80 protein-coding genes (2 of these 80 only partly in view) are annotated in these 50,149 nt (G+C 71.0%); 13 read left to right on the top strand and 67 right to left on the bottom strand.

Going from position 1 to position 50,149, the window contains the following annotated elements; translation table 11 throughout:
• The 17 genes from ACFQ87_RS14570 to ACFQ87_RS14490 form a co-directional block, all read right to left on the bottom strand.
• Window positions 1–16, bottom strand: the start of a protein-coding gene (locus ACFQ87_RS14570; RefSeq protein WP_380611077.1) for a hypothetical protein. It extends 452 nt beyond the left edge of the window; only the first 16 of its 468 coding nucleotides appear in the window; it begins with the start codon at window positions 14–16; the stop codon falls past the left edge of the window.
• Window positions 17–33: 17 nt separating this feature from the next.
• Window positions 34–303, bottom strand: a complete 270-nt coding sequence (locus ACFQ87_RS14565) for a hypothetical protein (RefSeq protein WP_380611076.1) — start codon at window positions 301–303, stop codon at window positions 34–36.
• A 31-nt stretch (window positions 304–334) separates the two neighbouring features.
• Entirely contained in the window at window positions 335–595 is a 261-nt protein-coding gene (locus ACFQ87_RS14560) for a hypothetical protein (RefSeq protein ID WP_380611075.1), read from the bottom strand.
• A 21-nt stretch (window positions 596–616) separates the two neighbouring features.
• Entirely contained in the window at window positions 617–892 is a 276-nt protein-coding gene (locus ACFQ87_RS14555) for a hypothetical protein (RefSeq protein ID WP_380611074.1), read from the bottom strand.
• Between the two features lie 127 nt (window positions 893–1,019).
• Entirely contained in the window at window positions 1,020–1,403 is a 384-nt protein-coding gene (locus ACFQ87_RS14550) for a hypothetical protein (RefSeq protein WP_380611073.1), read from the bottom strand.
• A gap of 60 nt (window positions 1,404–1,463) precedes the next feature.
• Window positions 1,464–1,589: a hypothetical protein gene (locus tag ACFQ87_RS14545; protein ID WP_380611072.1), complete on the bottom strand. Its 126-nt coding sequence runs from the start codon at window positions 1,587–1,589 to the stop codon at window positions 1,464–1,466.
• A gap of 87 nt (window positions 1,590–1,676) precedes the next feature.
• Window positions 1,677–1,874 (bottom strand): hypothetical protein, encoded by a 198-nt coding sequence (locus ACFQ87_RS14540; RefSeq protein ID WP_380611071.1) that lies wholly within the window; start codon window positions 1,872–1,874, stop codon window positions 1,677–1,679.
• A 63-nt stretch (window positions 1,875–1,937) separates the two neighbouring features.
• The gene (locus tag ACFQ87_RS14535) at window positions 1,938–2,105 is read right to left on the bottom strand and encodes a hypothetical protein (RefSeq protein ID WP_380611070.1); all 168 of its coding nucleotides are present in this window, start codon (window positions 2,103–2,105) and stop codon (window positions 1,938–1,940) included.
• Window positions 2,106–2,131: 26 nt separating this feature from the next.
• On the bottom strand, window positions 2,132–2,344 hold the full coding sequence (locus tag ACFQ87_RS14530) for a hypothetical protein (protein ID WP_380611069.1): 213 nt from the start codon (window positions 2,342–2,344) through the stop codon (window positions 2,132–2,134).
• Window positions 2,345–2,346: 2 nt separating this feature from the next.
• Entirely contained in the window at window positions 2,347–2,520 is a 174-nt protein-coding gene (locus tag ACFQ87_RS14525; protein WP_380611068.1) for a hypothetical protein, read from the bottom strand.
• Entirely contained in the window at window positions 2,517–3,491 is a 975-nt protein-coding gene (locus tag ACFQ87_RS14520) for a hypothetical protein (RefSeq protein WP_380611067.1), read from the bottom strand. The genes ACFQ87_RS14525 and ACFQ87_RS14520 overlap by 4 nt, the downstream gene beginning before the upstream one ends.
• Entirely contained in the window at window positions 3,491–3,898 is a 408-nt protein-coding gene (locus ACFQ87_RS14515) for a hypothetical protein (RefSeq protein ID WP_380611066.1), read from the bottom strand. Before ACFQ87_RS14515 ends, ACFQ87_RS14520 begins: the two co-directional genes overlap by 1 nt.
• An 11-nt stretch (window positions 3,899–3,909) precedes the next feature.
• Window positions 3,910–4,677 (bottom strand): hypothetical protein, encoded by a 768-nt coding sequence (locus ACFQ87_RS14510; RefSeq protein ID WP_380611065.1) that lies wholly within the window; start codon window positions 4,675–4,677, stop codon window positions 3,910–3,912.
• A 2-nt stretch (window positions 4,678–4,679) separates the two neighbouring features.
• Complete coding sequence (locus tag ACFQ87_RS14505) at window positions 4,680–4,844, bottom strand: hypothetical protein (RefSeq protein WP_380611064.1); 165 nt, start codon at window positions 4,842–4,844, stop codon at window positions 4,680–4,682.
• An 89-nt stretch (window positions 4,845–4,933) separates the two neighbouring features.
• Window positions 4,934–6,031, bottom strand: a complete 1,098-nt coding sequence (locus tag ACFQ87_RS14500) for a hypothetical protein (protein ID WP_380611062.1) — start codon at window positions 6,029–6,031, stop codon at window positions 4,934–4,936.
• A gap of 85 nt (window positions 6,032–6,116) precedes the next feature.
• Window positions 6,117–6,278, bottom strand: coding sequence for a hypothetical protein (locus tag ACFQ87_RS14495; protein WP_380611060.1), 162 nt, complete (start codon window positions 6,276–6,278; stop codon window positions 6,117–6,119).
• 372 nt (window positions 6,279–6,650) lie between these two features.
• Window positions 6,651–7,031 (bottom strand): hypothetical protein, encoded by a 381-nt coding sequence (locus ACFQ87_RS14490; protein WP_380611059.1) that lies wholly within the window; start codon window positions 7,029–7,031, stop codon window positions 6,651–6,653.
• Between the two features lie 105 nt (window positions 7,032–7,136).
• On the opposite strand from ACFQ87_RS14490, the gene ACFQ87_RS14485 reads away from it, so the two are divergent.
• Entirely contained in the window at window positions 7,137–7,346 is a 210-nt protein-coding gene (locus ACFQ87_RS14485) for a hypothetical protein (protein ID WP_380611058.1), read from the top strand.
• 126 nt (window positions 7,347–7,472) lie between these two features.
• On the opposite strand, the gene ACFQ87_RS14480 is transcribed toward ACFQ87_RS14485, so the two are convergent.
• The 36 genes from ACFQ87_RS14480 to ACFQ87_RS14305 form a co-directional block, all read right to left on the bottom strand.
• Window positions 7,473–8,105, bottom strand: a complete 633-nt coding sequence (locus tag ACFQ87_RS14480) for a hypothetical protein (RefSeq protein WP_380611057.1) — start codon at window positions 8,103–8,105, stop codon at window positions 7,473–7,475.
• A gap of 85 nt (window positions 8,106–8,190) precedes the next feature.
• Window positions 8,191–8,604 (bottom strand): DUF6221 family protein, encoded by a 414-nt coding sequence (locus tag ACFQ87_RS14475; protein WP_380611056.1) that lies wholly within the window; start codon window positions 8,602–8,604, stop codon window positions 8,191–8,193.
• A complete protein-coding gene (locus tag ACFQ87_RS14470; RefSeq protein ID WP_380611055.1) occupies window positions 8,604–8,930 on the bottom strand; it encodes a hypothetical protein in 327 nt (108 codons plus the stop codon). Before ACFQ87_RS14470 ends, ACFQ87_RS14475 begins: the two co-directional genes overlap by 1 nt.
• Before the next feature lie 18 nt (window positions 8,931–8,948).
• Window positions 8,949–9,089, bottom strand: a complete 141-nt coding sequence (locus tag ACFQ87_RS14465; RefSeq protein ID WP_380611054.1) for a hypothetical protein — start codon at window positions 9,087–9,089, stop codon at window positions 8,949–8,951.
• Window positions 9,086–10,069: a hypothetical protein gene (locus tag ACFQ87_RS14460; protein ID WP_380611053.1), complete on the bottom strand. Its 984-nt coding sequence runs from the start codon at window positions 10,067–10,069 to the stop codon at window positions 9,086–9,088. The genes ACFQ87_RS14465 and ACFQ87_RS14460 overlap by 4 nt, the downstream gene beginning before the upstream one ends.
• Window positions 10,066–10,371, bottom strand: a complete 306-nt coding sequence (locus ACFQ87_RS14455; RefSeq protein ID WP_380611052.1) for a LuxR C-terminal-related transcriptional regulator — start codon at window positions 10,369–10,371, stop codon at window positions 10,066–10,068. The genes ACFQ87_RS14460 and ACFQ87_RS14455 overlap by 4 nt, the downstream gene beginning before the upstream one ends.
• Complete coding sequence (locus ACFQ87_RS14450; RefSeq protein WP_380611051.1) at window positions 10,368–10,646, bottom strand: hypothetical protein; 279 nt, start codon at window positions 10,644–10,646, stop codon at window positions 10,368–10,370. The genes ACFQ87_RS14455 and ACFQ87_RS14450 overlap by 4 nt, the downstream gene beginning before the upstream one ends.
• The gene (locus tag ACFQ87_RS14445) at window positions 10,643–10,798 is read right to left on the bottom strand and encodes a hypothetical protein (protein ID WP_380611050.1); all 156 of its coding nucleotides are present in this window, start codon (window positions 10,796–10,798) and stop codon (window positions 10,643–10,645) included. Before ACFQ87_RS14445 ends, ACFQ87_RS14450 begins: the two co-directional genes overlap by 4 nt.
• An 88-nt stretch (window positions 10,799–10,886) precedes the next feature.
• Window positions 10,887–11,294, bottom strand: a complete 408-nt coding sequence (locus tag ACFQ87_RS14440; protein ID WP_380611049.1) for a hypothetical protein — start codon at window positions 11,292–11,294, stop codon at window positions 10,887–10,889.
• 60 nt (window positions 11,295–11,354) lie between these two features.
• On the bottom strand, window positions 11,355–11,549 hold the full coding sequence (locus ACFQ87_RS14435; RefSeq protein WP_380611048.1) for a hypothetical protein: 195 nt from the start codon (window positions 11,547–11,549) through the stop codon (window positions 11,355–11,357).
• Window positions 11,550–11,556: 7 nt separating this feature from the next.
• A complete protein-coding gene (locus tag ACFQ87_RS14430; protein WP_380611046.1) occupies window positions 11,557–12,117 on the bottom strand; it encodes a hypothetical protein in 561 nt (186 codons plus the stop codon).
• A 62-nt stretch (window positions 12,118–12,179) separates the two neighbouring features.
• Window positions 12,180–13,568: a DNA cytosine methyltransferase gene (locus tag ACFQ87_RS14425; RefSeq protein WP_380611045.1), complete on the bottom strand. Its 1,389-nt coding sequence runs from the start codon at window positions 13,566–13,568 to the stop codon at window positions 12,180–12,182.
• Window positions 13,569–13,580: 12 nt separating this feature from the next.
• Window positions 13,581–13,748, bottom strand: a complete 168-nt coding sequence (locus ACFQ87_RS14420; protein WP_380611044.1) for a hypothetical protein — start codon at window positions 13,746–13,748, stop codon at window positions 13,581–13,583.
• Entirely contained in the window at window positions 13,745–13,990 is a 246-nt protein-coding gene (locus tag ACFQ87_RS14415; protein ID WP_380611043.1) for a hypothetical protein, read from the bottom strand. The genes ACFQ87_RS14420 and ACFQ87_RS14415 overlap by 4 nt, the downstream gene beginning before the upstream one ends.
• A 55-nt stretch (window positions 13,991–14,045) precedes the next feature.
• Window positions 14,046–14,858, bottom strand: a complete 813-nt coding sequence (locus tag ACFQ87_RS14410; RefSeq protein WP_380611042.1) for a phosphoadenosine phosphosulfate reductase — start codon at window positions 14,856–14,858, stop codon at window positions 14,046–14,048.
• A gap of 143 nt (window positions 14,859–15,001) precedes the next feature.
• Window positions 15,002–15,523 carry a hypothetical protein gene (locus ACFQ87_RS14405; protein ID WP_380611041.1) on the bottom strand — a complete coding sequence of 174 codons (522 nt, stop codon included), beginning with the start codon at window positions 15,521–15,523 and terminating at the stop codon, window positions 15,002–15,004.
• Window positions 15,520–15,771, bottom strand: a complete 252-nt coding sequence (locus ACFQ87_RS14400; protein ID WP_380611040.1) for a hypothetical protein — start codon at window positions 15,769–15,771, stop codon at window positions 15,520–15,522. Before ACFQ87_RS14400 ends, ACFQ87_RS14405 begins: the two co-directional genes overlap by 4 nt.
• Complete coding sequence (locus ACFQ87_RS14395) at window positions 15,768–16,166, bottom strand: hypothetical protein (protein WP_380611038.1); 399 nt, start codon at window positions 16,164–16,166, stop codon at window positions 15,768–15,770. Before ACFQ87_RS14395 ends, ACFQ87_RS14400 begins: the two co-directional genes overlap by 4 nt.
• 10 nt (window positions 16,167–16,176) lie before the next feature.
• On the bottom strand, window positions 16,177–16,374 hold the full coding sequence (locus tag ACFQ87_RS14390) for a hypothetical protein (RefSeq protein WP_380611037.1): 198 nt from the start codon (window positions 16,372–16,374) through the stop codon (window positions 16,177–16,179).
• 9 nt (window positions 16,375–16,383) lie between these two features.
• Window positions 16,384–17,025, bottom strand: a complete 642-nt coding sequence (locus ACFQ87_RS14385; RefSeq protein ID WP_380611036.1) for a hypothetical protein — start codon at window positions 17,023–17,025, stop codon at window positions 16,384–16,386.
• Window positions 17,022–17,954 (bottom strand): hypothetical protein, encoded by a 933-nt coding sequence (locus ACFQ87_RS14380; RefSeq protein ID WP_380611035.1) that lies wholly within the window; start codon window positions 17,952–17,954, stop codon window positions 17,022–17,024. Before ACFQ87_RS14380 ends, ACFQ87_RS14385 begins: the two co-directional genes overlap by 4 nt.
• Before the next feature lie 84 nt (window positions 17,955–18,038).
• Window positions 18,039–18,470 carry a hypothetical protein gene (locus ACFQ87_RS14375; RefSeq protein WP_380611034.1) on the bottom strand — a complete coding sequence of 144 codons (432 nt, stop codon included), beginning with the start codon at window positions 18,468–18,470 and terminating at the stop codon, window positions 18,039–18,041.
• Between the two features lie 145 nt (window positions 18,471–18,615).
• A complete protein-coding gene (locus ACFQ87_RS14370) occupies window positions 18,616–18,798 on the bottom strand; it encodes a hypothetical protein (RefSeq protein ID WP_380611033.1) in 183 nt (60 codons plus the stop codon).
• Window positions 18,795–19,199 carry a WhiB family transcriptional regulator gene (locus ACFQ87_RS14365; protein ID WP_380611032.1) on the bottom strand — a complete coding sequence of 135 codons (405 nt, stop codon included), beginning with the start codon at window positions 19,197–19,199 and terminating at the stop codon, window positions 18,795–18,797. Before ACFQ87_RS14365 ends, ACFQ87_RS14370 begins: the two co-directional genes overlap by 4 nt.
• On the bottom strand, window positions 19,196–19,954 hold the full coding sequence (locus ACFQ87_RS14360; RefSeq protein ID WP_380611031.1) for an exonuclease domain-containing protein: 759 nt from the start codon (window positions 19,952–19,954) through the stop codon (window positions 19,196–19,198). Before ACFQ87_RS14360 ends, ACFQ87_RS14365 begins: the two co-directional genes overlap by 4 nt.
• A complete protein-coding gene (locus ACFQ87_RS14355; protein ID WP_380611030.1) occupies window positions 19,951–20,478 on the bottom strand; it encodes a hypothetical protein in 528 nt (175 codons plus the stop codon). Before ACFQ87_RS14355 ends, ACFQ87_RS14360 begins: the two co-directional genes overlap by 4 nt.
• Complete coding sequence (locus ACFQ87_RS14350; RefSeq protein WP_380611029.1) at window positions 20,475–21,440, bottom strand: hypothetical protein; 966 nt, start codon at window positions 21,438–21,440, stop codon at window positions 20,475–20,477. Before ACFQ87_RS14350 ends, ACFQ87_RS14355 begins: the two co-directional genes overlap by 4 nt.
• Before the next feature lie 56 nt (window positions 21,441–21,496).
• Entirely contained in the window at window positions 21,497–21,835 is a 339-nt protein-coding gene (locus tag ACFQ87_RS14345) for a hypothetical protein (protein ID WP_380611028.1), read from the bottom strand.
• Window positions 21,835–22,032: a hypothetical protein gene (locus ACFQ87_RS14340; protein WP_380611027.1), complete on the bottom strand. Its 198-nt coding sequence runs from the start codon at window positions 22,030–22,032 to the stop codon at window positions 21,835–21,837. Before ACFQ87_RS14340 ends, ACFQ87_RS14345 begins: the two co-directional genes overlap by 1 nt.
• Window positions 22,029–22,469, bottom strand: coding sequence for a hypothetical protein (locus tag ACFQ87_RS14335; protein WP_380611026.1), 441 nt, complete (start codon window positions 22,467–22,469; stop codon window positions 22,029–22,031). Before ACFQ87_RS14335 ends, ACFQ87_RS14340 begins: the two co-directional genes overlap by 4 nt.
• Window positions 22,466–22,825: a hypothetical protein gene (locus ACFQ87_RS14330; protein ID WP_380611024.1), complete on the bottom strand. Its 360-nt coding sequence runs from the start codon at window positions 22,823–22,825 to the stop codon at window positions 22,466–22,468. Before ACFQ87_RS14330 ends, ACFQ87_RS14335 begins: the two co-directional genes overlap by 4 nt.
• A complete protein-coding gene (locus ACFQ87_RS14325) occupies window positions 22,825–23,088 on the bottom strand; it encodes a hypothetical protein (protein ID WP_380611022.1) in 264 nt (87 codons plus the stop codon). The genes ACFQ87_RS14330 and ACFQ87_RS14325 overlap by 1 nt, the downstream gene beginning before the upstream one ends.
• Window positions 23,085–23,288 (bottom strand): hypothetical protein, encoded by a 204-nt coding sequence (locus ACFQ87_RS14320; protein ID WP_380611021.1) that lies wholly within the window; start codon window positions 23,286–23,288, stop codon window positions 23,085–23,087. Before ACFQ87_RS14320 ends, ACFQ87_RS14325 begins: the two co-directional genes overlap by 4 nt.
• Window positions 23,285–24,157 (bottom strand): hypothetical protein, encoded by an 873-nt coding sequence (locus tag ACFQ87_RS14315; RefSeq protein ID WP_380611019.1) that lies wholly within the window; start codon window positions 24,155–24,157, stop codon window positions 23,285–23,287. Before ACFQ87_RS14315 ends, ACFQ87_RS14320 begins: the two co-directional genes overlap by 4 nt.
• Window positions 24,158–24,270: 113 nt before the next feature.
• Entirely contained in the window at window positions 24,271–24,519 is a 249-nt protein-coding gene (locus ACFQ87_RS14310; protein ID WP_380611017.1) for a helix-turn-helix domain-containing protein, read from the bottom strand.
• A 26-nt stretch (window positions 24,520–24,545) separates the two neighbouring features.
• On the bottom strand, window positions 24,546–24,758 hold the full coding sequence (locus ACFQ87_RS14305) for a helix-turn-helix domain-containing protein (RefSeq protein WP_380611015.1): 213 nt from the start codon (window positions 24,756–24,758) through the stop codon (window positions 24,546–24,548).
• Window positions 24,759–25,038: 280 nt separating this feature from the next.
• Here ACFQ87_RS14305 and ACFQ87_RS14300 point away from each other — a divergent pair, with 280 nt between their 5' ends.
• The 3 genes from ACFQ87_RS14300 (at window position 25,039) to ACFQ87_RS14290 (ending at window position 27,514) form a co-directional block, all read left to right on the top strand.
• Window positions 25,039–25,464, top strand: a complete 426-nt coding sequence (locus ACFQ87_RS14300) for a hypothetical protein (protein WP_380611014.1) — start codon at window positions 25,039–25,041, stop codon at window positions 25,462–25,464.
• Between the two features lie 138 nt (window positions 25,465–25,602).
• A complete protein-coding gene (locus ACFQ87_RS14295) occupies window positions 25,603–25,908 on the top strand; it encodes a hypothetical protein (protein WP_380611013.1) in 306 nt (101 codons plus the stop codon).
• Window positions 25,909–25,984: 76 nt separating this feature from the next.
• On the top strand, window positions 25,985–27,514 hold the full coding sequence (locus ACFQ87_RS14290) for a tyrosine-type recombinase/integrase (RefSeq protein ID WP_380611011.1): 1,530 nt from the start codon (window positions 25,985–25,987) through the stop codon (window positions 27,512–27,514).
• Window positions 27,515–27,645: 131 nt separating this feature from the next.
• On the opposite strand, the gene ACFQ87_RS14285 is transcribed toward ACFQ87_RS14290, so the two are convergent.
• From ACFQ87_RS14285 to ACFQ87_RS14270, 4 genes are all read right to left on the bottom strand, one after another.
• Window positions 27,646–28,575, bottom strand: a complete 930-nt coding sequence (locus ACFQ87_RS14285) for a proline dehydrogenase family protein (RefSeq protein WP_380611010.1) — start codon at window positions 28,573–28,575, stop codon at window positions 27,646–27,648.
• A gap of 158 nt (window positions 28,576–28,733) precedes the next feature.
• Window positions 28,734–30,362 (bottom strand): L-glutamate gamma-semialdehyde dehydrogenase, encoded by a 1,629-nt coding sequence (pruA, locus tag ACFQ87_RS14280; protein WP_380611009.1) that lies wholly within the window; start codon window positions 30,360–30,362, stop codon window positions 28,734–28,736.
• 177 nt (window positions 30,363–30,539) lie between these two features.
• Window positions 30,540–31,790 (bottom strand): FAD-dependent oxidoreductase, encoded by a 1,251-nt coding sequence (locus ACFQ87_RS14275; RefSeq protein WP_380611007.1) that lies wholly within the window; start codon window positions 31,788–31,790, stop codon window positions 30,540–30,542.
• Window positions 31,787–32,383 carry a PadR family transcriptional regulator gene (locus ACFQ87_RS14270; protein WP_380611006.1) on the bottom strand — a complete coding sequence of 199 codons (597 nt, stop codon included), beginning with the start codon at window positions 32,381–32,383 and terminating at the stop codon, window positions 31,787–31,789. Before ACFQ87_RS14270 ends, ACFQ87_RS14275 begins: the two co-directional genes overlap by 4 nt.
• Before the next feature lie 144 nt (window positions 32,384–32,527).
• On the opposite strand from ACFQ87_RS14270, the gene ACFQ87_RS14265 reads away from it, so the two are divergent.
• The gene (locus ACFQ87_RS14265; RefSeq protein WP_380611005.1) at window positions 32,528–34,129 is read left to right on the top strand and encodes a PucR family transcriptional regulator; all 1,602 of its coding nucleotides are present in this window, start codon (window positions 32,528–32,530) and stop codon (window positions 34,127–34,129) included.
• Window positions 34,130–34,165: 36 nt separating this feature from the next.
• Here ACFQ87_RS14265 and ACFQ87_RS14260 read toward each other — a convergent pair whose 3' ends face one another.
• Window positions 34,166–35,275, bottom strand: a complete 1,110-nt coding sequence (locus ACFQ87_RS14260) for a hypothetical protein (RefSeq protein WP_380611004.1) — start codon at window positions 35,273–35,275, stop codon at window positions 34,166–34,168.
• A gap of 212 nt (window positions 35,276–35,487) precedes the next feature.
• On the opposite strand from ACFQ87_RS14260, the gene ACFQ87_RS14255 reads away from it, so the two are divergent.
• On the top strand, window positions 35,488–35,943 hold the full coding sequence (locus ACFQ87_RS14255) for a VOC family protein (RefSeq protein ID WP_380611003.1): 456 nt from the start codon (window positions 35,488–35,490) through the stop codon (window positions 35,941–35,943).
• A 2-nt stretch (window positions 35,944–35,945) separates the two neighbouring features.
• Here ACFQ87_RS14255 and ACFQ87_RS14250 read toward each other — a convergent pair whose 3' ends face one another.
• Window positions 35,946–37,478, bottom strand: coding sequence for a hypothetical protein (locus ACFQ87_RS14250; protein WP_380611002.1), 1,533 nt, complete (start codon window positions 37,476–37,478; stop codon window positions 35,946–35,948).
• A 403-nt stretch (window positions 37,479–37,881) separates the two neighbouring features.
• On the opposite strand from ACFQ87_RS14250, the gene ACFQ87_RS14245 reads away from it, so the two are divergent.
• The 6 genes from ACFQ87_RS14245 (at window position 37,882) to ACFQ87_RS14220 (ending at window position 43,219) form a co-directional block, all read left to right on the top strand.
• Window positions 37,882–39,213 (top strand): MFS transporter, encoded by a 1,332-nt coding sequence (locus ACFQ87_RS14245; protein WP_380611001.1) that lies wholly within the window; start codon window positions 37,882–37,884, stop codon window positions 39,211–39,213.
• Window positions 39,214–39,402: 189 nt separating this feature from the next.
• On the top strand, window positions 39,403–39,552 hold the full coding sequence (locus ACFQ87_RS14240) for a hypothetical protein (RefSeq protein ID WP_380611000.1): 150 nt from the start codon (window positions 39,403–39,405) through the stop codon (window positions 39,550–39,552).
• Window positions 39,553–39,760: 208 nt separating this feature from the next.
• Window positions 39,761–40,162, top strand: coding sequence for a hypothetical protein (locus ACFQ87_RS14235; protein WP_380610998.1), 402 nt, complete (start codon window positions 39,761–39,763; stop codon window positions 40,160–40,162).
• 3 nt (window positions 40,163–40,165) lie between these two features.
• A complete protein-coding gene (locus ACFQ87_RS14230; protein WP_380610997.1) occupies window positions 40,166–41,923 on the top strand; it encodes an alpha/beta hydrolase in 1,758 nt (585 codons plus the stop codon).
• Window positions 41,920–42,483 (top strand): hypothetical protein, encoded by a 564-nt coding sequence (locus ACFQ87_RS14225; RefSeq protein WP_380610995.1) that lies wholly within the window; start codon window positions 41,920–41,922, stop codon window positions 42,481–42,483. The genes ACFQ87_RS14230 and ACFQ87_RS14225 overlap by 4 nt, the downstream gene beginning before the upstream one ends.
• Before the next feature lie 169 nt (window positions 42,484–42,652).
• Complete coding sequence (locus tag ACFQ87_RS14220) at window positions 42,653–43,219, top strand: hypothetical protein (protein ID WP_380610994.1); 567 nt, start codon at window positions 42,653–42,655, stop codon at window positions 43,217–43,219.
• Window positions 43,220–43,357: 138 nt separating this feature from the next.
• Here ACFQ87_RS14220 and ACFQ87_RS14215 read toward each other — a convergent pair whose 3' ends face one another.
• Window positions 43,358–44,098, bottom strand: coding sequence for a BTAD domain-containing putative transcriptional regulator (locus ACFQ87_RS14215; RefSeq protein WP_380610993.1), 741 nt, complete (start codon window positions 44,096–44,098; stop codon window positions 43,358–43,360).
• A 431-nt stretch (window positions 44,099–44,529) separates the two neighbouring features.
• Between ACFQ87_RS14215 and ACFQ87_RS14210 the strand changes: the two genes are divergently transcribed.
• Window positions 44,530–45,033 (top strand): CAP domain-containing protein, encoded by a 504-nt coding sequence (locus ACFQ87_RS14210; RefSeq protein ID WP_380610992.1) that lies wholly within the window; start codon window positions 44,530–44,532, stop codon window positions 45,031–45,033.
• 122 nt (window positions 45,034–45,155) lie between these two features.
• On the opposite strand, the gene ACFQ87_RS14205 is transcribed toward ACFQ87_RS14210, so the two are convergent.
• The 7 genes in view from ACFQ87_RS14205 to sufB are tightly spaced (at most 57 nt apart) and all read right to left on the bottom strand, a layout consistent with a single transcriptional unit that may run on beyond the window.
• A complete protein-coding gene (locus ACFQ87_RS14205; RefSeq protein WP_380610991.1) occupies window positions 45,156–45,551 on the bottom strand; it encodes a metal-sulfur cluster assembly factor in 396 nt (131 codons plus the stop codon).
• A 21-nt stretch (window positions 45,552–45,572) separates the two neighbouring features.
• The gene (gene sufU, locus ACFQ87_RS14200) at window positions 45,573–46,019 is read right to left on the bottom strand and encodes a Fe-S cluster assembly sulfur transfer protein SufU (RefSeq protein ID WP_380610990.1); all 447 of its coding nucleotides are present in this window, start codon (window positions 46,017–46,019) and stop codon (window positions 45,573–45,575) included.
• A gap of 15 nt (window positions 46,020–46,034) precedes the next feature.
• On the bottom strand, window positions 46,035–47,294 hold the full coding sequence (locus ACFQ87_RS14195) for a cysteine desulfurase (protein ID WP_380610989.1): 1,260 nt from the start codon (window positions 47,292–47,294) through the stop codon (window positions 46,035–46,037).
• Window positions 47,291–48,055, bottom strand: a complete 765-nt coding sequence (sufC, locus tag ACFQ87_RS14190) for a Fe-S cluster assembly ATPase SufC (RefSeq protein ID WP_030290237.1) — start codon at window positions 48,053–48,055, stop codon at window positions 47,291–47,293. Before sufC ends, ACFQ87_RS14195 begins: the two co-directional genes overlap by 4 nt.
• Window positions 48,056–48,061: 6 nt before the next feature.
• Window positions 48,062–48,379 carry a bifunctional 3-phenylpropionate/cinnamic acid dioxygenase ferredoxin subunit gene (locus ACFQ87_RS14185; protein WP_063349526.1) on the bottom strand — a complete coding sequence of 106 codons (318 nt, stop codon included), beginning with the start codon at window positions 48,377–48,379 and terminating at the stop codon, window positions 48,062–48,064.
• A gap of 5 nt (window positions 48,380–48,384) precedes the next feature.
• Window positions 48,385–49,617, bottom strand: a complete 1,233-nt coding sequence (sufD, locus tag ACFQ87_RS14180; protein ID WP_380610988.1) for a Fe-S cluster assembly protein SufD — start codon at window positions 49,615–49,617, stop codon at window positions 48,385–48,387.
• Between the two features lie 57 nt (window positions 49,618–49,674).
• Window positions 49,675–50,149 carry the 3' end of a Fe-S cluster assembly protein SufB gene (gene sufB / locus ACFQ87_RS14175; protein WP_380610987.1) on the bottom strand. The gene runs 941 nt beyond the window's last position, so the window shows 475 of its 1,416 coding nt (coding positions 942–1,416); its start codon lies off the right edge, out of view; its stop codon occupies window positions 49,675–49,677.

Genomic DNA, 50,149 nt, shown 5'->3' with positions numbered 1-50,149 from the left:
GTCGGCGGGGAGCCACCGGTCACCTCCCCTCGGTCAGGCCTTCGCGATGTCGGCGGCCTCGGTGGCCATGGCCTTGGTCTCCTGGGCGACGTCCTCGCCGATGGACGCGGCGTCGGCCTTGACCTCGGCGACGAGCGGGCCAGCGGTCACGGCGAGGTGGTGGGCGTCGGCGCCGACCTCGGTGGTGAGGTCGCCCGCGTCACCGTGCAGGCGCTCCCAGAGGGCGTGGGCCTCGTCGGCGAGGTGGTGCCCCTCCTCGCGGAGCTTGGTGGCAAGGGCATGGAGGTCGTCGGCGAGCGACATGTGTGTTTCCTTCGGTTGAGGGCGGGGCGGGTCAGAGGCTGCGGTTGGCTATGCGGCCCAGAGCACGGCGCATGATGTCGAGAACGTCCTTCTCCGTCAGGGAGCCTTGGACGTTGACCGTGACGGTCTGGGGCGGTTCGCGGTGCCGGGCGGCGAGGTCGACGAGTTCGCAGACGGGACAGTGGTCGACGCCCACGTGGAGGGCGAGGAGGTGGCCGCAGCCGTCGGGGCCGCTGCAGGCGCCCCAAACGATGCCGTCTGTGGCCGGCTGGTGGCGGCAGTAGTCGCTCATGAGCGCTCCAAGAGGGCTGGGTCAGGCGGCGGCTTGTCCGACGCGCCAGCCGGGGCGTCGGCCGCCGCGTGCGGGCCGGTCGGCACCGTTGAGCCAGCAGTGGCGCTCGGCCTTGGCAACGGTGGGCAGGTGGTAGAGGTGCGGACCGCCGGGGATGGGGAGCGCCTCGATCAGACCGAGGTGGACCCACCGCTTGATGGTGACTTCGTCGACTCCGAACGCCGCTGCGGTGCCGGCCCGGTCGGCGATGTCGTCCGGGTTGAGGCTGGCCAGCGGGGGGTTCGGGTAGCGGGCCACGGCACCTCCCCGGGCAGCACGAAGGCCCCGCGACAGTGGTCTGCGGGGCCTTCGGGGCGTTTCTGGGCAGGGGATACCTGCTGCAGCCGAGGTTACGACGGGAAGCGATCACTCCGCAAGCGGCGAACTAGGCGGCATCGCCAGGGGTGAAGGTGATGGTGTAGTCGTTGCCGGGGAAGCCCCAGCGCTCCATGTCGTTGCCGACGATGTCCTCGAGGACGACATCGGCAAGGAAGAGCTCGCTCATGTGGCCAGCCGTCAACTGGTCTGATCCCCAGAGCGCCTCGATTCGGTCCCAGTTGCCGCCGAACCCGATGCCGACACGGAACGGGTTGCGTCCGTTGAGGCCCCGCTCAACAAGACGCTCGGCCTGCACCAGGCCGTCAACCTGGAAGACCCCTGTGCGGGCAGCGGTGGGGAATGCTGTTTTGGCTTCGGGAAGCTGGTGGAGGCAGTTGAGGAGAGCCTCGCCGACGCTGGCGCCAGTTCCGGTGAGCTGTTCGCGGTTCACAGCAGGATCCTCCCGCAGGAGCGCCCGCCTCGTCATTCGAACAAGGCGGGCGCGTTGGTGTCAGCTCTCGGGTTGCGGCTGCGGTTCGGGCGCCGGGGTGAGCCAGACGCTGATGCCGCCGCCGCGCTCGTCAACGCGCGGTTCGGGCTGCTCGGGCTGCTGGCCAGATCCGTTGCTGAACACCATGATGGCGGTCTCCTCTGCTCGTTGGTGGGTGGTGGAGGCCCGGGGCGGCCGGCTGGGCTGGCAGGCGTGGCGGCCGCCCCGGGGCGGTTAGCCGTCGGTGCTGACCCGGGAGCCTGCCACGGTGCCGCCGGGCTCCCACGCAAGGGCCTCGGCCTCGACGATGGAGCGCAGCTGCGGGGCGGTGAGTCCGGCCTGGCGGTCGCCGTCGCCGTAGTAGGTCACCATGTCGCCATCGGGCCTGAGGATGTTCACCATGGCGCGGTAGTACTGGGTCGGTTCGGTCATCGGGGTCTCCTCTGCTTCAGCGGTCGGCGGGGTGGCAGGCGTGGCGGGCGCCCCGGGGCGCGGTCAGTTGGTCGGCTGGAGGTTGGACAGGCGGTCGATCTCGCGGCGGGTCGCGCGGATCTTGTCGTAGATGCGGCCGCGCTCGTCCGCGTCGGAGGCGTACTCGACGAGGCGGTGCTGGAGCTGGGTGAGCCGGGCTTCGGCGGCGGCGAGCTGCTGGTCGATGTTCACGGTGTCGTTTCCTCTCGGGTCAGCTGTCAGTGGGCGTGGGTGGGGCAGCGGCGGACGCTGGCCGCGCCGTAGCCGGCGGTCGAGGTGACGGTGCACCAGCAGGACTCGCAGATAGCCCCGGGGACGGGCAGCGTCTCGGTGCCGTGCGCGATGCGCGCGGGCTGACCGCAGCAGGTGAGGCTGTCGTACCCGGCCCGGGTCAGGGCGGTGTCGGCGTCCAGGGCGTGGATGGCGGTCATGATCAGGCCTCCTCGCGCTGGCGGCGCATCTCGGCGCGGATGTCGTCGTGGGTGGCGCCGAGTTCGAGGGCTCGGCTCATGGCGCGGAGGCCGATGTGCGGGTCGGTGAGGGCGAGGGGTCCGCCGTGGGCGAGGATCTCGCGGGCGGCCTCGGCGATGGCCTGTTCCTTGGTCATGATGCGTTCTCCCATTCGATGATCGATCGGTTCGGTTCGGCCGGGTGGGCCTTGATCCAGAACCCCTCTCGGGCGGCCGCTTCCGAGCGTTGTTGCTGTTGTTGTTGCTGGTCAGGCCCGGCAACAACGCCCGAGAGGGGGGCCCGAGAGGGGTCGGGGAGTGGGGGCACGTCGCGGAGGTAGATGCCCTTGGAGGGCCCGCGGCCGGGCACCCGGCAGTCGGTGGTGGGGATGTCCAGCTCTGCGAGGAGGGCCCGGACGGAGGCGGTGTCCGCGCCCTCGCCGGTCCACTCCTGGGCGATCTGGGCGAGGTGGATCCGGTCGTCCTTGCCGGGTTTGGTGCCGGGCATCAGGCGGTGGAGCAGGCGGAGGAACTCGGCGTGCTCGTCGGCTTCCTCGGGATCGCCAGTCGCTTCGGTCGCTTCCGCCGGACTGTCTTGCTCTGGAGCGTCCCCCTTGGCCGGCTCAGCAGGCGTGTCGGTGTTGCCCAGGACGAGAGCGGCCAGCACCCACAGCGTCACTGCCCCAGCCACGAGGGCGGCGCGGTGTCCGTGGAGCATCGGCCACACGACGACGGACGCGACGACCGCGCATCCGGCGGCGACGAGCAGGGGGCTGGTGGGCCGCTCCCGTCCGAGGTCCTCCAGCGCTTTGGCCCGCTCCTCGGGGTCCTTGACCTCCAAGACTTTGGCTCGGCGCTCCTTCCATGCCGTCAGGGCCTCGGCGTGCTCGGTCTTGGCATTGGCGTGGCGGGCTTTGAGCGGGGCCAGCATGCGTCGGTTTCCCCGGCCGAAGGCGGCAAGCGAGATCCCGTCGAGGAAGGGATGAACGGGCCGCTCCCCCTTGAGCTCCTCCAGGGCCTTGGCCCGCTTCTCGGGGTCCTTAATCTCCCGGGCGGTAGCGAGGCGTTCCCGCCACGCGGCCAGGGCGTCGGTGTGCTGGGTACGGGCGTCTTCGATATAGCGCTTCATCAGCTCACCACGGTGTGGACGAGGGAGGTGACGACGCCGACGGGAATCGCCCACACGCCGGCGGCGGAACTGAGGACGCCAGGGGCGGCGATCCCGCAGATCAAGTCCTTGACGAACGAGGGCTTGAACCAGAAGGCAACGCCGACCAGGAACGCGGCGACGGCGGCCGGGCCGACGGTGCCGAACGTCTCGGACTGCTTGGTGAGCGTGTCGGAGAACTGGGTGCCGACCAGGCTGATCTTCTGGAGGGCGGTGCCCGCGCTGGCTGCGACGATCCCGATGACCGCCCCCCAGTAGAAGACGTGGTGGCCCTTGACGGGCTGGAACTTGCCGCCGCCGCGCTTGTGGGCGATGAGGGCGAGCACGACGACGATGAGGACGCCGCCGGCTCCGAAAGTGCCGAGCATGGTGGATCTCCTCAGTGGTGGGTGGAGAGGATGGTGATCAGGGGGGCGAGGCCGAGGACGCCGACCATGGCGGAGGCGACGGGGATGCGGGCGATGATTAGGACGGTCAGGGCGCCGGCGCCGCGGACCTCGGAGACTCGGACGGGGGCCCGCCGGTCGTCGCGGCGGGGGTTGAGGCCGCGCAGCCGCAGGTCGACCCACCAGGTGCCGATCAGGGCGCCGAGGCCGACGGGCAGGGGCAGGTGGGCGGCGAGCTGGATCGCGCCGACGTTGTAGCCGGCGATGGCGGAGGCGGCGGTGAGCACGCACCAGCGGCGGAAACGCTGGGTGCGCTCTGGCTGGCTTTGGCGCCACAGGATGGAGGCGTGGCGTTCCTCGGATCGCTGTTCGCGCTGGTGCCGGGCGTCGCGTTCCTCGTCGGTCTCGCCCTGGTCGCGGTACCGGTTCTCGTGGCGGCGGCGGGCGTTCTCGGCCTGCTCCTCCGGGGTCTGACTGATCAGGCCGTGAAGGTTGTGCTGGACCCGGCGCCCCCAGTGCTCGGACGCCTGCCCGGCCGAGTCGGCGTTCTCGTCGTCGGCCGGCGGCTCGTCGGTGTCGGGCTGGTCCTGGACGGCGTCGGCCGGAACGCTCTTGCCGAGGTCGACGCGCGGCGGGACGGGGACGGACTCGGCGGACGCGCGGGGGCTCCACGGGCCGCTCTTGCGCCACCATTCGGGGGCTTCGGGCTCAATGGTGCCGACGGTGGGTGGATGGGCCGGTGGCGGGGGCGGGGGGGTCATGGTCAGCGTCCCTTTCGGGGGGCGAGGCCGCCGCGGCGGAGCCAGTTGGCGGTGTTGGCGTCGGCGCGCTCGATGTCCCGTGCGCGGCGGGCGCGTTCGCGGGGCGTTCGTCCGGCGGGGGTGGTGCTGGCGGTCTGGCCGCCGGTGAGCTTGGACCAGAGGCCCATGGTCATCTCCTGGTGTGGAGGGCGAGCTTGGGGGGCGTTGAGGGCGTGGGCCGGCGGGGCGGCGGGGATCGCGCGCGCGGGGGTGTCCTTCAGGCGTAGCCGCCGTTGCCGTGGCGGCGCTCGTACTCGGCGCGCTGCTGCTCGGCGTGCGTGGCCGTCTCGGCGGCCTTCCTCTTGGCCTTGGACAGGCGGTGCCGGATGTAGGCGGTGTCGGTGGCGACGCCCTGCTGCGCGAGTGCGGTGGCGATGGATTCGGCGGGGGTGTCGAGGCCGCCGAGGTGGTGGGCCATGGTGGTGATGGCGTCGGCCTTGGAGAGGCCGGTGACCTGCGGCGCATTCGGTGCCGCATTCGGTGCCGCATTCGGGCGCATCTGGGCGTCGATGGCGGGCGCCGGGGCGGTCGTGGGCTGGGGGATGCGATCGAGGGTGACGGTGGGGACGGCGGCGCGTTCCAGCAGCAGGGCGACCTGGCCCGGGGTGACGGTGACCTGGTAGGTGGCGAGGATCTCGGCGATCTCGTCGTCGGTGGCGTCCGGCTTGGCAGCGGCGACACGTTGGACGGCGGCAGCAGGGCCGATCTCGGCGAACTCGGCGGCGATGTCGTCCTCGATCGTCCGGGCGGGGAGGGCGGATGCGGGCGGATGCGGCACGGATGCGCCGCTGGTCACGTGGGCGACGGCGCGCTCACGGACGGCTGTGCCGGCCTCCGCGTGGGCAAGGAGCCAGCCCCAGAGCCCGAACGACGGCAGACGGAATGCGCTCTCGCCGCGGGCTGCTCGGGCGGCTGCCCGGTCGGCGTTCCAGGCGAGGGCGGAGACGACGAGCAGGCCGACGGCCGGGGAGGCGTACAGCACCTCTGCCGGTCGGCCGCCGTGGGTGATGTCGGCGTGGACCAGGTTGAGGTACACGGAGACGGTGGCCATGCCGAGGGTGGCGAGGATGCTGGGGGCGGCGGAACGGCCGGCGCGGATGGCGTCGGAGGCGGACCTGAGGCAGAGGTAGGCGACGCCGTCGAAAACGAGGCCGGCCGCGAGGGCCAGCCCCCAGGGGACGCCGTAGTGGCGGGCGACGACGTAGAGGGACCAGCCGGCCGTGAGCGCGGCGGCTGTGCGGACGAGTCCCATGGCGGCGTACCGGCCGATGTTGGCGGCGGTGCGACGTGCCCAGTCGGGCGGGGTGGTGGTCATGGTGGTGTGCTCCGGGGAAGCGGGGCGGGTGGTTGGCGGGGTTCGGCGGCCGGGGTGGTCACGGCCGCCGGACTGGCTTGCACTGTCAGGCCGAGGTGGTCCAGCGGTTGACCCAGGCGGTGTGGAGTGCGTTCCGGTAGGCGCGGTCGGCGTCCGGGCAGTCCTTCCAGCCGTGACAGGCCGGGCATTCCGTGGGCGGGTGGGCCTGGTCGGCGGCGGCCTGGATGGCGGCGGTGGCGGCGTTCATCGCCTGGCGGGCCTGGTATCGCTGCTCGCTGGTGGGGACGGTGTGGCCGTGGGCGGCGAGGAGACGGTCCTCAGCGGCATCGATCTGGCGCAGCCGCCACTCCAGGTCGGCGGCACCGTGGCGCTGCCAGGTGGGCAGACAGGCGGTGATGTGGTCGATGAGCCTGAGGTCGGCGGTGACCTCGGCGGTCTGCTCGAAGGGGGCGTCGGGGTCGAGCGTGCGGAGGCTGGCGCGGACGGCGGCCGGGTCGATCGGGGCGAGGGTGACGAGGGTGCCCGTGACGGTGGCGACGAGGGCGAGGTTGGGGGTTATGGCGGGCGCCTTCCTGGCGGTGGTGCGTGTGCGAGTGGTCGAGGTGGCCGTGACGTCGGTCTAGGCGGCCTCCGCGTAGAGGCGTTCGGCGGCGGGGCGGGTGGCCTTGTAGGACCAGAGGCCGGCCGTGAGCGCGGGCGCGTCGGGGGCGTAGACGTACACGGCGATCCAGCGGGCGGTGGTGCGGTGCTGGACCCAGGCCTTGTGGGCGTCGTGGCCGGTGGTGGCGCGGTGGGCTTTGGCGACGTGGCGGCCGTACCAGGACTGCTGTCCGTCGGGGAGCTGGATGCCGAGGTGCTGGAGGTGGTCGCCGGTGCGGATGATCTCGCCGCGGTCGAGGGCGGCCTGGTAGCGGCCGTTGAGGGTGGCGTACTGGGTGGCCCGGTTGGTGTCACGGGCCTGGGCGGTGTTGCGGGTGCGGATCTTGGCGGTGGTGCGCATCGGGTTCCTCCCCCTCGCGGTGTACGTACACCCTAGCCCTAGGTGTACGTACACCGCAACCCCCTAGTCTGGCTCTATGCCCACCGTCCGGGTACCGTGGCACCCATGCCAAACGTCCCGAAGACCCAGCACCGGTCAGTCCGCATCAGTGACGACGACTGGCGCGACCTGCTGACCGCGGCCAAGTCGCAGGGCAGCGACCGTGGGACGGTCATCAAGGAGTTCGTCGCTTGGTACCTGCGGCGCCCAGGGGCCAAGCTTCCGACCCGGCCGGCCGCGATCGAGCCGCCGGTCGTCGAGCCGCCTTCGGCCTGACGCATCACCACGCATCACGGCCCCACCCGGCGTATCGGGTGGGGCCGTTGTCATGCCGTTGACCTGCGGCGCATCAGCCACGCATCACCGGCGCATCAGCCGGTTGGCCCGGCGTTCGTTGGCAGGTTAGGCCGCGGCAAGCTCGGCCAGCGTCTGCTCGACACGGGCGGCGTACTCCTCCGCGGTGAGGATCAGGCCGCAGCTGCCGCACTCCCGTTTGGTGTCGGGCCTGACGGTGGCGGTCATCAGGTCGCATCCGGGGCAGACGATGAGGCGTCGGGCGGTGGGCGCTATCGGGAAGCCGGTGGCGCGGTTGAGGTGGCCGTGGAGCTGGCCGATCTCGTCGGCCATGTCGCGGGCGTACGGGCGGGTGGCAGCCCAGTCGAGGTGGAACAGCAGCAGCTTCACGGCGACGGAGACGGTGCGCTCCCAGTGGTGGCCGGCGGGGCGGCTCCAGGCGGTCCAGTCGTTGGCGGTCTGCCTGTCCTCGAGGACGGTCCGGGCCCAGCCAGCGAGGAGGTCGAGGCCGGGGGTGTCGTCTTGGTCGCCGTACTCGTCGTGGACGGTGGCGGTGGCGGTGGGGCCGATCAGGGAGAGGGTGCCCGGGTTGCAGGGGAGGGGTGCGGTGCGGGTGGCGCCGGAGACGCGGGCCCCACGCCGGCCGGAGCCAGGGGCGAGGGCGAGATGGGCCAGGGTGATCAGCTCGGGAAGATGGCCGAGCTGGGTACGGAGGCGGTCAACGAGCGGGGCGGGAAGCATCCGGTCTCCTGGTGCGCTGTGCAGGTGGGTGGGGAGTGGGGTGAGCGGGGTCTGGCCAGGCCACGAGCAGGAGGTGACTACGGGCTCACTGCGGCTCCTCCCAGCCGTAGCCCTCGGCGAGCAGTCGAACGGTCAAGCACGGGTAGGCGTTTGGGTCCTCCCTGACGTCGCCGCCGCAGGTTGCGCACACCCAGACGGGGCGCGCCTTCATGCGGGGTCCGATCGCCAGCCTCTGCTTCAGCGGGTGCTCGTCGAGCAGGTGCCGGTCGGCCGCCACCCGACGCAGCACCGCCGCCGGATCGTGACGCGCGATGTGCTGTGCCTGGTCGCCTGTCGGAGATCCCTCGTCGTAGATCACCGGTCCGTCGTTGCCCTCGACGATCCAGCCGTCGTCCGGGTTGTGGGTCCACACCGGACCGTCCGCGACGGCGGCGGCCTGCGCGATCTGCTCCAAGCGGTTCAACTCCGACCGCAGCCAGTCCACCAGCTTGGCGGTCATCAGGAGCTCACCCGGATCGTCGTCTTTGGGTGCTCGGCACATGCCGCGCGGAGCCGCTTCAGGTAGTCGAGCGCGCCCTCGTAGCGGCCCCATCCGTTCGCCGGGTTCATCTCGCGATACTCGGCCGGTGCGGCCTGCATGGCGCTAATCGCCGTGTCGAGCAGCGCCACCGCATGGCCGGCGTTCTGCCCGTCCAGCTCGCGCAGTGGCTCCCCGAGGGCCCGGGTCCACATCGGGGAGACGTTCGACGTGTAGTTCCCGACCTCGACGACCGTGGTCAGGCAGTCGGAGCCGGTGTCGATCTCCAGGTAGATGTCGTAGCTCACTCGTTGTTCTCCTTCTCCCTACGCGGGCCGGTAGTCGGCGAGGTCGGTGATCACGTCCACGATGTGGCGGGGCGGCGGGAGGGGTTCCCAGTCGTCGGGGTCGAGGTCGAGCAGGGCCTCGGTCTCCCAGCCGTCCCACGCGTCGTCGGGGCAGGTCACGGCGCGGTCTTCGGATGCGGCCGAAGGTGAACCTCGCCGGGCGGCACGGTGTTGTCTGCGATGGCTGGGAAGCCCGTGAAGTCGCCGATCTGCCCGGGGTGTACGCCGAGTCGCGAAGGTGGCGTGCTGGTCAGGTGCTTGTGGAGCCGAACAAGGGTGGCGGGTTCCGCAGCGATTTCCTCGACGGGCTGGGTCCGAACGACGGTGTAGCCAGCGTTGGTGAGGGCCGCGCTGATCTTGACTTCCCGCTTGGCGGCCTCGGTCCGCGCCTGGGCTGTGATGGTGGCGTACAGGGTGGCGAGTTGAGGGAGCGGCGCCGCGGGCGGCTGGGGCGGGATCTCCCCGGCCTGGCGGAGCTGCGGTGGCGTGATGCTGGTGGCCGTGTTGGTGGTGGCTCCGTCGAGGGCGGCGTCGATCTGGTCGGCGACGACCGACCCGAGCAGGCCGCGAGTGGCGCGCACGTCCGCAAGGGCGGCCTGGACGACGGCGATGCGGGCCTCGGTGTGGTCGGCGCGGGCGGCCTGTCGGCGGGCTTCGACGATGGTGGACTGCCAGCGGCGGTGGGTGGCCCAGCCGCCGTCGCGCGGGAACAGCGACAGGCTGCGGATGGCCGCGTATTTCTGCTCGGTGGTGTGGCCGTCCCACTGGGCGCGCGGGTCGTCGGCCGACACGTGTTCGACGTGGGCGTACAGGTCGGTGTCGCGGGGGTGGATGTGCCAGGAGAGTTGGTGGCGGTCGGCGGTGATGTACAGGATCTGCCAGCCGTCCTCGTCGATGTCGGTGGCGGGGGTGATGACGGCGGGGTAGATGGTGGCGAGCCAGGCGGTGAGGTGGGCGCGTTCGCGGTAGGCCCCGTCGGGCTGATCTTTGACGGCCAGGATCTGCTCGGACAGTTCGGCGACGCGTCGGCGGAGCTTGCCGAGTTCGTCTTCGGCGGCGCGGAGTTGCTGGACGAGCTGCTGCTGGTAGGCGCTGGTCATGCGGCTCTCCGGGGCTGGTCAAGGATGGCGTGTAGCTGTTGGACGAGGGCCCGGGCCGCGGTGAGGCGGTCGGCTCCGCTGGCGAGACCGAGTTGGCCGGTGCGGTAGGCGAGGACGACGGCGTGGGTGGTGGTGCGGGCGCGGAGTTTGGTGCGGGCGGCGGCGGTTCGGTCGAGGACGGCGGATCGGGTGATGCCGAGGCGGTGGGCGATCTGGTGGCTGGTGTAGCCGTCGGCGGTGAGCGCGAGCGCCTCGATCTCGGCTGCGGTGAGCGGGACGCCGGGGCGGGCAGTGAGGGTCACGGCTGGGGCTCCTCGCGGTCGGCGGGCTCGCCGTCGGCCGGCTGGACGCCGCGGACGGCGTGGAACTCGGTAGTGTTGCCGTAGCGGGCCCAGAGGATGGCGGGCCGGGTTCCGGTGGCGGGGGTAACGCCGATGTCGTCGGGCAGGTCGGGCATGGGGATCCTCCGGGTGGTGGCGCGGCAGGCCTCGACGTAGTCGGCGCAGATCCGCTGGAACCAGCAGAGGCTGACGATGGCGGCGGGCCCGCAGGTGGCAAGGACGGTCCAGGCGATCACTGCGGCTCCTCAGAACTGGCCTGCGGGTCGTCGGCGACGACGATGCGGATGGGCCATCCGAGCTGGCGGAACGCCTGCTGCAGTTGGCTGATGGTGGCCTGCTCGATGGTGTGGACGATGCGGTCGACGGCGGGGTCGGTGGGTGCTGTCATGCGCGTCTCCAGGGGTGGAGGGCGAGGAGGACGGTCCCGAGGCCGGCGCCGAGGAGGGCGCCGGCCAGAACCAGCCACGGGGACACGGTCACGCGGCGGGGCCGGGCGCGGCATTGCCCGCGAACAGCTCGGCGGCACGGGCTTCCGGGCAGCTCCGCTCCGTCTCGAACCATGCGTGCTCTTCGCAGTGGCCGTGTTGGTCGTAGCGGCACGGGTCGGGGTCGATCTCGCGGAGGTCGTTGACCAGCTCCAATAGGGCAACGACGTGAGGGATGGGCATCGGGGCCCATTCGATGCGGGTGTGGCCGCCGTGGCCGTGGATGGCGATGGCGTCGTCGATGCTGGCCCACTGGACGGTGGAGGGTCGGTTGCCGGTCCAGCGGATGGTGGCGGTGCCGTCGGGCCACCGGACGCCGTGGGCGACGGTGCCGGTGCCGGAGATGCCGGTGACGTCGTGGTCGCGCTGGAGTCGGAAGAGGCGGGGCTGGTCGGTCACGGCGGTCTCCAGGGTCGGTGGGTGGGGCCTGCCGCCGGGTGACGGCAGGCCGGGGGTGCGTTAGAGGGTGGTGACGTCGATGCAGATGCCGGGCAGGTCGGCGACCCAGTCGAAGTTGTCGAGGGTGAGTCCGAAGGGCTTGGCGGCGTCGAGGATGGCGTCGAGGAGGCGCCGGGCGTCGTCGCGCTGCTGATCAGTGATGGGGGTGCCGTGGCGGGTGACGCGGTTGATGCGGTCGGTGGTGGTGTGAGTCATGGCGGCCTCAGTTGGCGGGGCAGCAGGCGGCCCAGTGCCACATCAGGCACGGGTTCTTCTGGCCGTGGTCGGGGCAGTCGGGGTCGATGCGGTCCCAGCCGACGCCGCCGCAGGGGTGCTTGTGGCAGGTGCAGGTCTGGTAGGTGGGGGTGCCGTGCTTGACGCCGTGGGAGGCGGTGATGATGGCGGCGGTGATGGCCTGCTCATCGGCGTTGGCGGGCAGGCCGAGGGCGGCGGTGAGGATGCCGGCGGTGACCTGGTCGGGTTCGGCGTTGTCGGTGGCGACGTGCTGCAGCTGCTCGTTGCTGCCGTCCGGCCGGAGGGACGCGTGCACCCATCCCCTGGCGGGTGCCCAGGCGACGAGCAGGCCGTGCTCGTGGACGTCGGTGTTGACGAGCGGGTGCTCGGCAGGCCAGGTGAGGACGGCGGAGGGGATGGTGTCGCCGGTCTCGTCGTACTTGTCGTGCTGGTGAAGGTCGAGGAGGGCGGGGCGGAGGCCGGCGGAGGTGAGGCGGTCCTCGACGGCGGTGAGGTAGGTCTCGGCCTGCTCGGTGGTGATGTCGGTCATCGGGTCCTCGGGTTGGGTTGGGGCCGCCCGCGGTGGCGGGCGGCGGTCGGGCAATGCCGGGGTTAGCTCAGGGCGGCGACGACTCGTTCACCAATCCACTGCGCGACGTTGGACGACACCGCGTTGCCCGCCTGCATCGTCTGCTCGCCCTTGTTGCCGTGGACGATGTAGTCCTTCGGGAATCGCTGAGCGAGGAGCTGCTCCCTCGGCTGAACCATCCGGAAGTAGCAGTCCTCCGCCGATGGTGCGGGCTCCCTGGCGGTCTCCGTGGCGGCGTTCCGGTACGGGATCACCAGGCCGTGATGGTTGCCGCCAGCCGTCACGGTGGCCAGGGGGCGCTCGATGCTCTCTGCGGTCGCGTTGCGGCGGTACTCGACGATGAACGGCGACGACACCAGGGCCTCGAAGCCCTTCGGGTTCGCCATCCGCGTGCGCATCGGCTCACCCGTGCTGGTCGGCTCCGTGTTCCACGTGCCACCGGACGGCACCAGCAGACCCTCGCCGATCTTCACGGTGCGGGACGGCAGCGGCGACTGATCGGCGGGGAACGGCCGGCCGTCATGCCCGGAGTGGTTGACCGTCAGCACCGTGCGGGTTTCCGGGAACTTCGCCAGCCCTGCGTGGATCCGATCCATCGTCGACTTCGCCAACGGCCGGTCCCGGTCCCCGATCCGTTTCCCGGTGTGGCTCCAGTCGATGATGTCCGCCGCCGGGCGGACGTACGGCTCCACCAGAGCGTGACGGCACGAGGTGTTCGGGCACCGATAGTCGTACTGCTGCTTGTACTTCCCGACCTGCCGACCGTTCCGCCAGGACTGCATCGCGTGCACGTCCTCGCCGCACTCCGGACACCACGCCAGCGGCCGCGGCTTCAAGTCCGGCAGAGGGATCCCGTGCCGCGTGAACACGATGTAGATCCGGTCCCGCCACTGCGGCGCATGGACGTTCCCCGGGCCTCCTATGTGCGCCGAAGACGCCGACACGACCTGCGAGTTGTAGCCGAGCATCTCCATGCCCTTGCGCCACCAGTCGAACAGCTCCCAGTCGACGGCGAACTCGACGACGTTCTCGCACAGCACGGCCTTGTATCGGTGGACCTCGGTGGCGCGGATGACGTCGTATGCGGTCGCCCTGGTGCGCTCCCACGCCGCGTCCGGGACGGAGCCGTATTCGAGGAGGGACATCTGGCCCTTGGTGCGCTTGCGGCCACCGGCGGGGCTGATCTCGGTGCAGATCGGCGACGCCCACAGGATGTCGGTGGTGGGCAGACGGCGCATGTCGTAGTTGTTGACGTCGGCGCAGATGTGGTCCGCAGCCGGGTGGTTGGCGGCGTGGGTTTCGATGGCGCGCTGCCAGTGGTTGGCGGCGAGGCGGAGTTCCATGCCGGCGGCAACGAGGCCGTTGCTGCTACCGCCGGCGCCGCAGAAGATGTCTGTGAAGGTAAGCGTCATGGTGGCGGTTCCTCAGCTGGCCGTGGCGCGGGCGGTCGGCGGGCACTGGGCCTTGTGACCGGCGACGAGCCGGATGTACTCGCGCTCGGTGGTGGCGGTGACGGTGACGAAGCAGCGGCCGCACGTGAATTCGGCGCGGTCCCAGCCCTGCTGGCTGGCGGGCGGCGGGGTGTCGGTCACCGGGCACCGCCGGCGGCCTCGATGTCCTCGGGGGCCATCCACGCGGACAGGCGGTCGACGGAGTCGTCGAGCATCACGCCGTAGCCGGCGGCCACGGACGGGTTGCGGTGTGACGGGTGGATGTGGTCGATGGTGCCGAGGGCGCCGGCCGGGATGTCGGGCTGCTCGGGGGCCCAGTCGGCGGAGGTGAGGTTGATGAGGGTGCGGACGCGGTCGCCGATGGCGAACTGGCGGTCGGTCATGATGGTCTCCGTGGTGGGTGTGTGTGGCGGCCGGTGGGTGCCGGCCGCCGGGTGGTCAGGTCATGCAGTAGCCGGAGGTGCAGGCCCCTTCGGCTTCGTCGAATACGAGCGGCAGCGGGTCGACGCCGTCCGGGATGGCTTCGCGCAGCGGCTGGTTGTAGGCCGTCAGCCAGACGTGGTCCTTGCCCAGCTCGTCGCGGCGCCGGTTCAGGAGGTCTTCGAGCTGGCAGGACTTCTCGAAGAGCTCGGGTTCGGTGCGGCGCATCTCGTGCCAGGTCTCGGGCCGGTGGAACGGGCAGAAGAAGCAGCTGCTCTTGGGCGGCACCGGGAGGCCAGCACCCCGGATGATGCGCGGGATGTCGGAGCGGCGGATGCCGAGGTCGAGCAGCGGGTACTCGATGCGTTCGTGCGGCTCGTGGCGGCGGTTGTTGGCGCGGTGGATCTCGTCGACGCTGATGCCGATGCCGACCGTGGCGGGGTTGTCTTCGGTGGCGCCGCGGCGCTTGAGTTCCTTGCCGATGACCTTGATCTTGAAGTCGGCGGTGCAGGAGCGGGTGCCGGGGGCGCCGTTGCTCATGCGGATCGGGATCGGCAGGGACCTGGATCCTTCCCTCGTGAGCCGTCCCCACAGGGTCTCGGTGGACCCGTCGCGGCGGATGCGGTCGAGGACGGTCAGTTCGATGCCGTGGTCGGCGGCGAACGGCTTGGCGTACTCCTCCAGGTAGCGGAGGGTGCCGGGGTGCTCGGAGTCGTCGCCGACGTTGGCGAAGAGGAACACCTGGTAGTCGATGAGACCTTGGGCGGCGAGGACGAGACTGGCCATGGACTGCCAGCCCCCCCCGAAGGAGAAGGTTCGAAGCTGAGTCACGGCGATACTCCCAGGGGTATAAGGCGAGGGGTGCGTGGGGCGTAACGGCCCTTCTGGGGCCCTGTGGGTGTTCGGGTGGCACACGGGGTGCGTGGGACCGTGCGCGGCCGTTGGTGGTCCGGTCCTGGCCGTGCACGGGGCCGCTACGTCTGCGGGTGGTAGGGCCAGCTCGCGTGGGGCCACGCGCCGACGTGGGCGGCGTGCCAGCCGGGGTGCTGGATGATCAGCTCGCACCGGGCCTCGGCGACGGTCGGGTGGGGCGCCTGGCAGCGGGGCATCTGGTTGAGCGTGGCCTGGAGCTGTTCGACGGCCTCGACGGCGCAGTCGCGCCCGTGTTCGGCGAGGTCGAGGTGCTCGTTCGCGGTGCTGGCGCGGGCCTTGGCGGAGTGCCAGGCGGTGCGGAGCCGGGCGGTCTCGGCCTCCAGCTCCCGGACGCGGTCGAGGAGGTCGAGCACGTTGGTGATCGATCCGGCGAAGAACGCGGCGAGGCGGAAGTCCGGCACGGTGGCGACGGTGCTGTCCTCGGGGTCGGTGGGGTCGTAGTGGATGAGCCACTGACCGTTGACCAGGTTCACGTGCCACGGGGGGCCGTAGCCGGCGGCCTGGGGCAGAGACTCCTGGATGGCGTCGAGGTCGAGGGGCGCGGCGGGCTGGGGCTGGCTCATCGGGTGGTCTCCTCGGTGGCGTCCGGGTAGTCGTAGGTGCTGGCGTCGTCGGGGTGCGGGCCGCAGTAGTGGTCGTCGTCGCGGCTGGGCCAGATGTGGATGGTGATCGGGCCGGTGACGTCGGGCCGGCAGGTTCGGGTGTCGTCGGCGAGGTGCTCGGCGAGGCCCTGCAGGGTGCCGGTCCAGGTCTCGGTGCCGTAGCGGACCTGGCGTCCTGCGGTGGTGATGCGGTAGGTGAACTGGCTCATCGGCTGGTCTCCTCGGCGTGCCGGACGGTCCAGGTGCCGTCGGTCTGGCGGGTGATGGTGTCGCCGAAACGGGCGACGGTGCGGGGCTGGCCGCGGTGGGCCCAGATGGTGAGGCCGTCGATCTGGACGCTGAGGTCGTACGGGCCCTCGGGGGTGCGCGGCGCGTAGTGCGGTTTGGCCTGACCGATCAGCTCCAGCAGCTCGACGAGGTTGTCCCGCGTGACGGTCCACTCGGTGATGTCCGGGCTGGCGCACACGGTGCACGGGGTGTGGCCAGCGGTGTCGGTGATCTGGAAGACGGCGCCGCGGTGGTTGAGGCGGGCGCTGTCGAGGGCCGGGCAGTCGGCGACGGAGTGGTACTTGGTGGTGCCTCGGATGGCGAACGCGGTGGTCACGGTGGTCTCCTCAGGCGGCGGTTCGGGTGACGATGGCGTAGTCGGGGAGGCCGTCGCGGACGGTGATGACGGCGATCAGGTCGTCGTCCCAAGCGGCCCGGCTCCACTCCGTGACGTGGTCGAGGGCGATGCCGCGCGCGGCGAGCTGGAGCTGGGCCCAGATCGGCATGGCGGCGATCGGCTGGGCGTTGGGCAGGACGGTGGGCATCGGGTTTCCTCAGGCGGCGGGTTGGGTGGTCTGGTGGGCGTGCCAGGCGTCGCGGCGGCTGCCGTGCGTGTCCGCCTTGATCTCGCGGCCGCTGGGCGTTCTGCACGGCTTTCCCGGGGCTGCTCGGCAGAGTTCCAGCGGGCAGGCGACGGCAAGTTCGGGGAAGCGCCCCGTGCGCCGCCCGAGGCCGGCGGCGGCGAGTTCCTCGCGGAGGTGGGCGGGCATCTGGCCGATGCCGGCGAGGGCGTCGGCGACGGTGGGGTGCGGTCCGCCGGTCAACTGCCGGTTGATCTCGGGTTCGATGCGGCCGTCGGCGATCGCGGTCACCAGTTCGCGGCGGCGCTGCACGTACTCGGCGCCGGTCTCGCTGGGGATGGCCGGGTAGATGATGCTGTCGGCGACCGGGATGCGCTCGGCACGGATCTCCTGGCGCAGGGCGCGGACGTGGTGGGGCTGGATCCACCGAGTCGAGTCGAGAGCCCCGTCGCGGGACGGCTTGGCGTAGAAGCGACTGACGGCGGCGTAGGCGTCCGGGTCGGCGGGGATGTCCTTGAGCGCGTCGGCCCAGGCGTTGTTGGCGGCGACGGACGGCTTGCGGTTGTCGAACGCGGCGGCGTGGGTGAGGAGCTGGCCGGCTTCGATGGGGGTCATCGGGTGCCTCCTTCGGCGGCTTCCATCTGGGCGAGTACTGCGAGGTGTTCGGCGATGCGGGCGTCGGTGCCGTTGAGCTGGATGCCGTCGCCGATGGTGGCGACGTCGTTGCGGGGCTTGTCGCGCATCGCCTGGAGGCGCATCTGGTCGTACTGCTGGCGGAGCTTGGGCATCGACCGGACGTTGGACCGCCAGAAGCTGTTGTTCTGGGACCAGTCGATGGCGCCGAGGATCTGGTCGACGGTCCGGCCGTCGATGTCGATGAGGCGGCGGGCTTCGTCGCGCCACTGCTTGGTGATGGTGGGCCGCTTGGAGCCGTTGGCTTCGACGGCGTCGGCGAGGGCCCGGCAGACGCGTTCGACGTCGGTCCTCGGCGGCTCGTCGTGGCCGGCTTTGCGGCGCGAACGTGAAGAAGTACGTAGTACTTCTTCTACCTCTGTCTCTGTCTCTGTCTCTGCTTCGGTTTTGCTTCGCGTTTGCTTCAGCAAATCTGAAGCAAGTGCTTCGCCGTTTGCTTCGCTCTTCGAGGCGGCTCGACGGGACTCGCCGGAACGCTTGCCACCTCGCTGACCTGCGGCGGAACGCTTCTCGCGGAGCGCGGCGACCTCCGAAGCGGACCGCTGGTGCTCGAGGTAGTCGTGCACGACGTACACATCGGGGCCCCCAACGGGGCATCGCGGGCAGTCGTGTTCGCCTTCGTGAAGCAAGCCAACGCGAAGCAGTGCCGAAGCACTTGCTTCAGGGTTGCTTCCGTCGGTCAGTCGGCGGATCAGTCGCTTCGGAACAAGGCCGTCGGTCAGCTGACGAGAGGAGTAGCACAGCGCGCTGACGTACAGCCACGCAGCTTCCCCGCCCACCTCGACGATCTTCGGGTGGTCCGTCAGCCCATCGTGGACACGGACGTAAGTGCGCCGGTCCTTCTCGGCCATGTGCTGGTCTCCGGTCAGTTGGTGCGGTCGGGGTTGGTGGCCTGGGGCGGAGGCGGTGACACCCCGCCCCAGGCGGTCAGCGGGTCAGTCGCAGGTGCAGCGGGCGCTCATGCCGGCGACGTAGGCGCACATCGGGCCCGTGTGCCCGCCGTTCGGCAGCCAGTCGGAGTCCGGCTCGGGGTGCGCGCAGTTCCCGAGGTGGCCGTGGCAGTCGTCGATGATCCGCAGGAACTCGGGGGCGTCGGACCGGTTCGCGATGGTGGTTGCGAGGATCTTGGAGTCTTCGGTCCAGTCGACCCAGTCGACGAGGTGGACGACCGCGCTGCGGGCGTCGTCGGCGGTGCGGAAGCGGGCGACCTGCACGCCGCTGTGGTGGCCGATCCGCCACCGGCAGGACGCCCCGACGTCGACGGTGTCGGGCTGCTTGTAGATGTACAGGCCCGGGGTGGCGGGCTCGGCCTGGACGGTCACGGGGCCGTCCTCGGCGAGGATGGTGTACTCCACCGTGGTGCTCATCGTTGGCGCTCCATCGGGGTTGAGGGTGGCTCGGTGTGGCCGGCCTGTGCGGCCGGGGTGTGGTCGGCGCATCTGGCGCCGCAGGGGTAGGGCCGGGCGGGCTGCCCGCAGTGCTTGCGGACCGCGGGCAGCCATTGGCCGCAGGTCACGCCGGCTGGTCGAGGCCGAGAGCGGCCAGCAGCAGGGCCTCATCGGCGGCGTTCCGGGCCCGCCGAGCCACGAACTGGCGAGCGCTCTCCCGGTCCTCCTCGGGCACGGGCGTCAGCGTCAGCGACGCGATCGTGGCGTCCGGCTTCGCGGCCGGGTCACGGCGGCTACGGGCCGTCACGCCGCGTCCTGAGCGGCACGCTTGGCCCGCCGGTTCGCGGTGTCGATGCGGTCGGCCTCGCGGCAGGCGTCACAGACCGCCTGCTTCAAACGGCGATGCTTGGCGGCTCCGGCGGTCGTCCCGCACCGGGTCGGGACACGGATCTTGATCGGGCGGTCGTGGCGGAATCGCACACCGGCGGCCTTGGACCGGGCGTGCTCGTCCACACCGCCCCACACCCCGAACTCGGCCGGCCGCGGTTGCTCACGGCACCACTCGGTGATCGGACACCGCTTACACAGCTGCTGGGCCAGCCAGACGCGGTTCATCTGGTCCGAGGACCCAACGCGCTCCCCGTCGGGCGGGAAGAACAGCTCCGGCGCCGACGCACACGGCACAGGCCCTTCGAGTTCGGGGGTCACGACGCCACCTCCTGCCGGGGGATGAGCGGCCAGTGCCCGTGGACGCCGGTGGCGTCGCGGCCCTGCCGGATCAGGTACTGCCGGAGGCCGTCCGCCTGCTCGCCCGCCCATGCGACCTGGGCCGTGTGGAGGTCCGCCAGCGAGGCCCCACCGATCGCGGGGTGGCGCTCGGCGATCTCGTACGCCACCTGTACGGCGGCGAGAGCGTCTGCGGCGGCCTCGTGCGCGCCGTCGAGGCGGACCCCGTAGTGCTCGGACAGGGCCGTTAGGTTGCGCTTGCCGCGCCGGTACCGGTCGACCTGCCGGTCCAAGACCAGCGGGTCCACCACGATCGGCTCCTGGCCGGCCTGGACCGCGAGCGGCTCGAGGCCGTGCCGCTCCAACTCCCGGTCCAGCATGGTGAAGTCGTACGGCGCGTTCATGACCACGATCGGAGTGAGCTCCACGATGTGCTCGGCCAGGACGATCGCGATCTCCTGCACCACCCGGGCCGCGGGTCGGCCCATCGTGCGGGCCCGCTCCGTGGTGATCCCGTGCACGGCGGCGGCGCCCTCGGGGATCTCCACCCCCGGGTCAGCGATCCACCCGTACCGGTCGAGCGACTGCCAGCGGCCGGCGTTGTCCTCGCGGGACCGCCAACGCTGCGGACCCACCCGCAGAACCGAGGCCGTCACGATCCGGTCCTCCAACGGGTCGACACCCGTAGATTCCAGGTCGAAGCCGACCAGCGGCCGGCAGTGCCAGGGGCGGATCATTCGGTACCCCCAGCGGTCAGCTCCGGCAGAACCAGCGCTGCCAGTTCGCCGGCCTGCCAAGCACGGGCCACCTCATCGCGGCCGGCCTTCTCCCACGTGGTCCGCACGTACGCCGCCCGCGGCTGCATCGCCACACCCGGCACCGCGTGAACCTCGCCGGTCTCCTGGTCGCACCACTGCGGCACACCGGCTGCGGTCATCTCCGCGAGGAGCGACTTCACGAACGCCTCCCGAACTCGGGTGACGACTTCGCGCTTGATCTGGTCGGCTCGGTGGTCGCGCACCCAGGCGGTGAACGCCTGCTCGTCGATCACCGTGGCAGCCGGGCTCGGGCTGACCAGGGTCACCCTGGCGACGGCCTGCCCGCCGGGCAGTTCGGCGCTGATCTGCCGTGTCCCGGTCTCCTGCTTGGCGGCCTTGAGGCCGGCAGCCTGCTCGGCCTTCGCGGCCTTGAGCTGCTCGCCGATCTCCTCGTACAGGGCCTGCAGTACGGCGGCCCGGCCGGCGGTCTCCTTCAGGCTCATGCCGCACCCGCCAGCAGCTGCGTCATCTCGGCGAGCTGCTCGGCCGTGGCCTCCGCGATCGACACGCCGTACGACTGGGCGAAGTCGGCCTCGATGGTGGCGGCAACGCCAGCCGCGAGCGCGGCACCCCGCAGGGCGTCCACTGCGGCGGTGTGCTCGTCCTCAACAACCTCCGCCTCCACCGGCTCCGGCTCTGCGACCGGGTCAGCCTGCGGCGTTGCAGCGGCCAGATCCCGGCCCACCTGGGCAATGCTCTCCAGGTAGTGGTCCGGACGGCCATCGGCCTTCGCCTCCTGCCAGAGGCGGCGCACGGTGTCCGCGTCAGCGGCCTTGTACGCCTCGTGCAGGAAGTCCCTGCCTCTGGCCGTCGGCGGCTTCCCGCTGACCGCACGCAGAGGCTGCACCGGGGCATCCACCGGGTTGCCGTCCTGGTCGACGTACGCGCCCAGTTCCTCGGGCGTGTAGTGCAGACCGAACAGCACCTCCTCGCACGCATCCCGGGCCACCTGCGAGATGGCGCGGGCCTTCAGCATCGCGGCGGCGTACTTCTTCCACACGTCCTTGCCGAGCAGCCCGGCGTCCTCCGCGGACGGGTTGCCCCGCTCGTTGCGCCGCAACTCCCACGTCACCTCGTAGGTGAAGTCCGGGTCGTCGCTTCGGATGATCTGTGCGGTCGCGCTCTGGCTGTTGCCCGTGACGCGGAGCTTGTGGCCGGCCTGCCGGACGAGCGCGCCGATCAGCGCGGCACTCGCGGACGGCTTGCCCTCGATGACGTGGATGCCGGTGATCGCGGCCAGCGGCGTGATGCCCAGGGTGCGGCCGTACTCCATGGCGTACAGCACGTTGGCGGGCTGCTTGCGGTACTGGCTGGGCAGCAGGTTCGCGTTGGCGAGGTGTTCGGCGTACCGGACCATGTCCGGCAGCGAGGTGGCGGGCGTGGCCCGCACGATGTCAGTGCTCATGTTGATCTCCGGTTGGCGGCCGCCGCCACTGCAGGAGGCGGCCGACTGTCGGGTGGTCAGGAGGCCTTGGAGGCTCCGGCGTCCAGGAGCGCCAGCTCCTGCGCGGTGTAGCCGATGGCGTCGTCGAGCTGGCGGCGTAGGCCGTCGCGGTCGCGCCGGAGCCGGTCGACCTGTTCGCGCAGCCGGGCGTTCTCGTCGTGCTGCCCCTTGTGCGCGGACCGGACGGCCTTGATCGCGCCCTCGTTCGCGGTCTCGGCGGCGACGGCTCGGGCGGCGAGGCGCCCGTTCGCCCGGCCCTGCTCGGCCAGGTCCGCCTCCAGCTCACGGACACGGTCACGAAGCCGGCTCATCGCGGCAGCCTGCTCGGCCTGCGCGCGGCGGGAAATCCACGGCATCAGAAGTCCCCCTTCTCGATGGCCTCGGACGCGGCCCGGATCAGGTCGCGGGTGTTCTCAGCCACCGCCGTCAGCTCCTCCAGCCGGGTGGTCGCCTGCTCCAGCTCCTCCCGGGTGGACTCCAGCTCGGAGCGAAGTTCGTCGCGTTCCGCCTCCAACTCGGCGATGCGGTCGTTCAGCTCGTCGGTGTCCATCACGCGGCCCTCCCGTCCCGCTGGTGGGGCAGCGCCGGGCCGATCATGGACAGCAGCACCTCGGCCAGCCGCCGCGCGTCCGCCGCCGCGTACCGCGTATCCGTCCCACCGAGGCGCCCCAACAGCCCCTCGATCAGCGCGTCCTGCCCCGGGCCCGACGCCTCGGCGATCGTCACCAGCTCGGCGATGACGTCCTCCGGACACTCGGCCACCTCGGCCGCGAGACCACGCACCAGCGCAGACACCAGCGGGTGCGCGTCCACCGCGACACCCAGGCCAGTCGGGCGAACCCACAGCGGGTACGGGCCGTTGATCCGCTCGGCCGGCCGCTGGAGCATCCCGGCCGCGTCGAGGACGGCCGCGATCTCCTCGGGGGCACCGCTGGTGTTGGCGATGAGGATGGCCGCCCGACGGGCGACGGGGTTCATGGAGGCGCTCATCGGGCACCGTCCTTCAGGGAGTTGGTGGCGCGGGCGGCCCGCCGGGCCTTCATCCGCGCGAGAGTCTGGGAGGAACGAGGCTGTACCCACGGGTGCCAGCCGATGCCGTCGGTCCACCGACGGGCGTGCTCACGCTCCGGGATCCCGCAGTGCTGACACCCCGAGGGAACCGCCCCGTTGCCCATCAGCACGTTGTGCTCGGCCATGTACAGGTCTTCCATGGCCTGGGACCAGGTGCTCGGGTCGCCGTGGTCGTCCATGAAGCGGCCCATCAGCAGGAGCTCCGGGTCCGTCTCCAGCCAGTTCTCGCCCGCCCGCAGAGCGGCGGCCTTCTCGTCCTGCGTGTACTCGGCCATCACCGGATCACCTCGACACCCAGCAGCTGCTCCAGGCCCCGCACCCGCAGACGGGACACGTACAGCTCGTGCATCAAGCCCTCGATCGTCGCGTGCATCGACCCGAACAGGCGCGCGGCCTCGATGGACGCCATGAACGCGCCCGGACGGGCCTGCAGCGCGTTCACCCGATCCACCACCGTCTGGGCCCGCGAGATCATGGAGCCCTCCAGCAAGCCGGCCTCGACGGCCTCCTGCAGCGACATCACCTGCGGCGCGTTCACCGGGCACCGCCCGTCCGCGCCGCGTACTCGGCCACCAGGGCCTTCGTCGCGGACGACCACGCCGGCAACTCCGGCAACGGGCCGTTCGTCACCGTGTCCAGCGCGTCCAGCCACGGGTCCTCGATCACCAGCAGCGCGACCGGCACGGTCAACTCCGCGACCAGCGAGTCCATCAGCACATTCAGCTCGGTGTCGCTCACGCCGCACCGTCCGTGATGCTCAGCTGGGCAGGGGACTGCGGGTACAGGGCCGCGTAGTAGCGGTTCCACGTTTCCTCGAACACCGGCAGCGCGGCGTACGTCCACGCCACCGTCTCCCGAACCGAACCCCGCGCCGTGTCCTCCGTGCGCGTCCCCGGCCGCTCACCGTGCTCCGCCTCGTACAGCGCCGCCGCACGCCGGCCGAACCACGACTGAACGCTCAGGATGTCGGCCTTCTTCAGGCCCTTCCCGCGCAGGAAGTCCGGCACGTACAGCGGCCGGTCCTCCGGCGCCACCTCCGGCTCCTCACCCAGCGCCCGAGCCGCCACGTGGCGAGCCTTCAGCTCCAGCCACTTCGCGTCGACGATCCCGCCGGCCGCCGCCAACACCCGCATCTGCAGGGCCGCGAGCTCCGCCCGGTCCACCGCCTCCGACCGGGCCACGGTCGACGCGGACTCCTCGACGTTCAGGAGGTACTCGCGGACCCGGTGAGCGACGTCCGACCCGGTCAGCAGCTGGCCGACGTTCAGGATCGTCCGACGGGTGAAGACAGCGAGGGCTCGTGCCTTCGGGTCCACCGCGTTTGTGAGGTCCCCGGAGGACCCGACAAACTCGCGGAGATCGGCGCCGCGCAGGACGCTGTACCCGTTCTCCGTGAACTCAGCCCGGTGGTCCTTCACCAGGGACTTGATGGTCTCGATGCCGACCTCGTAGTAGTTGGCGACCAGCTCGGTCGTCGCGTGCACGTCGTCCGGGAGCAAGGCGAGCGCCTTCACCTTCGTGAGGACATCCGTCCGCTCGACCGTCGCCGCGCGCATCGTGCGGGACTCGGTCAACACCTGCTCGGTGTTCTCTGCCAAGATGGACACAGGTCCACCTCTCCTTCTTGTTCGTGGTGTGGTGGTGGGCCGCTGGGCTCTCGCGGGCGGCATCCGGGTGCGACCGGGTGTGCCAGGCGGGGGCCCGACCCATGTCTGAGGGGTCAGGCGGCGCGACGGACGTGCGGCCGCTGGGCGCGGACCGGCTTGACCTCGGGGTTCGCGAGGCTGTCCCAGTAGCGCCTGATCCCCGACTTCGCGTAGATGAGGCGTCCGGCGTGCAGGGCGGCGGCCGGGCCGATTCCCCGGTAGCGCCACTTGTGGAGGGTGCTGACCTGGACGCCGAGCTCCTTAGCGGCATCCTCGATCCACATGAATCCGGCCGGGGCCGGCGTTCCCGCCTTGGGAGGCATATGCCAGTTCCTTCGCGTCGGTCTTGCTATCCGGTCGATTCGTCGAGATTCGTAGACGTCGGCAGCGCAAAAAGAGCTGCGGGTTCGCACCCGAGCGCCTCCGCTATGCGCCTGGCCCTCTCCTCGCTGGTTCGCCGGTACCGACCAGACAGCAGGTGTCCGATGGCGGCCGGCTTGCACCCAGCGGCAGCAGCCAGAGTGCGGACCGTGAAGGGGCTTCCGCGCCCGGGGCGCTTCATGATCCACCGGAGGGTGGCTGGGTCATGTAGCTGAGCACGGTTCGACAAGGGTGGTCGTCTCCAGACTTGGACGTTCCGTCTCTCGATGTCTCCATACTTGCACATCTTGAGACGTGGCGTCTACCGATCCGGACGGCGACTTAGGGGTGATTTCAGGCCCACCTAGGGTGACGGTCTCGCTGTATAGCCAAAGCGTCTCTAGACTGAGACGAAAGATGGTCTATGGCCTGCGACGATTCGACTCGAACGCAGGCACTATGCGCATACAGGAGAGGTGGCTGTGACTGGCATCAACGCCAAGTCGGAGCAGGTTCTGGCCGGCAAGCTGAGTGACATGGTCGCGGCAGCACAGCGGGCTGGCACGTCCTACGCGCGGATGGCCGCCGACTCTGTCGGCCCGGCCGGCGAGCGAGGCATGTCCAAGGCCTTCTTTCAGCGGCTCGCGACGGGCGGCGTCCTAACCGCACCCAAGCCCGAGGACCTCGAAGCCATCGCGCGAGGCATCAAGAAGCCCATCCGGCTCGTCAAGGAAGCCGCAGCCAGCCAATGGCTGGAGTGGGAGTCGGTCGAGCTCTCCGGCTACGACGACGACATGCGGCACATCATCGTCCGGGCTGCAGCGATGGCCCCACGTGACCGCCGACGCCTGCGCGTCATGCTCGACGCCGCCGAGGAAGCCGAACGCGAAAGCCCCGCCGCCAGCTAGCGGAACTGGCCATGTCAGATGCTGTAACAGCGCGTTTGTTGACATTTCTCCCAACCCTTGTTGCGGCGCTTCAGTGTGACTAGTGTGCATCTCTCCGCACACAGAAACGCCTGGCGAGCACAGCACGGGGAGTGGCGCGTGATCACGGTCAAGTACGAGCTGGTAGACCCCGACGAGATCGACGGCGTCGCTGTCGACGTCCAGGAGGACCGGGGCAGCCTCCTCATCAAAATCAACAACACTCTGACACCCATCCAGATGGTCAGTGCGCTCAACGAGGCGAGTCGCGCGATCCTCAAGCGCGGCCACTGGTTCCAGGAGTGGAAGGGCGACATCATCTCCGTCGACCCGTCCGAGGTCCGCGGCGCGGACGAACCGCGCGCCATCCCTGCCCAGCGCCCTACCCTCTACAACGTCAACGGTCCACAGACCGGCGCCGCGTAGCAGCAGAGGGCGGTCCATGCCTGGGTACATCGAAGACCGGTGGATGCGGAAGAAGCCCCACCCGGTCACAGGAGAGATGAAGAAGTCGACCTATGGGGTCGGCATGCGCTACCGCGTCTGCGGAATCCCGGGCGTCAAGGACGAGTCGTTCGTCAAGCTGAAGGACGCCAAGGACTGGCTGGCCTCAGCTCAGACAGACGCCCGCCGCGGCGTCTTCATCGACCCCGAACTCGGCCAGATTCTCCTGGCGGACTACTTCAGCACGGTGTACTGGCCCGGGGTTTCCGTGGCGGTCGGGACCGAGCGGACGATGCTCCAGAAGATCAACGCCCACGTCCTGCCTCATCTCGGCCACCTTCCCATCGCCACCATCGATGAGGAACACCTGCGCATCTGGGTGGCCAGCCTGCTGAAGAAGCTCGAGCCCTCAACGGTGCGTGTGATCTACGAGTACCTGTCAGCGATTCTCAGCAGCGCTGTGCCGAAGCGCATCACCCGCAACCCGTGCTCGACCCGCGGGATCAAACCCAAGACCCCCGAGGTCAAAGCGCGAGCCCTCACGAAGCTTCAAGGCGCAGGCGTGCGCGACGGCCTACGCCATCGCAGCCGAATCGCCTTTGACCTGGGCACAGGCGCCGGCCTGCGACAAGGCGAGGTGTTCGGCTTCTCGCCCAGCGACGTTGACAGGGTGTCGGAGGAACTGCATATCCGGCGTCAGCTGCAACTCGACAAGCGCGGTAGGCCGTACTTCAAGCTCCCGAAGGGAGATAAGGAGCGGCGGGTTCCCCTCTCCCTCGGGCTGGTCGCAGCCCTCGACGAGTACGTGGACAACTTCACGCCGGTCAAGGTGACACTCCCCTGGCGCGGCCCCGGCGGACCGGAAAGCGGCGAGCTGACCGTCACGCTCCTGATGACCACCCGGTTCGGCAACCCGATCAACCAATCGTCGTGGAACTACGACGCCTGGAAGCCGGCCCTGTGTAACGCAGGCCTCATCGAACCGTGGGACAGCACCCGCGCGTCGCACCACCGGGGCGGCTGGGAGGCAGCACGCGAGCTAGGCTTCCACATCACCAGGCACACGTACGCTTCCGTACAGCTGCAGGGCGGCGAGTCGATCGTCGCCCTGTCCCAGTGGCTCGGCCACGACGACCCCGGGTTCACGCTCCGCCGCTACACCCACTTCATGCCGGAGGACGGCCGCCGGGGCCGCTCAGCGGTGGATGCGTGGCTCGGCCTCGGGCCAGCGGCGAGTGCGCCTCCGTTTGAGGTTCTGGAGCCGCTGAACGGAAGCGAGCGCGTCGTGGCTGGCGACCTGGCCATGCTGTATCTGGTCGCGGTCCCTGCCGGCCAGGACTGGACCGTGTCACTACTGCGCGGGCCCGGGGAGCGTCCGCTCGGTAAGATCCTTGTGCGCCGGGGAACGGCTGAGCAAGTACTCGCCTCGGCCGCATCCTGGCTCCGGGGGAACGTCTCCGCGCTTGGCGGCCAGGTCGTCGAGGTGAAGAATATGGACATCCCGTCGCAGCGTGGTGGAGCGGCTCTGGGCCGTGTGGTCCTGGCAGCCGACGTGGCTGGCGACTTCCTCGCATCCCTCGCGGCGTGAGTTGAAATGGATCTCTATCAGCGCTCTACGGGGCGCCGATAGCCCTTCCGGGCCGCAGAGCGGCTTAGACCAATCGAAACACCAAGCGGCGGAGCTGATTTCAGCTCCGCCGCTGGTCATGTGGCCTATGGTCAGTTGCGGGTGGCCATGGCGCGCAGGAAGAAGGTGAGGTTGGCGGGGCGCTCGGCGAGGCGGCGCATGAAGTAGCCGTACCACTCCTGGCCGTACGGCAGGTACACGCGCATGGTGTTGCCCTCGCCGACGAGGCGCAGCTGCTCCTCGGGGCGGATGCCGTACAGCATCTGGTACTCGAAGGAGTCCCGGGTGCGGTTGTTCCACTGGGCCAGCTGGCCGGCGATCTTGATCATGTTGGGGTCGTGCGAGGCGATCATCGGGTAGCCCTCGCCCGCCATCAGGATCTTCAGCGCGCGGACGTACGCGAGGTCGACCTCGTGCTTGCCCTGGAAGGCGACCGACTCGGGCTCCTTGTAGGCGCCCTTGCAGAGCCGCACGCGCGAACCCGGGCCGGAGAACTCGCGGCAGTCGGCCTCGGTGCGGCGCAGGTAGGCCTGGAGCACGACGCCCAGCCAGGGGAAGTCCGCCCGCAGCTCGCGCGCGATGGCGAGGGTGGAGTCGGTGGTGGTGTGGTCCTCCATGTCGAGGGTCACCGTGGTGCCGGCCTCGGCGGCGGCCTCGCAGATGCGGCGGGCGTTCTCCAGCGCGATCTTCTCGCCGTCCACCGGCAGGAACTGGCCGACGGCCGACAGCTTGACCGACACCTCGGCACCGGCGGCGAGGCCGGTCTCCTTGAGGGCCTTGAGCAGGTGCTCGTAGGCCTCGGCGGTGCCGGCGGCCTGGGCGGCGTCCTGGGTGTCCTCGCCGAGGTGGTCCAGGGTGACCTTGCGGCCGGTGGCGACCAGGTCGTCGCAGGCGGTGACGGCGTCGTCGAGGGCCTCGCCGGCGACGAAGCGCTCGACTATCGCGTGGGTCGGGGGGAACTTCTCGACCACGGTGCGGACCTGCGGGGACCGGGAGGCCGCGAGAAGGGCGGAACGGAGCATCGTGACTCCTGGAGCTGGTGTTTCCAAGGGTGGCAGAAAGGAGCCGGGGCGGCGGTACGGGGGTAGGCCGCCGCCCCGGCGGGCGACGCCCGGCTGCGGGACCGGACGTCGCGGGTGACCGATGGCTTCTACAGCGGACCGGCCGGCATCAGGGCTGGTCAGCCCATGTGCGGGTAGCGGTAGTCGGTCGGCGGGACGAAGGTCTCCTTGACCGAACGGGTCGAGGTCCAGCGCGCCAGGTTCTGCTTGGCGCCGGCCTTGTCGTTGGTGCCGGAGGCCCGGCCGCCGCCGAAGGGCTGCTGACCGACGACGGCGCCGGTCGGCTTGTCGTTGATGTAGAAGTTGCCGGCCGCGAAGCGCAGCTTGTGCATCGCGTCCTGGGCCGCCGCGCGGTCCTGGGCGATGATCGAACCGGTCAGGCCGTAGGCCGACACGGACTCCATCTGCGCCAGCATCTCGTCGTACTTCTCGTCCTCGTAGACGTACACGGCGAGGATCGGGCCGAAGTACTCGTCGCGGAAGTACTCCGAGGCCGGGTCCTGGCAGACCAGGACGGTCGGGCGGACGAAGTAGCCGACCGAGTCGTCGTACGTGCCGCCGGCGAGGACCTCGACGGAGGCGTCCGCCTGGGCGCGGTCGATGGCGGCCTTGTTCTTGGCGAAGGCGCGCTCGTCGATGACCGCCGACATGAAGTTGGACAGGTCGGTGACGTCGCCCATGGTGAGGCCGTCGACCTCGGCGGCGAACTCGTCCTTCAGACCGGCCCACAGCGAGGCCGGGACGTAGGCGCGGGACAGCGCCGAGCACTTCTGGCCCTGGAACTCGAAGGCGCCGCGGGTCATCGCGGTCTTCAGGACCTTGGGGTCGGCGGACGGGTGGGCGACCAGGAAGTCCTTGCCGCCGGTCTCGCCGACGATCCGCGGGTAGGTGCGGTAGCCGGCGATGTTCTCGCCCACGGAACGCCACAGGTGCTGGAAGGTGGCGGTGGAGCCGGTGAAGTGGATGCCGGCCAGCGCCGGGTGCTTGAGCGCCACGGCGGAGACGTCCAGGCCGTCGCCGGTCACCATGTTGATGACGCCCTTGGGCAGGCCGGCCTCCTCCAGCAGCTGCATCAGCAGGTGCGCGGAGAACTGCTGGGTCGGGGACGGCTTCCACAGCACCACGTTGCCCATCAGCGCGGGCGCGGTCGGCAGGTTGCCGGCGATCGCGGTGAAGTTGAACGGGGTGATCGCGTAGACGAAGCCCTCCAGCGGGCGGTGGTCGCTGCGGTTCCACACGCCGTCCGAGGAGATCGGCTGCTCGGCCATGATCTGGCGGGCGAAGTGCACGTTGAAGCGCAGGAAGTCGACCAGCTCGCAGGGGGTGTCGATCTCGGCCTGCTGGGCGGTCTTGGACTGGCCGAGCATGGTGGCCGCCGCCAGGGTCTCGCGCCAGGGGCCGGCCAGCAAGTCGGCGGCCTTGAGGAAGATCGCGGCGCGGGAGTCGAAGGAGAGCGCCTGCCAGGCCGGGGCCGCGGCCAGGGCAGCGTCGATGGCGTCCTGCGCGTCGGCCTGGGTGGCGTTGCGCAGGGTACCGAGCCGAGCCGCGTGGTTGTGCGGCTGGACGACGTGGATCTCGGTGCCGCCGCCCATCCGGCGCTCACCGTTGATCGTCATGGTCAGCTGGACCGGCTCCTGGCCGCCCAGCTCCTTCAGCTTGGCCTCCAGACGGGCCCGTTCCGGGCTGCCGGGGGCGTAGCTGTGGACCGGCTCGTTCACCGGCGCGGGGACCTGGGTCACAGCGTCCATGGGGCGCACGCTCTCCTTCGTTCAGTGCGGGGGGATTGCCGGCGCGGGTCGCACGCCGGCCACAGCACGAACGCTATTCCTGCCCGCCCGGCCACATGATTGGCCGGGCGGCTAAATTCCCCCGTACGGCGTTGTCCGGCCCGACGAAACCGGTCACGCGACGGTCACGACCGCCCGTCAGGCGGCCCGCCCCGCGCGCCTCGCCGGCGCCACCGGCACCACCCGCCGCTCCCAGTCGATCCGGTAGCCGTGGACCGGCCGGAGCATCTTCTCCGGGCTCATGAAGGTCCGCATCGCGATCGGCGCGACCACCCGGAACAGCATCCGGGCGAGGGGCCCGGAGACCTTCTGGTTGTTGGTGCGCGCCGCGTCGGTGGCGATCTTCTCGACCCGGGGCCGGCGCATCGCCTCGTACGCGGCGAACGCGGCGGTGTGGTCGGGCAGGTCGCGCAGGCAGCGGGCGAGTTCGACGGCGCTCTCGACGGCCAGCGAGACGCCCTGGCCGGAGCTGTTTGACGGTGCGTGCACCGCGTCGCCGACCAGCACCATCCGGCCGCGGTACCAGTGCGGGACGGACGGCATGATCTCCAGCCGGGGGAAGACCTCGACGGTCCCGGCGTCGGCCGCCCGCAGCACCTCGCGGGCGGGCAGGTCGTCGGCGTGCAGCTCGCGGCACCGGCGCAGCCACTCCTCCCCGCCGATGGCGCGGACCTGTCCGTAGCCCAGCTGCTCGGGCTGCGGGATGTTGCTGAACCAGGCGGTGCCGCTGCCGTCGGCCAGGCCCCAGTAGCCGAAGAAGGCCCGGGCGCCGTTGGCGAAGTGCACCGACTCGCCGCGGCCGGGCCGGCCGGGCAGCCGGTGGGAGCTGTAGCCGCCGACGCCGAGCAGGCCGGTGTACTGGGCGTCGGGCGCGGCCGGGTCGATCAGGGTGCGGACGGTGGAGCGGGTGCCGTCGGCGCCGATCAGCACGTCGCCGGTGGCACTGGTGCCGTCGGCGAAGCGGGCGGTGATGCCGTCGGCGCCCTCCTCGGCGCCGACCAGCCGTTTGCCGTACCGGACCTCGATGCCGGTCTCGCGCAACCGCCGCTGCAGCACCCCGTACAGTTCGGCGCGGCGCATCAGCCGCCCGCGCGGCAGGTCGGGCAGGCCGCGGAACTCGCCCAGCGTGCCGCCCTTTCCGTCCTCGATCACCATCGGTCCGACCGGCTGCCCGATCCGGCCGAGCTCCGCCTCCAGGCCGAGGACGGCCAGCGCGCCGAGCCCGTTGGGGGCGATCATGAAGGCTCCGCCGATGCCCTCGGCGGAGGTCTCGTAGGCCTCGAAGACCTCGACGTCGAGGCCCGCCTTGCGCAGGGCCAGCGCCGTCACCGGACCGGCGATGCCGCCGCCGATGACCAGGGCCTTCTTCGACGTACGCGGTGCACTCATTGCAGACTCCCGAAGTACTCCTGCCAGGTCCGGATGAAGTCCGGCTCCTGGAGCTGCGTGACGAGGCGTTCGACGAAGGCGATCTCGGTCTCCAGTCCGCCGACCCGGTACTCCTCCTCGATCAGGAAGAGCCAGCCGACGCCCTCCTCCGTGGCCTTGCGCAGCGTCGCCCGGATGGCCGCCACCTCGGCGGTCAGGGCGGCCAGCCGCCGCTCCAGGAGCTCCACGGCCTCGGCCGGCGGGAGCACCATGAGCAGCGACAGCGAGACCCCGAAGGCGGGGTACTCGTGCTGCGGTTCGGCCACGAGTTCGCGCATCCAGTCGAAGAGCTCCGTCCTTCCTTCCGCCGTGATGGCGTAGACGGTGCGCTCGGGCCGCTGGGTGTCGCGGACGGTTTCCTGTTCGGCGACGAACCCGGCCTTCCGCAGCTGCTCCACGACCATGTACAGCGAGCTGCGGTTGTACTTGATGTTGCGGTCCTTGGCGTGCTCCTTGAGCCTGCGCCCCATCTCGTACGGGTGCATCGGCTCGGCCAGGAGTTCGGCCAGGACCGCCAGTGCCAGCGGGTTCGACACCTTGCGTCGCTTCGCCACGAGACGTCCTCATCTCTTGGTCAGTACTGACTATCCGCTCCTGAATAGTCAGAGTCAACTATTTACGAGTGACGAACCAGAACTCTGTCCGCCCGGCTAAAATCAACCACACGGCGTTGTCCGAGCGGATGAAGGAGGCCCGGAGTGCCCACCCCCGGTCTCCCGCTCCGCCAGCTGCTGATGTCCCTGGGCGAACCGCTGGTCGAACTCCAGGCCGCCCCCCAGGGGTTGGACGTCCCCGTCCGCGACGTCGCGATCCTCGACCCGGAGGACCCGCCCACCGCCGCCCCCGGCGAACTCGTCCTCGCGATCGGCGCCCGCGGCCGCGCCGCCCTGCCCGCCCTGCGCGCCGCCGGCCGGGCCGGGGCCGCCGCCGTCGCGATCAAGCTGGACGGTCCCGGCCAGGCCGACGCCCTGCGCGAGGCCGCCACCGACGCGGGCGTCGCCCTGCTGTCGGTGCGCCGGGAGACCCGCTGGGAGCACCTGGACTCGCTCGCCCGCGCGATCATCGCCGGACCGGACGCCCCGGACGCGCCCGGCGCCCCCGAGCCCAACGCGGGCGACCTCTTCTCCCTCGCCCAGACCGTCGCCGTCCTCACCAACGGCATCGTCTCGATCGAGGACACCTCCAGCCGGGTGCTCGCCTACTCCCGCTCCTCCGACTCCGACGAGGTCGACGACCTGCGCCGGCTGTCCATCCTCGGCTGGCAGGGCCCGGAGCCGTACCTGTCCAAGCTGCGCGAGTGGGGCATCTTCCAGCACCTGCGCAGCTCGGACGCCCCGATCGCGGTCGAGCCGCACCCCGAGCTCGGCCTGCGCCGCCGGCTCGCGGTCGGCATCCGGGCCGGGGCGCAGCCGCTCGGCACCATCTGGGTCCAGGAGGGCGCCCAGCCGCTGGCCCCGCTCGCGGAACAGGCCCTGGTCGGCGCCGCCCGGGTGGCCGCCGCCCAACTGGTGCGCCGCCGACGCGAGTTGTCCGCCGACGTCCGGCTCACCCAGACCCTGCTCACCGGCCTGCTGGAGGGCTCCACCGGCCCCCAGTCGCTCGCCACCCACCTGGGCCTGGACCTGCGCCGCCCGGCCACCGTGCTGGCGTACGGCGCGCACACCACCGAGGCGCTGCACCGCTCCGACGTCACCGGCCTGATCTCGGTGCACACCGCCGCCCGGCACCGCACCGCGCTGCTCGCCCCGATCGAGTCCCGGGTCTACGTGCTGCTGCCCGAACTCCCGCCCGGCCTGCCGATGGCGACCGTGCGCGACTGGGCGGCCGAGGTGGTCGCGGCCGCCCGGGAGCACCTCGGCGTCCCACTGCGCGCCGCCATCGGCTCCACCGTCGACGGCCTGTCCCAGGTGCCCGACTCCCGCGCCCAGGCGGACCGGATCCTGGACGCGATGGGCCGCGGCGGGGTGGACCTCGACGTCGCGGCACTGATCGACGTCCAGGCCGAGGTACTGGTCAGCGAGATGCTGGCGCTGCTCCAGGACCGCACCGGCCTGCGCGACCCCCGGCTGACCGCGCTCACCGAGTACGACCACCGGCACAACACCCGGCTCGCCGAGTCGGTGCTCGCCTGGCTGGACGCGCTCGGCGAGGTCCGGGTGGCCGCCGACGCCCTGCACATCCACCCCAACACCCTGCGCTACCGCGTGCGCCGCGCCGAGCAGTTGACCGGCATCGACCTCGCCCAGCCGCAGCAGCGGCTGCTGGCGATGCTGCAACTGCGGCTGCCCGCGGACGAGTAGTTTGCGGGCAGCCGGTTCGGACGGGACGTCAGGACGTCACCCGCGCCCCGCCCGCCACTGCTCCCAGGCCGACAGCCACAGCTGCTCGGCCAGCAGGTGCTCCTCCCAGACGTCGGCCCCACCACCGCCCGGCCGCTCCCGCCACAGCTGCTCCCAGGCCCGCTGCGCCGACAGGCTGGCCACCTCGCTGGCGAACACCGTGTACCGCACGACCTCCTCCACCGCCGCCTCGCCCGCCGGTGTACCGATCAGCCAATGCGTCTGCTGGGACAGCCGGTTGAGGTGGTTGACCATCGAGGTCACCGCCGCCACGGCCTCCTCCCGGGTCTCGGTGGCGAGCCGCATCTGCTGGCGCACCGCCGCCTCCCAGCGGACCGCACAGGCGTCCCCGCGCAGTGCGCGCGGCAGCCTCGGCGTGCGCCCGACCCGCACCTGCGCCTCGATCGCGGCGGTCTCCGCGATGCTCTGCGCTATCAGCTCCCGGTGCGCCTCCAGCCCGGTCACGGGCGGCAGTTCGCGCTCCTCGACCGGCACGCACCGGGCCCGCCGGGAGGCGAGGTCGCGCAGCAGGTCGGTGCGCCCGCGCAGGTAGCGCTCGAAGTCCGCGATCCCGCCGAGCTCCACGCCGCCGGGGGCGACCCCGCGCCCGCACACCGTGACGGTCAGCCCGCCGACCCGCAGCCGCCCGGCCCAGACCGGCCCGGCCGACTGCGCTCCACCCGGCTGGGCTCCGCCCGGGGCCATCGGCTGGTCCTCGTGCACCTCCACCGCGTAGGGCTCGCCGTCCACGGTGATCCACTCGCGCAACGCCCGCACCCGGCCCGGCCCGTCGCCCTCGTCGATGCCCAACTGCTCGTAGACGCGGTCCCGTTCGTCCTCGACCACGTCCTCCAGCTCGGGCAGCAGCTCGGCCCGCTCGGCGCCCGGCCGGTAGGTGCGCACGGTCACGTACGGTCCGGCCGCGGAGGTCCAGTCGCCGCACTGCACCTCGACCCAGCGCAGCTCGCTGCCGCAGGTCTCGAAGGCGGCCAGCGCCCCACCGCGGCGGGCCGGTCCGGCGGCCACGCCGTACACCGGGAAGTCGAGCGCGGCCAGGGTCCGGCGGGGGAACTCCTCCTGGTCGGCGAAACGATCCTGCCCGTCCAACCGAGTCGGGCCGGGCCCTCCGTCGTTGCGCCCCTGAGGCCTTCCGCCGCTCTCCCGCACCATCCTGTGCCGCACCCCCGAGTCCCTCGCGCCCGCACCGCTGACGCCACCTTACGTGCCCGGAGCTGCCGGGTCATCAGCTCGGCCGCCGCGCACGGCCGGTGGCCGTGTCAGAGGGCCCGGTTGTCAGCCACCCTCCCTACGCTGGCCGCATGACCGCACAGAGCACGCCGGAGCACGGCTTCCCCGCCCGGATCAGCATCGTCACCCTCGGGGTCTCCGACCTCGACCGCAGCGCCCGCTTCTACGAGGACCTCGGCTGGAAGCGCTCCGCCGCCTCCAGCCCGGAGATCGTCTGGTTCCGCACCGCCGACTCGGTGCTCGGCCTCTTCCCCAGCGAGGAGCTGGCCGCCGACGCGGGCGTGCCCGCGACCGGCGAGCCCTCCTTCCGCGGCGTCACCCTCGCGGTGAACCTGGAGTCCCCCGCGCTGGTGGACGCCGCACTGCGGACGGCGGTCGAGGCCGGCGCCGTGGTCGTCAAGCCGCCGGTCCCGACCAGTTGGGGCGGCTACTCCGGCTACTTCGAGGACCCGGACGGCCACCTGTGGGAGCTGGCCCACAACCCGTTCTTCCCCTTCACCGAGGACGGCTCGCTGGACCTCCCGTAGCCCTAGTTCCGGGAGCGCGCCTTGAAGGCCGCCTTGCGCGCCTCCTTGGCCAGCGCCCGGTCCGGGTGCAGCTCGCCGATCGCCTCCAGGACGTCCGCCGTGTACGGGTGGTCGACCCGCCACAGCTCGCCGAACCACGCCGCCGGATCGCCGTTCACCGGCAGGTCGGTGATCAGCTCGCGCAGCAGCTCGGTGTCGCCGCCGCTGTCCAGCAGCTGGGCGGCGAAGGTGTCGACCACCGTCCACAGCGCCATCGCCCGGTCCGGCACCGGCACGTCCGAGGCGCCCTGCGCGGCCAGCCAGGCCCGCGCCGCGCCGCCCAGCTCCGGGTCGTCCAGCACCTCCCGGACGGCGGGCTCGGCACCCGGCCCCAGCAGGTCGAGCGCCGAGACGGACAGCATCCGGCGCAGCGGCGCGTACCCGTCGGCGCCGCGGGCCGCCGCCAGCAGCTCGCGGGCCGCCGCGAGCGGCTCCCGGCCGGCCACCCAGACCTTCAGCTCCTCCTCCGGCAGCACGTTGGCCGACTCGCACACCCCGCGCAGCAGCTCCGCCGCGTCCCCCTGGGCCAGCTCGCCGACCAGCGGCGCGTCGTAGCCGTCCTCCAGCAGCCACTGCCGGATGCCGTACTGGCCGAGCGGGGTGAGCCGGACCAGCCCGAAGCGGGCCGACTCCTCCTCGTCCAGCGGCGCCTCGCCGACGAGGGCGGGCTCCTCGCCCTCCTCCTCGTCGAACAGCTCCGGGTCGATCGGGCGGTAGTCCAGCAGGCCCAGCTCGGCGAGGTCGCCCAGCATCGGGTCCAGGGCGACCATCACATCGGTGATGTCGCCGAGCAGCTCCTCGCTCGGCTCCTCGCCCTCCGGCACCACCAGCAGCGCGGCCAGCACGCCCAGCGGCACCGTCTCGTTGCCGGGCTCGGCGAAGGCGGTGGTCTCGTACAGCACCTGCAGCGCCTCGTCGAGCAGCTCGGCGGCGGCGTCCCGGGCCTCCTCGACCTCGTTCAGTCCGTCCTCGTCCTCGCCCTCCGCCTCGGTTTCGGTCTCCTCCTCCGGGAGCGAGTCCGCCTCCACCGCCAGCTCCCGGACGATCCCGGCGGCGGTCAGCCACAGCTCCAGGACGGTGTCCGGGTCCCCCTGCTCGGCGGGCTCCAGATCCGGCCCGGGCACCGCGACGTGCTCCCCGGCCGCGGTCGTCCCCAGCTCCACCAGGTCCAGGTCGCAGGCCAGCGACCAGGCCCGCAACGCCTCGACCTCGGCCTCCTCGGGCACCTCGCCCTCGGCCGGGGCCAGGCCCAGCAGCCGCGCCGCCGCGGGGCGGTCCTCCTCGACCAGGTCGCCGAACTCGTCCACCGCCCGGTGCGGGGCGGCCCAGCGGGCCAGCGCCAGGGCGTAGCCGAACATCGCTACGGCCTTCGCCTGCTCGGCCAGCTCGCTCTCGGCCGGCAGCTTCACCGGCGGTACCAGGACGGCCGCGTCGTCCAGGTCCTCGTCGTCCAGACCGTGCGCGGCGAACGCCCCGTAGAGGTCCTGGAGCTCCATGTCAGCGGGCAGGACCGCTTCGGCCGCGCCCTCTCCCGCCGAAGCTCCTGCGTTCTTCCGACGTCGTCCGGCCATCGTCGTGCGCTCTCCCTCAGCCAGCGGTCAGCCCAAACAGCTCCGCGTACCGATCTACCACCTCAGCGTATAGGCCGGGCACCCCCGATGCCCGGCCTCAAGGGGCGCGCGCAGGGGCGCGCGCCGAAACCGTGCGCCCACCCCTTATCCTTCGCAGTGGTACCGCGCACAACCCCGCGCGGGCCGTAGGGCAACGAAGCCCTCCTCTCTCAGCTCATCCGCTCCACCAGGGAGCCCCGCACCGCGGCCACCACCACAGCGCCTCAGGACGGGCGCGCCGGCACACCCCGCCGACCCCGGTGGTGCCCTGCCACAGGAGACCCCTCACATGGCGGACCTCTCCCCCGCCGGCTCCGGCCTGCGCACCGCGCAGTTCGACGGACGCCGACTGTCGGAGGCCCTGCTCCCCCTGGAGCTCGCGCCACGCGCCCAGCTCCAGCTCGCCGCGATCAGCCGCTGGAACGCGCTGCGCGGCGTCCGCGTCGGCCTGGTGGCCGCCGCCCTGCTGTTCATGCTGATCGGTGCCAACCTGGCGACGCCGATCTACCCGCTGCTCCAGCAGCGCCTCGGACTCGGCCCGCTCGACACCACGATCCTCTTCACGATCTACGTGTTCGCGCTGGTCCCGGTGCTGGCCATCGTCGGCCACTGGTCCGATCACCTGGGCCGCCGCGCCCTGATCCTGCCCGCGGTCGCGCTGGCCGCCGCCGGCGACGTCGTGTTCGCCACCTCCGGCAGCTTCTGGCAGCTCGCCGCCGGCCGGGCGATCCAGGGCATAGCCGTCGGCCTGTCCACCGGCGCCGCCGGGGCCGCCCTCGGCGACCTGCTGCCCGACCACCCGACCCTGGCCGCCAAGCTCACCCTGGCCTGTTCCGCCGGCGGCGTCGCGCTCGGCCCCGTGGTCGGCGCCCTGCTGTCCGGCGGCTCCGACCCACTGCTGACGCCCTTCCTGCTGCACGCCATCGCCCTGCTGGCGCTCTGCGTGCCGCTCGCCGTGGTCCACCCCCGGATGCCCGGCCGCAACCGCCCTCCGGCCTCCCCGCCCCGGATCACCACCCCGGCCCACCTGCGCCCGCAGCGGCTCGCCCTGCCGGTCGCCGGCCGCCGCGAGTTCCTGCTCGCCGCATCCGCCGGGTTCATCTCGTACGGGGTCTTCGGCGTCTACCTGGCCCTGGCCCCGGCCTTCTCCGCCAAGCTGCTGCACACCCCCTCGCACCTGACCGGCGCGATCGTGGCCGCCCTGCTGCTCGGCTCCTCGGCCGCCGCCCAGCTGATCGTCCCGCCGACCGCCGACCGCACGGTGATCGCCCTCGGCATGACCGGACTGGCCACCGGCCTCGCCCTGGTCGTCGCCGCCGGGTACACCGGCACCCCGGCGCTGCTCTTCATCGGCAGCGTCCTCGGCGGCATCTGCCAGGGCGTGGCCTTCCGCTCGCTGTTCACCACCGCCGTCGCCGCGATGAACCCGGAACGCCGGGGCTCCGAACTGAGCGCCCTCTGGATCATCGTCTACCTCGGCAGCTCCGCCCCCATCATCGGCGTGGGCGCCCTGGTCCAGCAGTACGGCCTCCTTCCCGCCGTCAGCGGCTTCGCCGCCCTCGCGGCGCTCCTCTGCGCCGCCCTCGCGGTGGCCGTCGCCCGCTCCCCCCAGCGCGCCTGACCAGCACGAAACACCGCTGCCCGGGACTTCTTCGGAAGTCCCGGGCAGCGGCATTTCACCCCGAACCCACCGAACCCACCGAGCGCACCGAGCGCACCGTCAACCACCTCCTCGGCCGGCAAGACCTTCTCCTTCACCGGCCGGGAGGTCGGCTGGGTCAAGCCGTGTTCGCCTATCGACAAGGCGTTGATGTCAGCTTTTCACCGGCAGATCACAGCCCTTGCGGTCGGCGGCATACTGCTCGTCGCTCGGGGTGCCGCAGGCCCCCTCCAGATAGCCCTGCGCGAGAGCAACACAGAACTGCGCACCCCGATCACCCCGCGCACCCGACTGCGCTGATCAAGAAGCAATCGGCGTACACCCCCTGGTTCACGCCCGCCGATGGCATTGCCCAGGCACACATTTCCCGAGCGGCGCTGCCGAGTTGATGCCAGCGCCCGGGTCCAATGATCACAGCCAGAACCAGCCGATTATTATCGGACAGTAATCATTTCCGGGGGGACGCTGGTTACGGACGACACCCCTGGGCCGACTGCGGGGGGAACACATGTCGGACCCTGATCTGTCCTTGGAGTTCAAGGTCAAGCCAGCCGAGCTGGACGGCTGCGGACAGAGCGCCCAGCACACGGGCGGTCTCATACCGGGCGAGACCTCGAAGATCACCGAGCCGTGCAGCCAGGCCGCCTCCGGCCTGCAGGGCTTTCTCACCGCCACCGCCATCACGAACTGCGGCACGAACTGGAAGACGCTGCTGGACAAACTCGGCGGCGACATGGGCGACGTCGGTACCAAGCTCGCCACGACGGCCGCCTACTACCGCCAGGCCGAGCAGAACGCCCACAACAGCATGCGGAACCCGAACGCGCCCGCTCCGACCGAGCCGGACCCCTTCGACACCACCGTCGTCCCGGGCCCGGTGAAGCCCGCCAGGGCGAAGGCGGCCGAGTAACCCATGGACATCAAGACCCTCCACGACGCGGACGTCATCGGCATCACCACCGCAAAGACAGCCTTCGACACCCTGGCCACCGCCTTCGGCCAGCACGTCGAGAACTGGCAGCACGAGGTCATCGACCGGCTGAGCCACTCCGAGTGGACCGGCACCGCCGCCGGGCACGCCAACACCCGGATCCAGACCCTGCACAACGAACTCCAGGCCGCCCAGCAGGAGATCGGACTCGTCAGCCGGGCCCTGCAGGACGCCTACGACGGCTTCGCCGCCGCCCAGGCGCACCTGATCAGCGCCCTCGACGACGCCAAGACCCACAAGCTGACCGTCGCCGACGACGGCGGGATCACCTGGGACAAGGACCCCAACTCCCCGAACTTCGCCGGCAACGACGCCGATTCACAGGTCCAGCAGATCCAGGCCCGGATCACTGCCGCGCTCAACGAGGCCGACCACGCCGACCAGACCATCAACGCCCGACTCGCCCACCTGGCCACCAACGCGAGCAACGGCACCGGCCTCGACTCCGCCACCGCGAAGGCCGACACCGACGCCGCGAACGCGCTCCAGCAGGCCCCCGCCGCCGGCACCGATCCGAACAGCGTCAAGGCCTGGTGGAACAGCCTGACCGACGCTCAGCAGCAGCGGATGATCCTCAACCACCCGGACCAGATCGGGAACCTCGACGGCATCCCCGCCGCCGTCCGGAACAAGGCCAACCAGACCAACCTGAAGAACCTGATACAGAACTACAACCTCCAACTCACCAACCTCGGCCCCGAGCCGAAGAAGATGCTGAGCGTCGCCGAGACCAATGGCGGGCCGGTGGAGAACCCCGACTACACGGAGTGGAAGCGCAAGCGCGACGCCCTGCAGGAGAAGCTCGACGGCTTCCAGAACATTCAGAAGCGGCTCGACGGCAAGTTGGACGATGGTTTGGGCGGGCCGGGCTCCAACCCGCCGCTGCTGTTGCTGGGGATCGGCGATCAGGGGCAGGGCCGCGCGATCATCTCCTGGGGTGACCCGGACAAGGCCAAGAACGTCTCGTCATTGGTGCCCGGGCTGAACAGCACCCTGGCCGGCGTCGGAGGGGGCGATGCCAAGACGGCGAAGCGCATCTACGATTCCGCGGTGAAGAGTGCGAATGACAACCTGGAGCCGGCGCCGAGCATCGCGTCCGTGTTCTGGCTGGGGTACGACGCGCCGCAGTTGGACGGCCCCTCGGTGCTCATGAAGGACCGGGCGGTCGAGGGCGGGGCCGCGTACAACCAGTTCCTGGCCGGGCTCCGGGCCACCCACGAGGGGGCGCCGGCGCACGTGACCGCGCAGGGGCACAGCTACGGGTCACTGGTCGTCGGGCAGGCGACCCAGCACCCCGGCGGTCTGGCCGCCGACGACATCATCCTGGTCGGCAGCCCGGGTGTCGGGGTGGACAAGGCGTCACAGCTCGGGGTCGGTGCGGATCACGTGTACGTCGGCACGGCCAAGAATGATCCCGTCGCGGCCGCGCCGGCCCCCGGGATGTTCGTTCCCGGTTGGGCTGCGTACGAGGCGATCACCAATCCCGACGGGTTGTGGCACGGCACGGACCCGGCAAGCCAGGGCTTCGGCGCGCAGCGCTTCTCGGTAGCGGACGGGACCATTACCGACTCCCATGACAACTACTTCGGGAAGGACCACAAGGGCGGCGACTCGCTCCCCAACATCGGGAAGATCGTCAGCGGTCACGGGAACACGATCACCCGGGAGGATCCGAGGTGAGGGTCGCGATACGGCGCATGACCGTGCCGGGGGTACTGCTGGCGCTCCTGGTCGGCTGGTACGCCTGGCCGGAGTCCGCAGAACCCACCGCGCCGGTCGACCAGGCGCAGCACCGGATCGAGGCCGAACTCGCCGACGTCGCAGGGGCCTTCCACCCGGAGCTCCAGTGGGCCGAGGCCAGGTACGAAAGCGACCCCGACTTGACCGGATTCTGCGGTACGTCCGGGTGCAAGAAGACGGGTCGGTCGGAAATGATCGCCAATCAGGCGGCCCGAGTCCGGATCACTTCCGAGCGGATTCAGGAGCCGCTCGACATCATCCAGGCGCTCTGGACCGGAAAGGGCTACTCAGTCGATCGCCACAAGGGCTCGGTGGAGGTGAAGGGCTCGGGGTTCACCCTTTGGTTCACCGTGGGTGTGGAGGGTTGCGCCAAGGTCCGGGCCACTGTGGCCGATGTCACCGACATCAGCAATCCCGACGGGACCGGCGGGTTCGGCCAGGGACCGCTGGACTACGCCGCCCAGTGCGCGACGGTCGACGACCCCTACTGGTCGCACTGACACCGCAAACCCGCCCGGCGCGCAGCGCTTCTCGGTGGCGGACGGGTCAGTGGACGACTCCCATGACAACTACTTCGGCAAGGACAACAAGGGCGGGCGGCGACTCGCTCCCCAACATCGGGAAGATCGTGAGCGGCCACGGGAACACGATCACCAGGGAGGATCCGAGGTGAGAGCCGCAGCATGGCGCACGACCGTGCCGGCGGTCCTGCTGGCACTCCTGATCGGCTGGTACGCCTGGCCGGAGCCCGAGGAACCCACCGCGCCGGTCGAGCAGGCGCAGCACCGGATCGAGGCCGAGCTCGCCGACGTCGCGGGGGCCTTCCACCCGGGACTCCAGTGGACCGAAGCGAGGTACTACAGCCTGGCCGACACCGCTGGGTTCTGCGGTACCCAGGGATGCAAGAAGACCGGCCGCGCGGAACTGCTGGCCGAGCAATGGGGCCGGGTCCGGATCGGGCCGGGGAAGCAGAATGAGCGGCTCGACGAGGTGCAGAAACTCTGGACCGCGAAGGGGTACGTGGTTCGACGTGAGCAGCGGCTGCTGGAGGTGAAGGATTCGCAGCAGCACCTCCAGTTCCTGATGGGCGCGGACGGCTGTGCCGAGCTGCATGTCTCCGTGGTCGATGTCGCCGACTCCACCGAGCCCGACGGCTCAGGCGGATTCGCGCAGGGGCCACCGGAGTCCATCAAGGCGGAGTGCGCGACGGTCGACGACCCCTACTGGTCGCACTGACACCGCAACCTCGCCCGGCCCGAGGAAGTCGGGCCGGGCGGGCTTGGCCACCGGATACACCACTGCCGCGCAGCCCCCGTCCCCGGAAGGGAAGGACGCGCGCGGCACCGAGTTGACGCCACTGCCCTCGCGGCCCGACTACCCCGCGCCGGCGACCAGCTGCCGCAACCGCGTCGGAGCCGGCAACCCCAGCTCCGCCCGCAGGCGCCGCTCGTAGCGTTCGACGTCCTGCAGGGCCTCGCCGGGGTTGCCCTCGGCGAGGTGGGCCCGGATCAGCGAGGCCTGACTGCTCTCGCGCAACGGGTCGGCGCGGACGGCGGCGCCGGCGGCGGCCACCGCCTCGGGGAAACGACGGGCGCCGACGAAGGCGCGGGCCAGGGCCTCAAGGGCGTGGACCCGCAGGCGCCGCCAGTTGTCGGCCTCCAGCAGCGTCCAGTCCTCGTACCAGCCCGGCAGCAGGTCCGCCGAGAGGTCCTCGACGGCCGCCAGCCCGAGCCCTGCCCGGGCGGGGCCCGCACCGGGCGCCAGGATCCGGTGGGCCAGCGTCCTCGCCTCGCGGATGTCCACGCCGACGCCGTCGGCCAACCTCAGCTCGGTCGGGCCGACCTCCAGTGCCTCCCGGCCGGCCCCCGGGAGCCGGGACAGCGCCGAGCGCAGGCTCGCGTACGCGCAGCGCTCCGCGGCGTCCGGCCAGAGCGTTCCGGCCACCAGCGCGCGCGGCACCTTCCCGTTGCAACACAGCGCCACGAAGGCGAGTAAGCGCTCCGCCCCCGCGGACAGGGCCACCGACGCGTCACCGACCGAGAGGTCGAAGCCACCGAGCAGAGCGAGCCGCACGCCCGGCCCGGGAGCCGGGGAGCGCCGATCGTCGCTGGCCATCGCATCGCCGTCTCTTCGCGTACAAGATCCGCCCCTTTTCCATGCTGCGCCGCCCGCTCTGCACTGTCGACCGCAAACGCCACGTGCTCGGCGGCCCGGTCCAGCCCGTTGATCCCCGTCGGCGGCGCGGGCGGCGTCACCCGTTCGTGAGCGTGGTGCTGATCGCCGGACCCACCGGGCCCGGACCTTCCGGGCACAGCGGCGTCACGGCTGCGTCACGCCCCCAGTCACGGCTGCGTCACGCCCCCATCGGAAAGATCGCAGGTACGAGGGCGGACGGGCGGACGGATCCGCTGGGTGCACGACTCATCGCCGTGGAGCAAACGGTGCCGAGAGCGCCCGCACCCCCGCCACGGGTGGCGGCACGAGGGGCATGCCTGCGCCCTCCACAGCCCCGAGCAAGCCCGAGAAAGCCCGAGAAAGGGACCACGATGCATATCAACATCCGCACCGCGCGGCGCCTGTCAGCCGTCCTCGCCGTCCCCGTGCTGGTACTCACCGGGGGACCGATCGCCGTGGCGGTTCCCGGCACGGCGACCGTCGCACCCGCCCTCGCCCCCACCCAGGGAGACACGGGCAGCATGCTGACCCTGGTCAACCAGGCACGGGCCACTGCGGGCTGTCCGGCCCTCACCGTGAACTCCCAGCTCGTCCAGGCGGCCCAGACCCACAGCAACGACATGGCGAAGACCGGGAAGCTGTCCCACACCGGCTCCGACGGATCCAGCGCCTCTGACCGCATCACCAAAGCCGGTTACAAGTGGAGCGCCTCGGCCGAGAACATAGCCCAGGGCTACGGCAGTGCGCAGGCCACCTTCGACGGCTGGATGAACAGCTCGGGCCACAAGGGCAACATCCTCAACTGCGGCTACAAGGACACCGGCATCGCCGACACGAACGGCTACTGGACCCAGGTCTTCGGCACACCCCAGTGACCACCCGGTACCTCCCCCGCCGCCTCCACCACGTCCTCTACGAAACGGAGAACGCCGCTGCCCGGAACGGAGAACCCGTCCCGGGCAGCGGCGTTCGTACAGAACTCGGTACAGAAAAGACCTCAGACGTTGAAGCCCAGCGCCCGCAGCTGCTCGCGGCCGTCGTCGGTGATCTTGTCCGGGCCCCACGGCGGCATCCAGACCCAGTTGATCCGCAGGTCCTGCACCAGGCCGTCGGTGGCGGTCTTGGCCTGGTCCTCGATGACGTCGGTCAGCGGGCAGGCCGCCGAGGTGAGCGTCATGTCGATGGTGGCCACGTCGGACTCGTCGATGTGGATGCCGTAGATCAGGCCCAGGTTGACGACGTCGATGCCCAGTTCGGGGTCGACGACGTCCATCAGGGCCTCGGTCAGGTCCTCGACCGACACGGTGCCGGCGGTGGTGCCGACGATGACGCCGTTCGGCTGCTCCTCCGCAGTGGAGGCCTGGGCGTCGGTGGTGGTGTTCTCGTCACTCATGGTCTGTCCTCCTTCGCGGGGTCAGTCGTTGGCGGGGTGGGCGAGGGCCTGGGCGGTGGCGTCCTTCCAGGCCATCCAGCTGAGCAGGGCGCACTTGACCCGGGCCGGGTACTTGGAGACGCCGGCGAACGCGACCGCGTCCTCCAGCACCTCCTCATCGCCCTCGCCCTGGCCCTTGCTCTGCATCAGCTCCAGGAAGGCCTCCTGGACCGCCTGCGCCTCACCGACGGTCTTGCCGACCACCAGGTCGTTCAGCACCGAGGCGCTGGCCTGGCTGATCGAACAGCCCTGGGACTCGTACGAGACGTCGGCGACCGTCGCGCCGTCGAGCTTCACCCGCAGGGTGATCTCGTCGCCGCACGTCGGGTTGACGTGGTGCACTTCGGCGTCGCCGTCCCGCAGCCCCTTGCCGTGGGGATTGCGGTAGTGGTCCAGGATGATGTCCTGGTACATCGAGTCGAGCTTCATGTCCTGCGCGTCCCGTCAGCCGAAGAAGTTCCGGACGTGGTGCAGGCCGTCGATCAGCGCGTCGACCTCGCCCGGCGTCGAGTACAGGTAGAACGACGCCCGCGTGGTCGCCGGAATTCCGTACCGCAGGCAGACCGGCCGCGCGCAGTGGTGCCCGACGCGCACGGCGATGCCCTGCTCGTCCAGTACCTGACCCACGTCGTGCGGGTGGATGTCGCCGAGGGTGAAGGAGATCGCGGCGCCGCGGTCCACGGCCGTGCGCGGGCCGATGATCCGCAGGTCCGGCACCTCCAGCAGGCGCTCCACCGCGTACTCGGTGATCGCGTGCTCGTGCGCCGCGATCTTCTCCATGCCGATGCCCTGGAGGTAGTCGATGGCCGCGCCCAGCCCGACCGCCTGGGCGATCGGCGGGGTACCCGCCTCGAACTTGTGCGGCGCCGGGGCGTAGGTGGACGAGCCCATGGTGACGGTCTCGATCATCTCGCCGCCGCCCAGGAACGGCGGGAGGTCCTCCAGCAGCTCCTGGCGGCCCCACAGCACGCCGATGCCGGTCGGGGCCAGCATCTTGTGGCCGGTGAAGGCGACGAAGTCGGCCTCCAGCGCCTGCACGTCCAGCACCATGTGCGGCGCGGCCTGCGAGGCGTCGATGACGACCAGCGCGCCGACCGACTGGGCCTTGCGGACGATCGTCTCGACCGGGTTGACCGTGCCCAGCAGGTTGGAGACCAGGGTGAAGGAGACCACCTTGGTCTTCTCGGTGATCAGCTCGTCGATGTTCGACAGGTCGAGCCGGCCCTCGTCGGTCAGCCCGAACCACTTGAGCTTCGCACCGGTGCGCTGCGAGAGCAGCTGCCACGGGACGATGTTGGAGTGGTGCTCCATCTCCGTGATCACGATCTCGGAGTCGGCGTCCACCTTGTACGGCTCGTCGGCCCAACCGAGCATGTTGGCCACGAGGTTGAGCGACTCCGAGGCGTTCTTGGTGAAGATCACCTCGTTGCGGCTCGGCGCGTTGATGAACGCCGCGACCTTGTCCCGGGCGCCCTCGTACATCGCCGTGGCCTCCTCGGCGAGCACGTGCACGCCGCGGTGGACGTTGGCGTTGTGCCGCTCGTAGTAGGCGTTCAGGGCCTCCAGCACCTGGCGCGGCTTCTGCGAGGTCGCCGCGTTGTCCAGGTAGACCAGCGGCTTCCCGTCGTGCAGCACGCGCTGCAGGACCGGGAAGTCCTTGCGGATCGCGTCGGTGTCGAGCAGACCGGTCAACGGATGCGTCACTCGGATGCGCCGCCCTTCACATACGCCTCGTAGCCCTCGTTCTCCAGCTTGTCGGCCAGCTCGGCGCCGCCGGACTCGACGATGCGGCCGCCCGCGAAGACGTGGACGTAGTCGGGCTTGATGTACCGCAGGATGCGGGTGTAGTGGGTCACCAGCAGGGTGCCGACCTCGCCGGTCGAGCGGACCCGGTTGATGCCCTCGGAGACGATCCGCAGCGCGTCGACGTCCAGGCCGGAGTCGGTCTCGTCGAGGATGGCGATCTTCGGCTTGAGCAGCTCCAGCTGGAGGATCTCGTGGCGCTTCTTCTCACCGCCGGAGAAGCCCTCGTTGACGTTGCGCTCGGCGAAGGCCGGGTCCATCTGGAGGGCGGCCATCGCCTCCTTGACCTCCTTCACCCACAGCCGCAGCTTCGGGGCCTCGCCGCGGACGGCGGTGGCGGCGGTGCGCAGGAAGTTGCTGACCGAGACGCCCGGGACCTCGACCGGGTACTGCATGGCCAGGAACACGCCGGCCTTGGCACGCTCGTCGACGGACATCTCCAGGACGTCCTCGCCGTCCAGCAGCACCGAGCCGCCGGTGACGGTGTACTTGGGATGACCGGCCAGCGAGTAGGCCAGGGTGGACTTGCCGGAGCCGTTCGGACCCATGATGGCGTGGGTCTCGCCCTGCTTCACGGTCAGGTCGACGCCCTTCAGGATCTCGCGCGGGCCGTTCTCGGCCTCGACGGAGACGTGCAGGTCGCGGATTTCAAGGGTTGCCATGTGTACTCAGGACTCCTGGTTGACGGAGACGAGCACATCGTCCCCTTCGATCTTTACGGGGTAGACAGCGACCGGCTTGGTGGCGGGCAGGCCGGAGGGCTTGCCGGTGCGCAGGTCGAAGCTGGAGCCGTGCAGCCAGCACTCGATCATGCAGTCCTCGACCTCGCCCTCGGAGAGCGAGACGTTCGCGTGCGAGCAGGTGTCGTTGATCGCGAACACCCCCTCGTCGGTGCGGACGACCGAGACCGGCACGCCGTTGAGGTCCACGCGCTTGGGCACGTCCTCCTGGAGGTCGCTCAGCGCACAGGCACGGAGGAAGGTCATCGTGGTCAGACCGCCGCTTCCAGCTCGGCCTCGATCTTCTCCATGAGCTGGTCCTGCACCTCGGCCACGCCGATCTGCTGCAGCAGCTCGGCGAAGAAGCCGCGGACCACCAGGCGGCGGGCCTCGTCGGCCGGGATGCCGCGCGCCATCAGGTAGAACAGCTGCTCGTCGTCGAAGCGGCCGGTAGCCGAGGCGTGGCCGGCGCCGACGATCTCGCCGGTCTCGATCTCCAGGTTCGGGATCGAGTCGACCCGGGCGCCGTCGGTGAGCACCAGGTTCCGGTTGAGCTCGTAGGTGTCGGTGCCGAGCGCGGCGGCGCGGATCAGCACGTCGCCGACCCAGACCGCGTGGGCGTCCTGGCCCTGCAGCGCGCCCTTGTACGCCACGTTCGACCGGCAGTGCGGCGTGTCGTGGTCGATGACCAGGCGGTGCTCCAGGTGCTGGCCGGCGTCGGCGAAGTACAGGCCGAACAGCTCGGCCTCGCCGCCGGGGCCCGCGTAGTTGACCCGCGGGTGCAGCCGGACCAGGTCGCCGCCGAAGGTGACGACGACGGACTTGAACGAGGCGTCCCGGCCGACCAGCGCGTTGTGCTGCGCGACGTGCACGGTGTCCCGGTCCCAGTCCTGGACGGAGACGAAGGTGAGCTTGGCGCCGTCGCCGACCAGCAGCTCGACGTTGGCGGCCCGGGTGCCGGTGCCCGCGTGGTTGAGCACCACGACGGCCTCGGCGAACGGCTTGACGTCGATCACCACGTGGGCGAAGCGGACCCCGCCCTCGGCGCGCACGTCGATCTTGACCGGCTCGGTCAGCACCGCGTCCTTGGGGACGGTGACGACGAGCGCCTGCTCGAAGGCGCTGAAGGCCTGCGCGGCGACCCGGTCGACCGGCGTGCCGGCCTTGCCCAGGCGGGCGTCGTCCCGGCCGACGGTCTCGGCGGTGACGCCGTCCGGCAGCGTGAACTCGACCTTGTCCTCACCGCGCTCGGCGGCAACGGCCGTCCCGTCGTGCAGCCCGCCGAGGCGGTGCAGCGGGGTGAACCGCCAGTCCTCCTCGCGGCCGTGCGGCACCGGGAAGTCGTTCACGTCGTACGAGGGCTTGACCGCGACGCGCGCGTCGATCGGCTGCTGGACCCCGGTCCGGCCGGTGCCGGGGCCGGCGAGCTGCGCGCCCGCGCCGGCGGTGCCGACCTCGATCGAACCGGCGGTGGTGGAGCCGGTGGTGTTCTGAACCTCAGCCATGGCTGTTCGTTGTGCTCTCTTCCTCAAAAGTCGGACGGGGTCGCGTGCGGCTGGACGTCAGCCGACGGCGCCCTCCATCTGCAGCTCGATCAGCCGGTTGAGCTCCAGCGCGTACTCCATCGGCAGCTCACGCGCGATCGGCTCGACGAAGCCGCGGACGATCATCGCCATCGCCTCGGTCTCGGTGAGACCGCGGCTCATCAGGTAGAACAGCTGGTCCTCGCTGACCTTGGAGACGGTCGCCTCGTGGCCCATGGACACGTCGTCCTCGCGGACGTCCACGTACGGGTAGGTGTCCGAGCGGGAGATGGTGTCGACCAGCAGCGCGTCGCACAGCACGTTGGACTTGGCGCCGTGCGAGCCCTCGCCGATCTCGATCAGACCGCGGTAGGAGGTCCGGCCGCCGCCGCGCGCCACCGACTTGGAGACGATGTGCGAGGAGGTGTTCGGCGCCATGTGGACCATCTTGGCGCCGGCGTCCTGGTGCTGGCCCTCGCCCGCGAAGGCGATCGACAGGGTCTCGCCGTTGGCG

Source organism: Kitasatospora sp. NPDC056531 (genome assembly GCF_042794375.1).
Taxonomy (GTDB): Bacteria; Actinomycetota; Actinomycetes; order Streptomycetales; family Streptomycetaceae; genus Kitasatospora.
This window is presented reverse-complemented; position numbering and strand designations above follow the sequence as displayed.

Excerpts from the sequence above, each read along its gene's own strand:
- ACFQ87_RS14290 (WP_380611011.1), top strand. The coding sequence starts at position 25,985 with ATGAAGAAGTCGACCTATGGGGTCGGCATGCGCTACCGCGTCTGCGGA.
- ACFQ87_RS14210 (WP_380610992.1), top strand. The coding sequence starts at position 44,530 with ATGCATATCAACATCCGCACCGCGCGGCGCCTGTCAGCCGTCCTCGCC.
- ACFQ87_RS14330 (WP_380611024.1), bottom strand. The coding sequence starts at position 22,825 with ATGGCCGAGTACACGCAGGACGAGAAGGCCGCCGCTCTGCGGGCGGGC.
- ACFQ87_RS14390 (WP_380611037.1), bottom strand. The coding sequence starts at position 16,374 with ATGCCCACCGTCCTGCCCAACGCCCAGCCGATCGCCGCCATGCCGATC.
- ACFQ87_RS14400 (WP_380611040.1), bottom strand. The coding sequence starts at position 15,771 with ATGAGCCAGTTCACCTACCGCATCACCACCGCAGGACGCCAGGTCCGC.
- ACFQ87_RS14185 (WP_063349526.1), bottom strand. The coding sequence starts at position 48,379 with ATGACCTTCCTCCGTGCCTGTGCGCTGAGCGACCTCCAGGAGGACGTG.
- ACFQ87_RS14350 (WP_380611029.1), bottom strand. The coding sequence starts at position 21,440 with ATGAGCACTGACATCGTGCGGGCCACGCCCGCCACCTCGCTGCCGGAC.
- ACFQ87_RS14425 (WP_380611045.1), bottom strand. The coding sequence starts at position 13,568 with ATGACGCTTACCTTCACAGACATCTTCTGCGGCGCCGGCGGTAGCAGC.
- ACFQ87_RS14525 (WP_380611068.1), bottom strand. The coding sequence starts at position 2,520 with ATGACCAAGGAACAGGCCATCGCCGAGGCCGCCCGCGAGATCCTCGCC.
- ACFQ87_RS14560 (WP_380611075.1), bottom strand. The coding sequence starts at position 595 with ATGAGCGACTACTGCCGCCACCAGCCGGCCACAGACGGCATCGTTTGG.
- ACFQ87_RS14485 (WP_380611058.1), top strand. The coding sequence starts at position 7,137 with ATGCCAAACGTCCCGAAGACCCAGCACCGGTCAGTCCGCATCAGTGAC.
- ACFQ87_RS14445 (WP_380611050.1), bottom strand. The coding sequence starts at position 10,798 with ATGACAGCACCCACCGACCCCGCCGTCGACCGCATCGTCCACACCATC.
- ACFQ87_RS14495 (WP_380611060.1), bottom strand. The coding sequence starts at position 6,278 with ATGAACGCCGCCACCGCCGCCATCCAGGCCGCCGCCGACCAGGCCCAC.
- ACFQ87_RS14235 (WP_380610998.1), top strand. The coding sequence starts at position 39,761 with ATGTCGGACCCTGATCTGTCCTTGGAGTTCAAGGTCAAGCCAGCCGAG.
- ACFQ87_RS14515 (WP_380611066.1), bottom strand. The coding sequence starts at position 3,898 with ATGCTCGGCACTTTCGGAGCCGGCGGCGTCCTCATCGTCGTCGTGCTC.
- sufC (WP_030290237.1), bottom strand. The coding sequence starts at position 48,055 with ATGGCAACCCTTGAAATCCGCGACCTGCACGTCTCCGTCGAGGCCGAG.
- ACFQ87_RS14275 (WP_380611007.1), bottom strand. The coding sequence starts at position 31,790 with ATGAGTGCACCGCGTACGTCGAAGAAGGCCCTGGTCATCGGCGGCGGC.
- ACFQ87_RS14230 (WP_380610997.1), top strand. The coding sequence starts at position 40,166 with ATGGACATCAAGACCCTCCACGACGCGGACGTCATCGGCATCACCACC.
- ACFQ87_RS14415 (WP_380611043.1), bottom strand. The coding sequence starts at position 13,990 with ATGACCGACCGCCAGTTCGCCATCGGCGACCGCGTCCGCACCCTCATC.
- ACFQ87_RS14530 (WP_380611069.1), bottom strand. The coding sequence starts at position 2,344 with ATGACCGCCATCCACGCCCTGGACGCCGACACCGCCCTGACCCGGGCC.
- ACFQ87_RS14460 (WP_380611053.1), bottom strand. The coding sequence starts at position 10,069 with ATGACCAGCGCCTACCAGCAGCAGCTCGTCCAGCAACTCCGCGCCGCC.
- ACFQ87_RS14245 (WP_380611001.1), top strand. The coding sequence starts at position 37,882 with ATGGCGGACCTCTCCCCCGCCGGCTCCGGCCTGCGCACCGCGCAGTTC.
- sufD (WP_380610988.1), bottom strand. The coding sequence starts at position 49,617 with ATGGCTGAGGTTCAGAACACCACCGGCTCCACCACCGCCGGTTCGATC.
- ACFQ87_RS14310 (WP_380611017.1), bottom strand. The coding sequence starts at position 24,519 with ATGCCTCCCAAGGCGGGAACGCCGGCCCCGGCCGGATTCATGTGGATC.
- sufU (WP_380610990.1), bottom strand. The coding sequence starts at position 46,019 with ATGAAGCTCGACTCGATGTACCAGGACATCATCCTGGACCACTACCGC.
- ACFQ87_RS14540 (WP_380611071.1), bottom strand. The coding sequence starts at position 1,874 with ATGACCGAACCGACCCAGTACTACCGCGCCATGGTGAACATCCTCAGG.
- ACFQ87_RS14430 (WP_380611046.1), bottom strand. The coding sequence starts at position 12,117 with ATGACCGACATCACCACCGAGCAGGCCGAGACCTACCTCACCGCCGTC.
- ACFQ87_RS14480 (WP_380611057.1), bottom strand. The coding sequence starts at position 8,105 with ATGCTTCCCGCCCCGCTCGTTGACCGCCTCCGTACCCAGCTCGGCCAT.
- ACFQ87_RS14405 (WP_380611041.1), bottom strand. The coding sequence starts at position 15,523 with ATGAGCCAGCCCCAGCCCGCCGCGCCCCTCGACCTCGACGCCATCCAG.
- ACFQ87_RS14360 (WP_380611031.1), bottom strand. The coding sequence starts at position 19,954 with ATGATCCGCCCCTGGCACTGCCGGCCGCTGGTCGGCTTCGACCTGGAA.
- ACFQ87_RS14565 (WP_380611076.1), bottom strand. The coding sequence starts at position 303 with ATGTCGCTCGCCGACGACCTCCATGCCCTTGCCACCAAGCTCCGCGAG.
- ACFQ87_RS14545 (WP_380611072.1), bottom strand. The coding sequence starts at position 1,589 with ATGGTGTTCAGCAACGGATCTGGCCAGCAGCCCGAGCAGCCCGAACCG.
- ACFQ87_RS14305 (WP_380611015.1), bottom strand. The coding sequence starts at position 24,758 with ATGAAGCGCCCCGGGCGCGGAAGCCCCTTCACGGTCCGCACTCTGGCT.
- ACFQ87_RS14255 (WP_380611003.1), top strand. The coding sequence starts at position 35,488 with ATGACCGCACAGAGCACGCCGGAGCACGGCTTCCCCGCCCGGATCAGC.
- ACFQ87_RS14510 (WP_380611065.1), bottom strand. The coding sequence starts at position 4,677 with ATGACCCCCCCGCCCCCGCCACCGGCCCATCCACCCACCGTCGGCACC.
- ACFQ87_RS14385 (WP_380611036.1), bottom strand. The coding sequence starts at position 17,025 with ATGACCCCCATCGAAGCCGGCCAGCTCCTCACCCACGCCGCCGCGTTC.
- ACFQ87_RS14520 (WP_380611067.1), bottom strand. The coding sequence starts at position 3,491 with ATGAAGCGCTATATCGAAGACGCCCGTACCCAGCACACCGACGCCCTG.
- ACFQ87_RS14475 (WP_380611056.1), bottom strand. The coding sequence starts at position 8,604 with ATGACCGCCAAGCTGGTGGACTGGCTGCGGTCGGAGTTGAACCGCTTG.
- ACFQ87_RS14335 (WP_380611026.1), bottom strand. The coding sequence starts at position 22,469 with ATGAGCGCCTCCATGAACCCCGTCGCCCGTCGGGCGGCCATCCTCATC.
- ACFQ87_RS14380 (WP_380611035.1), bottom strand. The coding sequence starts at position 17,954 with ATGGCCGAGAAGGACCGGCGCACTTACGTCCGTGTCCACGATGGGCTG.
- ACFQ87_RS14345 (WP_380611028.1), bottom strand. The coding sequence starts at position 21,835 with ATGCCGTGGATTTCCCGCCGCGCGCAGGCCGAGCAGGCTGCCGCGATG.
- ACFQ87_RS14500 (WP_380611062.1), bottom strand. The coding sequence starts at position 6,031 with ATGACCACCACCCCGCCCGACTGGGCACGTCGCACCGCCGCCAACATC.
- ACFQ87_RS14205 (WP_380610991.1), bottom strand. The coding sequence starts at position 45,551 with ATGAGTGACGAGAACACCACCACCGACGCCCAGGCCTCCACTGCGGAG.
- ACFQ87_RS14490 (WP_380611059.1), bottom strand. The coding sequence starts at position 7,031 with ATGCGCACCACCGCCAAGATCCGCACCCGCAACACCGCCCAGGCCCGT.
- ACFQ87_RS14285 (WP_380611010.1), bottom strand. The coding sequence starts at position 28,575 with ATGCTCCGTTCCGCCCTTCTCGCGGCCTCCCGGTCCCCGCAGGTCCGC.
- ACFQ87_RS14240 (WP_380611000.1), top strand. The coding sequence starts at position 39,403 with ATGTCAGCTTTTCACCGGCAGATCACAGCCCTTGCGGTCGGCGGCATA.
- ACFQ87_RS14435 (WP_380611048.1), bottom strand. The coding sequence starts at position 11,549 with ATGACTCACACCACCACCGACCGCATCAACCGCGTCACCCGCCACGGC.
- ACFQ87_RS14250 (WP_380611002.1), bottom strand. The coding sequence starts at position 37,478 with ATGGAGCTCCAGGACCTCTACGGGGCGTTCGCCGCGCACGGTCTGGAC.
- pruA (WP_380611009.1), bottom strand. The coding sequence starts at position 30,362 with ATGGACGCTGTGACCCAGGTCCCCGCGCCGGTGAACGAGCCGGTCCAC.
- ACFQ87_RS14355 (WP_380611030.1), bottom strand. The coding sequence starts at position 20,478 with ATGAGCCTGAAGGAGACCGCCGGCCGGGCCGCCGTACTGCAGGCCCTG.
- ACFQ87_RS14505 (WP_380611064.1), bottom strand. The coding sequence starts at position 4,844 with ATGGGCCTCTGGTCCAAGCTCACCGGCGGCCAGACCGCCAGCACCACC.
- ACFQ87_RS14215 (WP_380610993.1), bottom strand. The coding sequence starts at position 44,098 with ATGGCCAGCGACGATCGGCGCTCCCCGGCTCCCGGGCCGGGCGTGCGG.
- ACFQ87_RS14375 (WP_380611034.1), bottom strand. The coding sequence starts at position 18,470 with ATGAGCACCACGGTGGAGTACACCATCCTCGCCGAGGACGGCCCCGTG.